The sequence below is a fragment of the Fibrisoma limi BUZ 3 genome (assembly GCF_000296815.2).
Lineage (GTDB): Bacteria > Bacteroidota > Bacteroidia > Cytophagales > Spirosomataceae > Fibrisoma > Fibrisoma limi.
Map to the genome: position 1 here is coordinate 980,418 of NZ_CAIT01000009.1, position 57,671 is coordinate 1,038,088.

Below are 57,671 nucleotides of genomic sequence, written 5' to 3' on the forward strand. Positions count from 1 at the left end.
ACCGGGCTTATAGATATTAGACACAAAAGGTTCAGGTTTATTCAGTCACTCAACCAAATTAGTAACTGACCAGAATGAACGAGCTTGATAATTTCTTCCAAAACACCACGGCTGATCAGAACGTAGGTAGCCTGTACGCAATAGCATTTGCCCTATACGTCCTCTACGATATGGCAATGGACCAACTACGGAGAAGAATAAAATAAAAACCTAACGCGTTCCCTTTGGGCCAATCAACAACAGTAATCTGAGATAGACCAGCTTAAAAAACTGGTTAATCAGCTTCTGCAACGTAAATAAGCAAACAGGTATACCCTATAGAAAGCCCGTTCGCTCAGGATGGGCTTTCACTTTACCCGAAGAATTTCCTGCTACCTAGTTGTATAATGGGGTGACATCCAGCGTTGTTTCATGTGCCATTCCTGGCTGTAGCCGGGATGAATTTGTCCGTAATGGCCGTTTTTCGCTGTCAGACAATGAATAGCTGTACATCTCCAAGAGGTGTTTGCTGATGTCAGCGTAGCTGTTTCCTACACTTTAGAGCGATAAAACCTTCTGTTCGAGTTGGGGCGTGAGGAAAATCTGTCGTTTGGGAACGATCTGGGGTTGGTAGCTACCGGTGCGGTCGCGGGGCGTCTGCAACTCTAAAGGACCAGCACTACTTTTAACCTGCTTGGTAGTTTTGCCGTTTCGGCGGTTCTGCTCGGGAAGTCGGGTTTGCGCCAATTGGCCATCCATTCCCCCTTCCAAAGCGGACTTTAAAAAGTGTTTAAGTAAAGGAGCAAATAAGCCGTTTTCGCACGTCAGAGGTTTGCCTTCGTAGAGGCTTTTGATAGCCGCTTGTTTGAAGGCGCCAAAGTCGAACTCGTTCTCGTTGGTCATGATGATGAAAGTTAGAGGTTTTACCCCTTTATTCACCTGTGACACGGTTTAGTAGGCATTCTCATAAATGTAGCAAACCTCTGTCGTAGCATGCTACCTTTCAAAAAGTTTTATAATAGAATTAGAAAATGGCAAGTCATCTTATGAAAAAAAGAAGTTATAAGTGTAAGAAATAAATCCAAGCTACAGTAAGTCTTTTACATCTTTGTTCTCTCCATACTCTTCGGCGACAGTTTTGATCAAACTGTCCATAGTTATATTACCTCCTCCACCTAACTTTAAAATTCGGATAGCTTCGACCCATTGCCCCTTACCAGACTGGCCTAGATTAACTAGAGATAAGTTTCCACCTGCCGCTATCCATATTTGATTATCCCGTAATCCTCCTGGATAAAGCTTACACATGACTTCAACTAGCTTTTGCTCTCGGGTGCGTTCTATAGTGGCATCTGGAAAATCCAGTTGCTCCAGCAGGCCGAACAGGAAGGCGGCAACGTTGGCTGATGCATATGGTTGGGAGCCTTTGCTGTCCATTTGACCTTTATTGTCTACAAGATCGGAAATGCCGCGAAGCAGCAGGGTTTTAACCAAGGGCCGCATGCGGCAGACTTCCAGAAAACCGAGGCCTTCCATTTCAATGGCTAGGGCATGGCTAGCATTTTGTTTAAGGAATTGATGAAGGTCTGAATCAATAGAAGCATCTACCTTTTCACCAGAAGCAATGGTGCCGGTGTAGGTGCCTATAACGGGAGCAAATTCTGGGTTCAGTAGCTTCTCCGTTGTTTGTTTCCAAGATTCGCTTTTTGCATACTGACCGGCCAGCCTTTCCAACTCATAAGAGGAAGCACCAAATTGTGGCCGGGATTTAAAATTGTTTCCTTCGGCCTTTCCTCGCTCGTAGCCGTAAACGTCCCGGCCTATGACAATGTCTCCGACTTTTACATCCTTCAATCCACCGGCCACACCTGCAAAAAAGACGTATTCTGGATTAAAATGGGCGATGGCGCGTTCGGTTTCAATGGCTGCATTCACGTTGGTTTGATCTGTCCTGGCAACGATTACTTCAAGGGTTTGATTGTTGAAGTTATAAGTGCCTTTGGTATAGTCGGTGCCGGTTGCAGGGTGTGCTAATGGCTCAATGTTTATTAAATACTGCTCAATGGCGAGACGCTCCACTTCTAGCGCGGTAAGGATAAGGATTGGTTTCTTCATAAAATGTCTTGTAAATTCTTTAGTTTTTCATTGCCTGCATAAGCTTCCCGCATTTTCTTGACTAGCTTATTTACTGTGGGTGACCCACTATTACGCAATATTCGAACAGCATGATTCCATTTTTCACGACCGGAGCCGGATGTATAAAGTTGCGACAAGTCACCACCTGCACTTTCCCAAAGACCATCTTGTTCCGGGCCACCGGGAAACAGTTTAGAAGCAATCTCCAAAAACTCATTCCACCATTCCTCTAAACTAATAGCATCTCGTTTCAATCCGCTGGCAGAAAGTTTGAGTCGTTGCCAAAAGCCGAGTAAGTGGCTAGATTTTAACAAAGCTGGAACCAAGTCATTTCTATGCATGCTATTGTTGTACAGCTGGTCAAGTACCGTTTTCCATTTGTTTTTAGAAACAAGCCAACCCAATTCCTCCGCTTCTGCTAATGAAAAGTGATGGTTCTGTATCAACTGCTCTGCGTGATTTTCTCCCAAACCGGGCAATACATCGAACAGCCGTAGTTTCTTTGTGAGCGGAATGGTTTTGCTGCTAATAACCTGCTGTTGCACTTTTTGCGATTGCACTCCCTTTTTCAACTCAGATTCGAGGTTGTTGTAGCTTAATTTACTAGTGGCAAGCTCATCAATTAGTTCGACAAGGGTTGCTGCAATGAACTCGGTACGTGCTTTCTCGGGAAGCTTAAGCCAGATGGACGCCCGTTGGGGGTAGTCTTTCAGGCTGCTATACTTTCCAATGCTTATGGCATTCAACAGAGTTTCGCTAAAAGCATTTCCCGTTAGCAGGTGATCAAGAATTTTGAAAAGGGTGTGCTGTGGGTTGGGAATGCCTGACCACACTTCACTGCCTTGTTCAATGGCTGCTTTCCAGCACTGTTGCCAACCTTCGCTGGTAATGTCGATGTCCTTCAGTAACTTGCTGTTTTTGGCAATTAATTTTCCAGCGATACGGTGCAAACGAACGTCGGGTTGGTTGGCTGCTACAGATACAAAAGAGCTTGCGCTGATGCTTTCGGACAAAGCCTCTAGCCCTGAGTTATGACCTTCATCTGTGTCTATACGCAACTGTGCTTCGATGGCCTTTTCAGCAGAATAACACTGCGCTGCCACTTTCGCATGTAGCACAAGCCAACCCTTTTGTTCGGCCATGTGCAGCACCGCTTCGGCTACTGATGTTTCTAGCTTTGAAATTTTTTGAGTCAGCTCATTTTCAGCATCATCCGGCAACCAGGAAGCGTGTTGGGCAATCAACGCAGGTTCGTTTTGCACCCATTGCCATAAGATTGGGGCATCGCTAGGCTGTCGTTTTTTCAGGCGGTTATTTATATAGTCCAAAACTATTTTGGTCCACCAGTTTCTATTTTCGGCTAACAGAGCTTTCACCAGAATACCTCCACCTTCCTTCGCATATTTTCCTTGAAGCAGATGATTAGTAAGCCAGTCACACACCGCATCCGAAGTTGAAGGTATTGCATCCGGGAATCCTTTCCAGCTCTGATACATAAGAGCCGTGAACATATTTAGCGGAGCATTGGGAATAGCTTGAAGAATTGACGTCAACAACCTATTTTTTCCTTCGAGGCCAACCTTTTCATTAGGACTAACTTGGGAAATAAAATGTGCCAAAACTAAGAGTTGGTTTAACTCACTCTTGTCTATTTGGTGGTAAGTCTTACCATAATCCTGAAGCTGGTTGAGCTTTTCGATAGATTCGATTTTCGGGGCAAAGTCGTCAATCAAAACTTGTAGAGATACAGCCTCCTTGATATTACCCATCAGCCAGTGTGCGGCTGTGGACTTTAAAGGTTCGGTTTCTTTAAAATCGACTATACGAAATGAATACCTTTCCCACAGGGTCTTAGCGTCTTCAGGAATGTATAGCAGGTTGAGGTATTCGTTTTTGACATAATATGGATTAAATGCCGCTCCAATTTTCAACATTAGCTTTTCTTCAAACGGTAGCTGAGGCCAGATTCTGGCTACCCATTCCCAGTATCCTTCCTCCCCCAACCAAACAAATGGCTGGTTTTGCATTAAAGCATTAGTGGCGGCTACTTCTCTTCCGTCCACTGCTCCAATTGCCGCCATAGCTTCTGGTGAGTGGTACTCCAGAAGGGGCATTTCTGCTTCTTTATTAATGGTAGGTAGGTGATATTGAAACAGGTCACTAAGGTTGTGCACCTGGTGCAGGTCCGCTTTTGGGATAAACAGGGCGTGCGAAAACACTCGCCCTGAACGCAGCTTCGGACTTTTATCAGGAAACGTTTTAATCAGCAGAAAGTGATTTTCGACAAAGAAACCTCGTACCACTGGGCCAGGCAAAACCCCTCCCTCTGGCCGGTCGGCCAAATCGGTGTAACCGCTTACCCGTCTAAACAACTCATTTTTTTCATCGGAAGCAGCCAGTAGGTTGTGTCCAGAGGTTTTCCCCGATATTTCTCCAAATATAGCCTGGTGAATAACTATCATAGTTTTAGAGCTTTCTCGATGAGCCGAGTCAGGTCTTTTTCTTTTGGATTATCGTCCAGCACCAGAAATCCAAAATTTTGAGGCATTTCGTCCAGGTATTTGTCGCGGGCCTCGTCAGTTTTCAGCGGGAACTCCTGAGCAGAAATTCCAACTATATTAAAGGCTCCTGGCAACCAGTTGGCTGCAATGAAATGGGCGAACAGCGGCATCTTCTGTTGCAAGATTTCTTCCGGTCTCAAATTAGTGTTCAGTTCGTCCCAACAGGTTAATGCAATGAGCAACCGTGGGGTATCGATGGAGTCTTTCATGCCTGTGCCGCGTGCGTGCAGCAGCACTTGCAATAGCTCGATGAACTGGGATTGATCGGATGTACCGGAGGATGGAGCCTTTGTTTCTTTTTGGTCTTTTACAGCATACCCTTTCTTGCTTAGGTCGAAGCGGTGTTCAATTTCAGACGGGCGAATAAAGAGGATCCACCTATCGTTCGTTTTCGCCCGATCAATCCACGTTTTGTCGTATTCCATTAGGGCCACGAGATCGCGTACCTGCTCCCCGCCATAATCTTTGCAATGCAACACAAATTCCTGCCCTTCGTAAATAACCGGAATTTTGACCTCCAAATTATCGGTAGAAGGAGTCGATTCCGTTTCTTCCCCGTTAGCTAATCGCCTGTAGGCGCTTTTGATGCCATCGATATTTTCAGGTGCGGAAGCCTGTTGCAACTTTCCTTTTTTATCAACCAGGCGAAAATATAATTGGGCCAGAAACGTGGTCTTCCCCGATCCAGGCGGTCCAATGATCAAAATCTCGTTATTTGTTGCCATAGCTGCCTCGGTATAAAAAGAAGAAATCGTCTGTTTGAATGGCTGCGGGTGCAATGTGCAGCGGCTGCGGGTTGGCCAGTTGGTCGAGCACTGTTTTAGTCACGCCTACATTATTTATGTGACAAAGCTGGTCGGAGTCGGACTTCGAATAATTACTGATCTCCAGTGATACGGCTCCGGGAAAGTTTTCAGACAGGCTTCGTTTGATGGTTTCTACAATGTTTTCACGCATCTGCTGGGCTAGGTCGGCTTTCGACCATACAATCACCACCGGTCTACCTCGTAGTCCACTTTTCACCTGTTCGGCTAATTGAATTATGTCACGCCCCGCCCTGCCCCGTTGCTGTATGATTGCCTCGCAGTCTACAAATAACAGGAACGCATGGGCGTTGTCATAGATCCAGCGGGCATTCTCAGCAGCCGGGTCATTCACGTTGTCAGCCCATTTGGAAAATACTTCGCCCGATGAGTCAGCGAATAAAATGTCATGTAAAAAGTTATTATAGCGTAGCGCGAAGTGATATAGGCTATAATAATCCTTGTCGGAAGGCGTAGCATCGGGATTTCGCACCGTGCCATCTTCCTGCACCTGCAACGTTTTGGCCTGCAATTCCCACCCATTCAATGTATAACTTCCGGCAAAATCCCAGTTTTCGATACGCTTGCCGTTAAACAACAGCGAGTACAGCATAGCTAAGTAGGTGGTCTTTCCCGCCCCGGACGATCCTATCAAACCGATAATCTTAGGGGTACCTCGGTGCGTCAGAAGGTCAAGCTGTTCGGGCCGCAACCATTCCCCCGTCCACGGGATGGACGTAGCCGTTGCCGACTTTTTAGTGGTTTTAGCAGGTACTTCTGCGGCTCCTGCATTTTCAAAATACTGGCATTGCTCATGCAGTGGGCCAGCTAGTTCAAGACAGAAATGGTCAGGTGCATAGCAACCTTCTTTGCTACATCTTCGCTTTGCCATGTCCTGCGTTATTTTGTGGTTGCCAGTTTATGTGCTTGCAACCCATGAAACAACCACACCGCCAGATCGGACACTGTCAGCTTGGCTGTTTTGTTGACACCCGTTTCTGTAAAAAAATCTGAGGTGTTACCCAACTTCACAACATTAGACCATGCACTAAGCAAGGGTTTTCGTGCGTCTCCTTCTAAAGCATATTGATTCAAAGCTAATCGAATGTTCTTGTCAAGGTTGCTGCTATCTGTCAACCAGTCAGTGAGCAGGCGTTCTTCCTCTGCTTGCTCCCTGTGCACGTCTTTCAATGTTTCCCGAAGCAGGTAATCCACACTTTCCGGGTAAGTAGCCTCCACCTGTTCGGCAAGATCGAGTGCCATGGAAACGGCCGCGTTCAATGGATCTAAGCTGCGGTAGCTTGAATTAAGTGAACGGGAATACAGCGATTGCTTCCACCAGAGGAGTTCGCTGCGCTTGTTGTTGGCTGTGATACTGCTAGCTAACGAGGTATTTAGGTTTTCGAAAAACGGTTGAATTTGAGCGAAATAACTACCCAGGCTCTTTTGTATGGAGGTGGTAATAGTGGAAAGGGATCTATTTTGCTGTGATAAAGCTGAATTAACAACCTCGGTAATTCCTTCGGCCGAGTGTTCGGCCATGTATTTTGGCCATTCCCAATTGTTCTGCCCATGATAGTGCGGATTATTTCCTCCCCCTGCATCATTTTTCCACCCTTTGTAAACCATCGCATTGAGCAAATGTACTTTCAGGGCTTCTTCATCGATTTGTGATGCTTTTATTCCAGAAATAGAAATTTCAGCTCCATTAAATTTAATTGTCTGAAGTTTTCGGCTAATACCCCATGCCGCCTGTCCATTTTCCTCCGTTTTGTCGGCCAACTCCTGAAGAAGACCGCTGATCACGCTCTCCTCTGAACCCAGTTTGTAATGCCTGACCACATCACGAGCTGTCAGCCAAATTAATGCTGCCGTGGCGGTATCCTCAATCGACAATTGGTTTAGCGATTCCAGGATCACTGCCCTAACGTATGTAGTGGATTTATCCTTGGTGGCAGTCACACTATTTTTAAAAGCAGACCACTTTTTAATGATGATCTCTTCCACCTGTTGAACCACTGGGTCGCTGTCTTTCACCTTCGGGTCGAGTGCGACAAGCGTAAACGGTATTATGTCTGCCTTTTCCTTCCTTTTCGTAAGGTAGGTAGTAATTTCCTTTACGGCCTTTTTCAGGCTTTCAACATTTTCCTGAACACCAGTTTTGATGTGCTGTTCGTTAAGATAAGCTTGAAGTATTGATTCAGTCATTTCGGAATGGTTTCTTGTATTAGCTCAACAAATAGGCCATTGTAGTTACTCATGCCTTTTTGACATATTGCTCAACTGTTTATGTCACATTTGACAGAGCTATTAATACGGTCTTCAATCCGACCTATTTTTTTGTTTCTTTTTTCCTGTTTTAAATGTGCCATATTACTGGTAGCACCACAATCATCTTCCACAAGGCAGCTGGTACCGTCAATTTACTCCCTACTATCGTCTGAGCGCTACCGTTGTCACCTTCTCCGCCTTTACCCCAAGTGCCAGCTATGATGTACAGTTCGTTGCCTTCGCTAACCAGCTTACGACAGTATTCCTCCAGCAGAGCCCAGGTCTGAAATTATGCTGAGGTAAGATGTTGCTGTGATAAAGAACGACTCTCTTCGGCCGTGCTAAACCAATTTGAACGATGGTGATGTGCTGGATATATGGGGGCACTAAAGAACGGACTCAGCCTTGCACAGAGGTTATTATACCCCACTAGCAGTTCAGTTTATTTCTTTCTAGCAAATATGAATATTGGAGCAGGTAATACTTCGTTATCAAAATCATTCGCTATTGATAATGTGTCTTTTCTAATACTGATGATCGGAAAGTTTGTACCATGAAATCCAAATCTCTCTTGTTGTTGTTGCGTATACAGATAGTCGCTACCACTGCCAGCCGCATGGCATTCGCACTCAACTTCTCCAGTTTTGACTTTCAATAGTTGATTAGCCCCTACGTTGAGGATATCAACCCTAAATGAATCTACACTGGAAACAGACCATTTTATCGGTCCCAAACATGAACAGTCAGAACTAGACGAAAAAAATCCATTAGAAATTTCGTATTGTAAATACATCATACCAATGGAATCTCCTTCGAACCTGTACATCTGCCTGCCTTTCACGTTTTGATGTTCAAAGTTTGTTATCCACTCACCCTTTAACATTTCAGATGTATCCTTTTCTGGATTCTTGTTACATGAAATTAAACAATAGGCTATTATCACTGAAGCCAATACGCGTTTTACAAATAAAGCTATCATGGACAAAAGAATTATATAACCTTTAATTAGTATGACAACAACCTATTTATACAATGATAGGAGGAATGATGCTGAGGCTCAATAAGATGTCTTGGAAATTGCCGTAACCTTATTAAACGTAGTGTGCAGAAGATAACAGATAAGTGGGTCGGCCAACCGCCTACCGTAAACGCTGGCAATCTCTAGGGGTGAGGGCTGGCTGCAGTAGGTAGTGACAAAGGCGCCACATACGCCGATAAGTATGCTGACCGGCAACACCGTTAAGGCATTACTACAGATTCGCTGGAGGGGCCAGTCTTAGCCCCATCGCGAATACACAGCGCTAGGTTATCGTTATAAATAGGTTGGGTGGCGGTAGGGGTGGATCACTCTCATTTTTTACACTCAAAAAGGAAGGAACCCAACTCCTCAATATCGATTCAACGATAGATAGAATGCGGATTGATACTGCATCAAAAAAGGCCGGGGGAACCACCCGCCCAATTCTGACCAAACCAAGTTAGACCAAAGGTCAACTTAATACACTGTAAAATTACCCCAAGTAACAGCCTCGACAAATCAAGGAGATGAAATATTTGTTTGCAGCTCGTCCCCTGTTGTTAAATTCGTCCCCTTATTCGTCCCCCGGCAAAAATCCCTTAAATTAACCTCTGTAAATCAAGTATTTACAGTCTTAGTTCAAGTCCCGTAGGAGGCTCAAAAGCCCACAGTCTAATGATTGTGGGCTTTTTTCTGTCTAGCCGGACGAGCAACGCATTACGTATCCGTAAGAAGTTTTCAGAACCCGCGATACGCCCCTGCAAGACTTTGAATTAATCACTCCGAGAGTTACGGTTTACTTTTTTGCTCCTGCTGCCAAGGCTTTTATCCGGGCTTCCACCTGCCGACAATAACGCCAGACCTGCTACCAACGCCAAATAGTGTACATCATTTGGGATGGCATCATCAAAAGCCAATTGAGCCTGTTTTTGTGTACATTAATCTACTGACTTGTTTGCCAGCAACGATACGTCTGACGTTTCAGCTCTTCGCCCGGGTACATGCAATCGGTGGATGGTTCTGGCTTTGTAACAGATCGGTAAACTGTCTGTGGCCCTTTGCCAGTGAAATGCCAAGTTGTCAATCAGGAGGCATATACCATTATTTTCAGGAATCGATGTACCTCGCGATGGTTTCCATCAATAACGGGTAATCTATTGGTTTGAGCAGGTGATCGTCGAAGCCAACCGCCCGGCTGCGCTGTTTGTCAGCTTCCTGTCCATAGCCCGTCAGCGCAATGATGGCCATCGATTGACCCCAGGGCTGACGGCGAATCTGCTGACAAACTGCATAGCCATCCAGGTAAGGCATACCGATGTCTAACAGAATAACAGTTGGCAATAAGGCTCCCGCAGCCTCCAGAGCCTCAGGGCCACTATAGCGGGTATGCACCTCATAACCTTTTAGCTGAATTAATTTAGCCGTCATGTCAGCCAGGTCTTTATTGTCGTCGACGATTAATACCCGGCTTACGGAAGGACGTTGCCCCGATGCTGATTTGACAGGCTGCGCTTCATCAGTAATCTCCTGGACGGGGGGCGATGCCTCGGGCAGCGGTAGCTCAATCCGGAATTCACTACCCTTATTCAAGCCCTCACTAAAGACAGTAATGGTGCCCTCATGGCTTTCAACCAGTTGTTTCGCTACGGCCAGACCTAAGCCTAAACCACCATGAGGACGATCAAGGGAGGTGTTGCCCTGCACAAAGATTTCAAAGATAGCGCGCTGCTCGTCGCGGGGAATACCCATGCCATCATCCTTCACCCGTAGTACCGCAGAAGGTCCCGTAGTTTCCAGAATCACCCAGACATGTCCGCCTTCGTGCGTATACTTAACCCCATTGGTCAACAGATTCATCAGCACCTGGGCCAGCCGGGTAGCATCGCCATACACATGCAGGGGCAAGGAAGGTACCCGAAGCGCCAGGTGCCGGTTATGTTCGTGATAAAGCGACTGAGCCGTTTCGACTGTCTGCTGAACCAATTGATTCAAGTCGACTCGGTTTCGCTGTAGCTTGATCTTGCCTTGCCGGATGCGGCTCACATCCAGCAAATCGTCCATCATCCGGTTGAGATGATTGGCTTCCCGAGTCATCAACCTGATGGCTTTGTCGTAGGATAAACTTTCATCAGCTCCTTTGGTTAGTTCCAGCAGCAACAACGTATTGGCGATGGTCGCCAGGGGGTTGCGTAATTCATGGCCTAACATAGCCAGAAACTCGTCTTTACGACGGTCTGCCACCCGCAGCGTCTCTTCAGCTTTTGCTCGTTCCACCGCTGCCCACGTGCGCTCAGCGGTTTCCTCTACCAGACTAATGTCGGTGGGTGTCCATCGGCGGGGCCTACGCTGATTGGTCACAAAGGTGGCCACCAGTCGTCCCTGTTTAATGAGGGGTACGACCACCGCAGCCCCAATGTCATTCCCCAGATAAGACGCTCGTTGGTCGTCGGGCATGGCAGGGTCAGTGTTGGTATCGTACACAACCCAGGTCTTGCCATTAATGAGCCACGGCATAGGCCAGTCTCCCAGCGGGTACCGTCGGGCGTGGCTCGAAGCACCAGACTGGTGCCAGTCCCGGACTACAACAAACTCATCGGTCTCTTCCCGAACCTCTACGTAGTAGGCCCGATCCGAGCCCAGATGTTCGCCCAGGAGTTGAGCTGCCCTGGCCTGTATTTCAACAGGATCAGTCAGTGGCCGTAGTTCATCACTCAGTTTAAGCAGATATGATTTTCGTTTTTCGATTCGCTGTAACTCATCCTGAGCCTTTTTCTGGAGGGTCAGATCGCGCAGCACTTTAACTAATCCTATGAGGTTACCACCCTCATCGTGCAAGGGAGTAACTACGCCCGAACCATAGAACTGTGAGCCATCTTTTCGGCAATGCCAGCGTTCATTTTCAACCTGCCCCTGCGCGATGGCGGTTTGGGCTTCCTTTTGGGGAGCACCGGCGGCCTGATCTTCGGGGGTAAAAAGAATATCACCTGACTGGCCGATGATTTCGGCTTCTTCATAACCCAGCAAAGCTTGAGCCCCGCTGTTCCAACTCGTTACCCGTCGCTGAAGGTCGGTAGTGAAAATGGCGTAGTCTTTGGCGCTTTCCAGAATGAGTCGCTGTTGGACCTGGGAATGCGGCCATGGCTGCTGTCCGGGCGAAGGCACGGCGTTCGTACCACCTTGGTTTTCATCTGCTTCCATTAGAGTTAGAATTAGTAGAAAAACAGGCGAGTAGCTTTTTTATCTGGAGACTGTCCCCGGCTATGAATGAAAAAACGCCTTGCTCTGGTAAGCAAATTCAGCCTGAAAAGTTTGCATGAATTGGGGAGTGATCCCCGCCAGCGTATTGGGCAAACTTTGCCTATCCCCAAGTTTCTATTTTCAGATACGGCAGATAAATGTATAGCTTACCCGTAATTGTTTGCTCTGACCAAGATGAAGCGGCTTCTTTTACGTTCTAAATCTGGTGGGATACCGACAAGCCATCTGGTGCAGCCTGACGATTGAGGTCATAGCGAACACATTGAGCAACCCCTTCGCCTGAAAGCTAATAGGGGGAATTTCATATACACAATTGAGCAGCTTTCCCCACAGCACTCAGTCAACCCGGATTTTACCGTAGGTAAATTGGTTCAGCCCCGGGCTTATCGGCCGCAGAGAAGCGTAATGAACTGTGCTTAACCGGATTCACAGCATGAAGCAAACCTAAAGGCGCTATCTACCAATACAGCAAGCTTCTGGTTCTCTAGAGTTGAATGTAGTTCAGCGAGAAATCCGTAAAAACAATTGACCTCTACTGACTGACAATTGACCGATCGAGTTCAAACATCCAATACCGCCCAATTAATTAGCGTTACTAAAAATGGCACTGCTTTTGTAGAAAATACCCTGACAATGTAATCGTTATAATAGCATATTTACTCAACAAGATTGGTAGATCGATTAGTACGTCCGTTAAAATCCACCATTTTGAATAATTTTACGTACAACAAAATACTCTTATGTTTAACAGCTGCAAATCAGCTATTTAAACAACAAAAAGTTAATGATATTATGAATACTGGGCACTTAACAGACTGATAAGTACCCTACTCAGCGAATGAAGTTATGAAAGGCTCTTCCTCTATTCCCACCGCTGACCCGGCCGTATTGAGAGCCGCCCTGAATTTTTACGGCAACGGGATCATGCTCTTTGAGTGCCTTCGCAACGCAAAAGGCGATATTCAGGATTTTCGGCTGACCCTGGCGAATCAGCAGGCCGAAGAGCTCATCGGTATGACCGAAGCGACCATGCTGAACCGGACCGCTTCCGACCTATTTTCTGCGGCCTTCCGAAACGAACTGTGGACCTACGCCCGGCACGTTGTCGATACCGGTGAAATTGCCCGTACGCAGATCAATTTTCCAATACCCGGTACGCAGGAACGCTGGTTTGAACTGACGTTCCAGAAATACGGCGACGGTGCGGCTATTTCGTTTGCCGACATCACAGCGTTGAAAAAAGCGGCTCTGGCGGCTCAGGAGCAATCCGAACTATTAGACAGTATTCTGAACGGTTCGCTGAACGGCGTTATCTGTTATCAGGCTATCCGGGACGAACACGACCAAATCTGCGACTTCCGGGCGACGCGCTGGAACCCGGCTGCGCTACGTATGACGCACCAGACTGAAGCTGATCTCAGTAACTACACCTTGCTCGAACGGTATCCGGAACGGGCCCTGCCCGGTAACTCCGGCTACGATCTGTTTCAGACATACATTCAAACGATTACTACCGGAACCCCGTGGCACCATGAGGTTTATATGGACTCGGGAGATGCCTGGTTCAATGTATCGGTTAGTAAGCTGGGGGATGGCGTATTGGTCAACTTTCTGGATATTACGCCAGCTAAACGCTACGAAAACCAACTCCAGCATACGATCGAGGAACTTCAGCAGTCGAACAAAAACCTCGAGCAGTTCGCCTACGTAGCATCACATGACTTACAGGAACCGCTGCGTAAGATTACGACCTTCGGCAATATCCTTCAGAGCCATACTGAAATTGGCACCGAAAACACGGCGTTGCTGAACCGGATGCAATCGGCGGCCCAGCGCATGAACGTACTCATTCAGGATCTGCTGGCGTATTCGCGGCTGACTTCGACGAAAGCGCCGTTTCAGCGTGTCAATCTACAGGACGTCCTGAACGATGTGCTGAATGATCTGGAAACGGTTATTCAGGAAAAACGGGCGGAGGTGGACAGCACATCGCTGCCAACCGTAGCGGGTGAGGCTATGCAGCTTCGGCAGGTGTTGCAGAATCTGCTTAGCAATGCACTTAAATTTTCGAAGCCGGGGATCTCCCCGCGCATAACTATTGATTGTAAACAGCTTACAGGCCAGACCATTCGTCCTCTCTCTGGCCAAACCATAGCGACGGCAGATCTGGATAAGCCTTTCTACGCCATCAGCATTCAGGATAATGGTATTGGGTTTGAGGAGAAGTATACGAGTCAGATTTTTACCGTCTTCCAGCGGCTACATAACAGAAGCCAGTATCAGGGTACGGGCATTGGGCTGGCCATTGTGCAGAAAGTTGTTGAAAACCACAAGGGATACCTGAGTGTCAGCAGCCAGCCAGACCAGGGAGCTACTTTCACAGTCTACTTACCCGCCGAACCAGCGCCATTTGTATTGACCCGGTAAACGTTCCGGGTTTAATGTTCCGAGGCAACGTCCTGACCGAAGCTTGCAACATCAAACCCGGAATGGTAATCAATACGGCTCTCCGCCGACTTCTTCGTCCTCGGCCAGTTCGCTGATCTCCCGATCCAATTCCTCATCCGACACATCGTCGTCGAGCAAATCCTCGGGTAAATCGTCCATATCTTCGTCGTTCGAGACGCCATCCGTCGCGTGCCGGGCCGTAGCCGAGTCGGTATACAGGATCGTATCTACGGCTTCGTCGTCAGGACGATCATAGACGTCGGGTTCGTTGTTCACGCCCAGTCCGGCATAAACGGCGGTATCCTCTTCGTAATTATCCTCTGGTACGTTGGTGTGCTGGGGCGACATACCTTCCTGCGGGCCGCCCGTCTGCTGGTCCACGCGCTGCTGGCTTGGGCCGTCGGGTGTTACGTTGTTTCGTTCCATACCCGTAGTAACCAGTAAGCCCCGGCCTAGGTTTTGACTTACTTCCAGACAACTATTTTCTGCACCCGCACCGGACGGTTCTCGGCCTGCAAACGCAGGAAATACATTCCGTCGGGTAGTGTGCCCAGATCGACAATAGTTTCCGTGCTGGACCAAACCGCCTGCGAAGGCCGTACTAACTGCCCCGACATTGATACCAGTTCAATACGTCCATCGTACGGTGTCCGCACGGTCAAGTACCGGTTGGTGGGGTTTGGGTAAGCCCAGGGCTGCGTAATTTCCTCGCCGGGCAGTGCCGTAACGACCTGCTTCTGCGAACTATTTTTCAGATACCGTATCCCACCCGCCAGGCTGCCGAGCATCAGATCGGGCAACTGGTCCCCATCCAGATCAGCCAGGGCGGCCCGCAATCCCGTGCCGGGCAAGCCGATCCCTGGCAACGAATCAAGCAAGGTTAGGGGTTGGTCAGGGCGATCGGGCATCCGGTAGATACGTACCTGACCGCTGTTGGTAGCCGCCACGAGTTCGTTGATCCGGTCGCCGTTCAGATCGGACAGAACCAGCGATCGGGCTCTTGTTTCGGTATCAATTTTGAAACCACCAAACTGCTGGTTCTGCAATTGAAGCGACGGGCTGGTGGGCGTACCGGTGTTGCGGTAATATTGTATGGTTCCTTCCGCTTTACCAATCAACAAATCCGGCCGGCCGTCGCGGTCAACATCGGTGATGGTCGGCAGATCACCGGGGCCAACGAAGTCCGGAGTCGGCCAAAGCTGTGCCTGCGCCAGATCGTAGCGGGCAGCAGCACCGGGTCCTGCCTGGTTGAAAAGCACCCGAATTTCAACACCTTTTTGACTAACCCCCGTCAGCACCAGATCGAGACTACCGTTGCCATCTACGTCAGTAAAGGCCGGTACTACGTCCGACAGTGCCAGCGACTGCCGGATGCCCAGGTAATCGGCGTTGGTACGCTCAAACGCGGGTTTGGCAGGCGTCCCCTTATTTTCGAAATACCAAAGACCCGCCCGGTAACTGGTTCCGATGCGTTCGCCACTGTAGCCGACGAGCAGATCAACATCACCGTCGCCGTCGAGATCGGCCAGGGCCGGGGCCGCACTTTCGCCCAGATCCAGCATGTCGTTCTGCAAAAAGTCTTTCTGCACCAGCCGAAAATCCGGCAACTGATTTGTTCCCTGATTTTTGTAGTACCAGCCCGATGCCCTGAAGTCCATCAGTTGGCCTTCATTGAACGATACGTTGGGCGACGCCAGCAAGTCCTTTACGCCATCGCCGTCTACGTCCTCCCAGAATGTCGACGGGAAAGCGGGTAAAATAATTGGCTGCTGAGCCGGAAACAGACTATCGAAACCGATATAAGCCGCCTTTTCGTTGTTAGGCCCGTTACTGCGCAAACGGGATATGTTCTGGCAGGAGACATGGCCAAGCAGTAAATCTTTCTTCCCGTCGCCGTCGGTGTCGATTACGGTCACGGTGTTGCCCGTATGCAGTACCCGTCCACTGCTCGGAAAGGTACTTTGTCCGTCATCGTCCCCACATTGGATACCGAATACAAAATCGTTGCAAAACTGATTACTGCTGAAACGCCCCCAGCAAAGCCCGATCCGCTTGAAGTCCAGCCCCGGTTTCTTAGTACGTTCCATACTCATGTTCTGGAAATAGGATATAAAATTCCCCAGGACGTCGTATGCCAGTATATCCACATCGCCATCGTCGTCGTAGTCAACAATAGCTGGTTTATCGGACGGAGCTATGTAGAGATTAATGATTCCGCTGAATCCTTCAGCCAGTATTGTATCTGCCTTTACGGCAAATTTCACTTGGCCATTCTGCGAGTCATTACGATAAACTAAGGGAGTTAAGCCGGTGCCGCTCACGAACAGATCCTTTTTTCCATCCATATCATAATCAACGAGTTGCAGCCAATTAAACGTCCTTGGGAAAGCGGCTTCGTATTCGGGGGCATACTGCCAGGCAATGCCGCCGGCAGGGTTTTCAACGGCAACGAACGTACTGATTTTATTGGTGGTACGGTCATAGACAACCAGATCCTCGCGGGCATCGCCATTCAGATGTACAGTCGAATACTGCGTAGCGTTCAGGCCGCCGGCCCACGGATTACGCAGCATCCGCCCATCAATACTGACGCTGGGGGTCAGATCGTAGCGAAACCCAAACGTAGTCTGCGCCCCCGACTGGGTCTGTATACAGAAAGGAAGTAAAAACAACAGGAGAGTAAACCGCTTTTTCATCTATTTTTGGGCGTTTCTCAAAAAACGGGTATGACTGGGATTGGCAACTGACAGGCATCTGCCAATGTAGGCCGACCCGCAATGAGAAAACGAATGATCGTCCTTTTTATGTTTGTCCTGTATGCTTTCCATCGACGACGTATATCATAAATTTTTAGAATGCTCGGGAGTCTCGACCGATACGCGGGCCATCACGGCCAATTGCCTGTTTGTAGCCCTGCGGGGTGATACATTCGACGGCAATCAGTTTGCCGAACAGGCGCTGGCGTCGGGAGCCCGGTATGCGCTGGTCGATGATCCCGACGTAGCGGCCCGCCACCCAACCCGCTTCCTGCTGGTCGGCAACAGCCTCGCGGCCCTGCAGGACCTGGCAAGGCGTCACCGCCAGACAATTACGATCCCAGTTATCGGCCTGACGGGTTCTAATGGAAAAACAACGACTAAAGAACTCATTGCGGCAGTCTTATCAAAAAATTATAAAACTTACGCCACACGCGGCAATCTGAACAACCACATCGGCGTACCGCTGACCGTACTGGCCATCAATGAACAGTACGAACTGGCCGTAGTAGAGATGGGTGCCAACCACCAGCAGGAGATTGAACTCCTCTGCTCCATCGCTCAGCCAACGCACGGGCTCATTACGAATGTCGGTAAAGCACACCTCGAAGGTTTCGGGGGTATCGAAGGCGTTCGGAAAGGGAAAGGCGAACTGTTCGACTTCCTGGCAGCATCCGGCGGTACCGTATTTGTCAACGCCCAGGACCCAACGCTGATGGATATGTTCTACCAGCGGTCGTTTGCCGACGTTGTGCTGTACCGGCAGGATAACCTCCCCACGCTGATTCAGGAAACGCCGGTGGTGATCTACCGCGATGCCGACAATCATGAGATTACGACGCACCTGCCCGGCCGCTACAATTTTGAGAACATGGCCGCGGCCCTGGCCATCGGCCGGGCGTTTGGCGTAACACCCGAAGAAGCCAACCGGGCCGTAGCAGACTACAACCCCACCAATAACCGGTCGCAGGTAATTACGAAAGGGTCCAATACGGTCCTGCTGGATGCGTATAATGCTAATCCAAGTTCAATGGCGGCTGCGATCCGGCAGTTTATGGCCATGCCCGCCCAGCGGAAAGTGGTTATTCTGGGCGATATGTACGAACTCGGCGCCGAAAGTCCCGCCGAACACGCAGCCCTCGGCGATCTGATTGCTCAGGGACGGTTCGATACGGTCGTTCTGGCGGGACAGGATATGAAATACGCGCTCGGGGCATTGCCGAAAGCGTACTATTTCCCCGACAAGTTTTCACTGCATAACTGGCTGATCGATCACCCCATGACCAACACCCATATTTTAGTCAAAGGGTCGCGGGGCATGAGTCTGGAAACGGTACTGCCGTTTCTTTAAAGAGTGAAAGAGCGAAAGAATGAATTGGTCCGCCGAAGCAGAGTGAATCAGGAAGGATACCGAGCCGGAGTGAACTGGGGAATTGAGAAAGTGAATGTGTAGAAAAATGTGGTATAGGTTTTCCGATGTGTGATTTCTACAAACATCTCACACCTACGGCACTGTTGAATAATGATCAAATCGCGTAGAACCGTTAAAAACGTAAATGCAGAAACTCATATCTTCGCTCCAACTCGGCGCTCCGATTCATTTTTTCACTCCGCTTCGGCAAACCGATTCGCTCATTTGCTCTTTGAAGCTTCACTCGTTCGTTTTTAACCCTATGCGCTTTATTTTCTTTTTATTGCTTTCCTTTCATGCTCTCGGGCAACCCGCTCCTTTTGAGTCGGAGATCAAAGCGTTTGAAGCTAAGGACCAGCAGACGCCCCCTCCCAGGCGACCTATTCTGTTTACAGGCAGTTCATCCATTCGACTCTGGAACGGTCTGCCGCAGTACTTCCCGGACAAGACTGTGCTGAACCGCGGCTTCGGTGGCTCGCAGTTAAGCGATGTACGACACTTTGCGGATCGGATTATTGTGAAGTACCGACCCAAGCAGATCGTTCTGTACGCGGGCGAAAACGACATTGCTACGGGTAAACAGACGGCCCAGCAAACCTACGATCGATTCGTTGATCTGTTCGAATACGTCCGTAAGCGTCTGCCGGGCGTTCCGTTTGTTTTTATTTCGATCAAACCCAGTCCGTCGCGTCGGCAATATCAGCCGATCGTTATTGAAGCGAACCGGCTCATTAAACAATACCTGTCCACCAAACGAAACACCCGGTTTGTGGATGTGTACACCCCCATGCTGGGTGCTAATCAGCAGCCGATGGGGCATCTGTTCAAAGGCGATAGCCTGCATATGCAAGCCGCCGGCTACCAGATCTGGGCTAAGGCGATAGGCCCCGTGTTGAAATAGTTTTATAAGTCGATCTCCATCCGGATGTCGGCGCGGGCGTAGGGCGACGGTACCAGGGGTACTTCCCGAAAGCCAACCCGTTCGTAGAGAGCCAACGCCGTTTTGGCCCGTCGGTTCGATTCGAGCCACACGGAACGTAATCCAATCTGACGTGCGTAATCCAAAGCCGCCAGACACAACTGCTTGCCAATGCCTCGTCCCTGTGCTTTGGGCGTCACCGACATTTTGGCCAGCTCAAAACCCGTTTCGCCGGTATTAACGAGCGCTACGGTCCCAACGATCTCGTCGTCGAGTTTGGCCAGGAAAATGGCGCCCTGATTAGGCAGGATATGTGTTTCGGGATGGTCTAACTGCTCCAGATCGTGGGGTTCGAGCGTGAAGTCGCGACTGATCCATTCAACGTTCAGCCGTTTGAAGTCCGGCTGGTAGCGGGGTTCGTACGGAATGATGGTAAAATTATTCATGGTTTGATTGATTTAAATGGTCGCGAACGCGATTGACAAATGGTTTTTCGGCCAACTGCTCTTCCATTTCCTGAAGCGACTGCAGTAAATTATGCGTCTGATTGGTGAGCATCTGCCGGTTTACGGCCACGAACGCGTCCCAGAGCGGTTGTAATTTCGGGACCATCGCTTCGCCGTCCGGACTGAGCGAGAGCAGTCGTTTGCGGCTATCTTTTCCTGACTTCTCGGACGTAACCAGGCCCCGCTGCACCAGTTCGTTGACGACCTGAATGACACCCGGATGCGTGACACCCAGCCGTTCGGCAATATCCATGACACTGATTGGCCCCTGCCGTACAATCAGGATGAACACCGTTGCCCATTTCACTTCAAAATCAAGCCCCGATTCGCGGTAGATCGCCGTGACGGCCTGCCAGTACGTATCACTTAACCGCCGAAGCCGACTTGCCATAGCCAGCTCGGCTAACTCTGCCATGAAATCCATATTAGTAAGCAATTACGTAAGTACTTACATAAATAGTAATAGTTTTGAATCATGTCAAGCAAAACGTACTATATTTTAATGCGAGTCACGGCTAGCTTTCAATACGACTACGCCCCGCATCTGAAAGGGGGAATGATAAAGTTGTAAGGTAGCAGCGACAATACAGCACGCGCCTTTGACGGCTGGTATTACGTTAGATTCGATATGAAGATTGTGCTTACCGGCAGTTCAGGCCGGGTTGGACGAGCCATTTATAATGCGCTGGCATCGCAACATGAAGTGATTGGCATTGACCGAAGTCCCTTCTCAACCACTCGGATAGTGGCCGATTTTGCTGATTTAACGCTGCTAACCAGTGTCATGGAAGGCGCGGATGCGGTCATTCATACTGCAGCGCTTCACGCGCCCCATGTAGGCATACTTCCTGATTCGGAGTTTGTCCGAATCAATGTAGAGGGGACCCGCCTGGTGGCCGAAGCCGCTCAGGCGACACAGGTCAGCCGACTCGTTTTCACCAGCACAACCGCCCTTTTTGGTAGAACCATCGAAAATGGACGTTGCGCCTGGGTGACCGATGATACAGTACCCCAACCCCGAAGCATCTACCACCATACTAAGCTGGCGGCCGAAACCCTGCTACGGGAGGTGGCCAATAATCATCTTGCTGTGCGTGTCATTCGGATGTCGCGCTGCTTTCCTGAAGCGGCCAATCTGATGGCAATTTATCGGATAACGCGAGGGGTGGATGTACGGGATGTAGCCGATGCGCATGTAGCAGCTCTGGCGAATCAGGGACCTGCCTATCAGCAGTACATTATTTCAGGCACCACCCCTTTTAAGGAGGAAGACCGCAGCTACTTAGCTACCAATCCGGTAGTTGCCTTGGAGAACCGTGTACCAAAGTTAGTAACCGCCTTTAACGAACGAGGCTGGGCTTTGCCGTCGTCAATTGACCGGGTTTATGTGAGTACTGAAGCGGAGACCGGCTTAGGATGGAAGCCCCGGTATGGATTTGATGAAGTGCTCGCCCAGTTGGATCGAAGCAGTCTGGAAGTGTTGCCAATTGGCAGCCTTGCCGCGCAACGCGATGAATGACGTCCATCGGCTACTACCCTTTTGTAGCCTCCATCATTAGCTTCCTGTTCGCCATTCGAGGCTCGATTTATTGAGCAGAGCAAGATTACCATCATGGCCTTTGTGAAATAAACGTTGTCATATCAAACGGTTAGCCTTTCTGACGGATACTCGTTAATTTTGTATTTTACTTGGAAACAAGCCAGTCTCGGCGGCATACGACTTGTCTGCTAAGAACTGTAAACTGACCACTGCTTTTATGCAAACCTCCACGTACGTTCCTTACAAGGTTAAGGACATCGCCCTGGCCGACTGGGGCCGCAAGGAAATCCGGCTCGCCGAAGCCGAAATGCCGGGTCTGATGGCCCTTCGTGCCGAGTTCGGTCCGTCAAAGCCGCTGGCGGGTGCCCGCATTGCCGGTTGCCTCCATATGACGATTCAAACGGCCGTATTGATCGAAACGCTGGTTGAACTCGGCGCCGACGTTACCTGGTCGTCGTGCAATATCTTCTCGACGCAGGACCATGCCGCAGCCGCCATCGCAGCCGCCGGTATTCCGGTGTATGCGTGGAAAGGGATGACCGAAGAAGAATTCAACTGGTGTATCGAGCAGACGCTGTTCTTCGGCGAAGATCGCCAGCCGCTCAACATGATCCTCGACGACGGTGGCGACCTGACCAACATGGTGTTTGACGTGTATCCGGAGTTGATCTCAGGCATCCGGGGCTTGTCGGAAGAAACCACGACGGGTGTTCACCGCCTGTACGAGCGGATGAAAAACGGTACGTTGCACCTGCCCGCTATCAACGTAAACGACTCGGTAACGAAGTCGAAATTTGACAACAAATACGGCTGCCGCGAGTCGCTGGTGGATGCCATCCGCCGGGCTACTGACCTGATGCTGGCTGGTAAAGTAGCGGTTGTAGCGGGCTACGGCGACGTAGGCAAAGGCTCAGCCGAATCACTCCGGGGTGCCGGCTGCCGCGTACTGGTAACCGAAATCGACCCCATCTGCGCCCTGCAAGCCGCCATGGACGGTTACGAAGTGGTGCCGATGGACGAAGCCGTGACACGCGCTCAGATTTTTGTAACGGCCACCGGTAACGTCCGCATCATTAAGGATCGGCACTTCCGGGCTATGAAGGATAAAGCCGTTGTCTGTAACATCGGCCACTTCGACAACGAGATTGATATGGCCTGGCTGAACCAGAACTATGGTCACAGCAAGAGCCAGATCAAACCACAGGTGGACATGTATGAGATTGATGGTAAGGAGATCATCGTCCTGGCCGAAGGCCGTCTGGTAAACCTGGGCTGCGCGATGGGTCATCCGTCGTTTGTGATGTCGTGCTCGTTCTCGAACCAGACCCTGGCGCAGTTGGAGCTGTGGCAGAACGCCGACAAGTACGAGAACAAAGTATACGTACTGCCGAAGAAGCTGGACGAGAAAGTAGCGGCTCTGCACCTGGCGCACGTTGGGGCGAAACTCGAACCGCTGGAGCAGGAGCAGGCTGACTACATCGGCGTTTCGGTGGAAGGACCGTTTAAGTCGGAGATGTACCGGTATTAATCACCCACGTAGAGACGCAAGATGTTGCGTTTCTACATATGGTCTGGCGCGGCCCCGATTCCGGGGCCGCGCTTTTTGTTTTTAAAAATCAACTCTTTACTGCGGCACCACCCGGGCCGAGATGGCAATTCGGTTCCAGGAGTTGATGGTTGCAATGGCCATGATTACCTGCATCACCTTCTTTTCACCCAGCAACCGTACGGCTTCATCGTATACTTCGTCGGTTACCTGCTGCTCGCTGATGAACGTTACCTGCTCCGTGAGCGCCAGAATGGCCCGCTCTTCGGGCGTAAAATAAGGCGATTCCTGCCAGGCGTTGAGCGCGTAGATACGCTCCTCGGTTTCACCGTTCTGACGGGCTTCCTTCGTGTGCATTTGGATGCAAAAGGCGCATTTATTGAGCTGCGACGCCCGAATCTTAATCAGTTTAAGGTGAATTGTATCAATGTCACTCTGCCGGACGTAGCTTTCCAGGCCATACATGGCCTGATACGCTTTAGGCTCCACTTGCTGGGGATTCTCAATTCTTGGTTTCATACCTACTGATTTGTTAGTAATCACCCCATTGACCAGCAAGGCCCCGTATCTGTGACAGACTACGGCAATTATTTTTAAGAAATTTTCAGGAGTGGCGTGGGGGTAGGCTGATGTTGGGTGGTCTTAGGTTCGTAAACACGCTGAAAGCAGCGTTCCGAATTGACACTTGAATACAACCTGAATACACGTATGAAAAAGGTATTTCTCTACCTCAGCACTCTGTTTTTAACCGCCGGCCAACTCATCGCCCAGGACACAACGCAGGTTGATGACCAGCCACTTATGAAGGGCCAGTATCCAATCAGAGCCGTTCAGATTGGTTTCGTTCCGCCCCTTAGTACCAACGGTCTCGAAAGCGGGAAAGTGAGCAACCGGTTGTCGCTGAACGCCCTCGGCAGCTATGCCGCAGCCCTCGATGGCTTCGAAGCCAGTGGTCTATTCAACCTCGAAAAAGACTATGCCGACGGGGTGCAGTTTGCGGGCATTGTCAACGCCGTCCGGCACGAAGCCAGAGGAGCGCAGTTTGCCGGAATTGCCAACCTGGTAGGCGGCCCGCTCCACGGCGTGCAGTTCGGTGGCATCACGAACGTAGTAGGTGGCAGTGTGCAGGGCGCTCAGTTCGCCGGGATTGCGAATCTGGCTGGCGGACGTGTACGAGGCTTACAGATTGCCGGTATCGCCAACGTAGCGCGGTCGGTTCATGGTCCGCAGATCGCCGGGATTGTCAACATCGCCAAGCGGGTAAACGGTGCCCAGATCGGCCTGATTAACATTGCGCAGGACATCGACGGCCCGCAGATTGGTCTGCTCAGCATCTCTCCGAACGGCTACCGCCGGTTTGAAGTCTGGGCCAGCGACGCTCTCTATGCCAACGTAGGATTCAAAATGGGCGGCAACCGGAAATTCTACAACATCTTTGCGCTGGGTGCCACCCTCCCCACCGACAACCAGACCCGCTGGGGCTACGGCTACGGTATCGGTACGAATCTGCCGATGGGCAAGCGCAACGAGGTCAGTATCGAAGCCATTGCCTATCACATTCACGAAGAAAATACAACCTGGGACCAGCTCAACATGTTGAATCAGGCACGGGTCAGCTTTATCTTCCCGCTTCACAACCGCTTTGCCCTGACCGTTACGCCCACCTTCAACGTACAGGTGTCGCAGTTGGACGTAGCGGAAGGTATCGGTACCAAATGGGTTAGCTGGTCGGTGTATGACCGGTTAACCAACAACGAAACGCGGGTACGGATGTGGCCGGGTCTGAACATCGGTGTGCAATTTTGATCCCCTGCTATATGAATCGAAAAGCCCGGAACGATTGCTCCGGGCTTTTTCTTGGGCTGGCTGTTGGTAGGGAGTTAGGCTGGGTTAGTAACTCGTCGGCAGTTTATCGGGATTTCGAATAATGTAGACATTGCTGATCTGATCGCCGTCCAGATCAATGATCAGGATGGAATCCAGCGCACCGGTTTCTTTGTCAAACAGCAGCGCCCCTACTCCACCGTTGACCTCCACGAACTGCCAGTCGCGGATGATCCAGCTCTTCCGGGCTAATCCATTCAGGAAAGCCGTTACGTGATGGATACCCACCACCGGATTGAGCGCTGCTTTTGCCTTGCCGCCACCATCTGAATAAACAACAATATCCTCTTTAAGCAGCCGCACGAAAGGATTGATGTCGCCGGTTTGGCTGGCCATCAAGAAAGCCTGTTGTAACGCTTGTTGCTGCTCCGAGTTGATTGGAAAGCGTTTTTTTGCACCGGCCAGTTTCTCTTTGGCTCGGTGATACAGTTGGCGGCTGTTGGGTTCGGTCAGTTCCAGCAGCTCGGCCAGCTCGGCGTATTCTACATCGAAACTTTCTTTGAGCAGGAAAACAGCCCGTTCGGTAGGGGTAAGCTTTTCGAGCAACAGCATGAATCCGTACGATACGTCGATTTGCGCATCGATCCGGCGATAGTCCTGACTGACGACCGGCTCCGGCAGCCAGGTACCTTTGTAGACTTCGCGCTGTCGTTTCACAGCGGCCAGGTGATTCAGGCTGCGATTAATTACCGTTTTTGCCAGGTATGCCAATGGATTCTGGACGTCTTCATGCGGCAGGATAACCCAGTTGGTTAACGACTCCTGCACGATGTCCTCGCTGACAGCCACCTCGCCCGTCATGCGGTAAGCCAGTGCAAACAGTTTAGGCTGGTAGCTAATTACGATGTCTTGAAGCTCCATGGTGTTAAGGTACAGACAGATGGTACAAAGCTTGGCTACCATCCGGTTTATTGCGGCAATAACGGGCCAAACGACCGGATTTAGTAGCAATAACTTACTTTCTGGCCGCAGATTGGTTTACTTATCGACGCCGGGTAAACCGTACTATAAATAAGATCGGGGCTGTGGCGGTACCATACAGTCTTGTAAATTGATAAATAACACATTATGAGCAAACTGTACGTACATTTACGTGGTTCTGTTACCCTCTCCTCCCGGATCGCCATGAGATTTCTGCTAACCGTGCTGCTCATATGCCCCCTGTTCGCGCAGGCTCAGGAGCGTATCGACACCCTGCACTGGAGCGCAACCCGGCGTCTGAAACTAAGCGACTTTCACGGTGAGCCGCAGCCGGGGCAGGGCATCTCGGAGTTTTACTACCAGCTTGGCTACGACGTACAGCCCACCCCCATCCGGAGCCGACCGGTCATCGACGCTTTCTGTCTGATGTTTCGGAACCTGTCGTGGGTGGTGGAATCGGCCCGCACGGAACAAACCCTGCTGTACAATCAGATTTTGTTTGATCTGGTGGAGGTACATGCCCGCCGGATGAAAATAAAGCTCATCGAGCTAAAAGCCGACCGTCATTTTAAGGATCAGGCGAAACAGATCGAGTACCAGACGAACGCAGAGCTAACCGCTCAGGTCAATCGGTTCCGGTCGGAGACCAATGGAGGCAGCAGCTTTCAGGCGCTGGAACGGTGGCAGCAAAAAGTGGCGCAGCAACTGTATGATACCCCCACCATGGTGACTACGTATCACCAGTCGGACGTCGGTCTAGGGGTCTTTCTGGGCGGCAGCGCGATACAACCAACCGGAGGAATCAGCCGGACACTCAACCCGCCGACCGGTCTGGTGTATAGTTTCGATGTGGTCTTTCGGCAATACGTACTATTGCTGCAACCTTCGCTCTACAGCGCTACCATTCGGGAGTCGTTCACCCAGAGCGATAAAACCTGGAATGAGCACATGAAGGTAAACGCCATTCTGTTCGAAGCGGGTCTGGGGTCAATCATTCACGAATCGCCCCGTCACCGGGTAATCCCATACGTCGGCTACAGCCTGCTGAACGTATTGCCCCGCGATCGGAACGACGAGCGCTACAAAGGGTACTCACTGGTTAACCATGCTCCGGTGGCCGGCCTGATCTGGGATTTTAAACTGGGCAGCAACGAGCGCAACCCAAACCGGGCCGCCGACGCTTTCTGGTTCATTCGGGCCAAGCTTTCCTACACCCCTGTCCTGACAGCCAAACCTTTCTCGGGCGGGCTGCTCAATCTGCAAGTAGGCCTCGGTGGGTTCAGCCGCCCCCGCCGGGTAGACTACGAACCCGAACGCACAACGCTGACTTTTCCGGGCCGGATGCTGTAATGGATATGACAACGCCCAGCCAGGCGGCCGGGCGTTGTGCATCACTATGCGACACCAATTTGGTAGTAATACGTAGTCAGGAGACCATCTGGCGGAGAAGCCCGTTCTAAGGTATTCTTTCTGCCGGTTCGATCAGCGGCAAAAGTAGGCCAAATACATTACGGCAGTTTTATGCACAGATAAAGAAAGATTTAACAAAGTCGTTACGTTCTTAAAACAGAAGCAATAAAGTAATACACTCCGGCGATTCCGACTACTACGGTCCGGGCATAGTTAGGCGGAGATTGTACCTTTGTTACTGATTTCTTTTCGTTCCATGAGACGGGTCAACCTGGTCGTACTGGCCATTTTCTGTTATTTATCCGCGTGTGCTCAACCAACGGCTGACTCCAATCGCTACACCCGTGCCGACTCGCTGCGCGGTGGGCTACGGCCCGAACGAACCGGCTACGATGTGCTGTTCTACGACCTGAGCCTGCGCGTCGACCCCACCAGCCGGACGATCGAAGGCAGCAACGTCATTCGGTATAAAGTAGTCAGGGCGTTTCAGCAGATGCAGGTCGATCTCTTTGCCAACATGCAGGTACGACGTATCACGCAGAACGGCAAACCCCTCACCTATCGGCGCGACGGCAATGCGATCTTCATTTCGATGAACCAGGACCAGCCGGTCGGGCAGACGCGCGAGATCACAATCAGCTACGGGGGAAGCCCGACGGTCGCCAAAAACGCACCCTGGGATGGCGGCTTTGTGTGGCAGCGGGATTCGGTCAACAACAAACCCTGGGTAACGGTAGCCTGCGAAGGCAAGGGCGCCAGCCTGTGGTGGCCCTGCAAAGACCACCTTTCCGACGAGCCGGATTCGATGCGCATCCGCGTCCGCGTACCCAGCGGCCTGACCTGCGTATCGAACGGATTGCTGCAAGGACAGCGGCCGGCCGGTCCGGGCCAGACCGAATGGAACTGGTACGTCCACTATCCCATTAACAGCTACAACGTGACGCTCAACGTCACGGACTACGCCCACTTCGCCGACGAATACCGCAGTCCCGACGGACAGCGGCTGAAACTCGATTACTACGTCCTGCCCTTCAATCTCAGCAAAGCCAAAACCCATTTTGAGCAAGTGAAAGGCATGCTGGCCTGTTACGAACGGTATTTCGGCAAGTACCCGTTCTGGCGCGACGGCTACAAACTCGTTGAGACGCCATACTGGGGCATGGAACACCAGAGCGCGATTGCCTACGGGAACAAGTACCAAAATAATCCCTTCAACTTCGACTTTATCATTATCCACGAAAGCGGGCACGAATACTTTGGCAACAGCCTGAGTTGCGCCGACCACGCCGAGATGTGGATTCACGAATCGTTTACGACCTACGCCGAAGCGCTCTACATGGAGTGCAGGCAGGGAGCAGCCACGGCGCAGACGTACCTGAACACGCAACGGCCCCTGATCAGGAACGAATACTCGATGCTGGGGCCGCTGGGCGTAAATGCCGATCAGCCCGATACCGACATCTACTACAAAGGCTCCTGGATGCTACACACGCTGCGTCATGCGGTTAACAACGATACGAAGTGGTTTGCGGCCATTAAAGCCTTGGCTACGGAGAAAAAACTGTCGATTGTGACCACAAATGAGGTGATTGATTTCCTCATCAAACGAACCGGCGCGGACCTGAAACCGTTGTTCGATCAGTATCTGCGCCATACTGAACTGCCGGTGCTGGAGTATCAAATTATGCGAACAGAAGCCAATGAACGCTCGATTCGGTATCGATGGGTGGCCAATGGGCAGGATTTTGCGCTGCCCGTACAGGTACGTACTGGCTCCGGTACCTGGCAGACAATCCGCCCCAGTCACGAGTGGGCAACCACCAGCCTGGCACCAGGAACCAGCCCCCTGACTATCAACACCAACATCGGCTTATTTGACGTTCGGCGTTTGACGACTGAATAACCTATTACAACGAATGACCCCCAGACGATTTTCCCCGGTTTTGCTTCTGCTGGCTGTGCTAACGGCCTGCCAGCCCAGCTACCACCTGGCGCAGCAAGCCGCCAACCGCATTCAGGTTGATTCTACGACGGCCACGGCCGATCCGGGTATGGCCTCCTTTCTGCAACCGTACCGCCAGAAACTCGACCAGACCATGAACGCGGTACTGGCCCGCTCGACCGGCCCAATTGAAAAAAGCCAGCCCAACGGACCGCTCAACGACATTCTGACGGACGCTCTTCTCCAGCAGGCATCCCAGAAATACGGCAAGCCGATCGACGTATCGCATCTGAATTTTGGCGGCATTCGCAACAACCTACCGGCAGGAAACATCACCATCGGGTCCATTTATGAGGTGATGCCGTTCGACAATAAGCTCGTGATACTGACCCTGACCGGCGATATGCTGATGCAACTGCTCAACCACTTTGCCGAGGGGAACAAACTGGTGGTTGGTGGGCTGCGGGCAACCATCCATGATGGCAAGGTGCAGTCGGCGACGTTGACCAATGGCCGGGCCATTCAACCCAGCGAAACCTATACGGTGGCGATGAGTGATTACGTGGCCGAAGGGGGCGATAACGCCGGTTTCCTGAAAAATCCGGTCAAGCGTGAAGACATTAACTACCTCATCCGCGATGCCCTGATCGATTATTTTCGGCAGCGGGGTCAGTCCGGTCAACCTATAACTCCAACCACGGATGGACGCATTACAATCGAATAGACGCCAGTTCCTGAAACTGCTCGGTACGGCCGCCGTGATCGGGGCCACCGCACCCGAGGCACTGGCCAAAGGGAAAACCACGCAACTCACTATTCTGCACACCAACGACGTACACAGCCGGCTGGACCCGTTTCCGATGGATGCCGGCCGGAATGCGGGGAAAGGGGGCGTCGCCCGGCGCATGTCGCTGATCGAACGCATTCGGCAGGAGCAGAAAAACGTACTCCTGTTCGACGCGGGCGATATTTTTCAGGGAACCCCGTACTTTAACCTGTATAACGGCGAACCAGAAATTCTGGCGATGAAGCGCCTGGGTTACGACGCGGGTACCATCGGCAACCACGACTTCGACGGGGGTATTGACAACATGCGCGATCAGTTTGCCAAAGCCGGTTTTCCGTTCGTGATCGCCAACTACGACTTCAGGAACACGGTCATGGACGGCCGGACGCAGCCTTCCACCATCTTTACGAAAGATGGCATTCGGATCGGTGTATTCGGGCTGGGCATTCAACCGGCGGGCCTGATTCCTAAAGCGATGTATAAGGAAACGAAGTACCTCGACCCGATCGAAATCGGCAATGACGTAGCGGCCCGGCTCCGGACGAATGAAAAATGTGATTACGTCATCTGCCTGTCGCACCTGGGTTTTAAGTACAACGACGACACCGTATCGGACAACGTACTGGCAGCTAAAACCCGCAACATCGACCTCATCATTGGCGGTCATACGCACACGTTCCTGGAAGCGCCCGTTACAGTCAATAACCTCGACGGCAAGCCTACGGTGATCAATCAAGTTGGTTTCGGAGGAATTTATCTCGGCCGGATCGACCTGACGTTTGAACGCGGCAAAGCCACCTCAACGGGGCAGGCTGTGGAGGTGAAATAAAGTTTGTATCTTTGTAAACCATGCGCAAACGACGAAAATCAGACGTTCACGCATTCACTTTTTCGCTCTTTCACCAATGAAATTTGGCGTTGTTGTATTCCCCGGTTCAAACTGCGATCAGGATGCCGTGGACACGTTGGAACTGATGGGTCAGACTGTTGTCAAACTCTGGCACAAAGATCACGATCTGCAGGGCAGTGATTTTATCATTTTGCCGGGCGGTTTCTCCTACGGCGACTACCTGCGCACCGGCGCGGTGGCCCGCTTCTCGCCCATCATGAACGAAGTGATCGCGCACGCAAACCGGGGCGGCTATCTGCTGGGTATCTGCAACGGATTCCAGATTCTGGCCGAAGCGCGGCTGGTGCCGGGTGTGCTGCTCCGGAATACCAATCAGCAGTACATCTGCAAAAACATTCACCTGGCTCCGCAGTCGAAGGATGCATTGCTGACGGCCGGACTCGATAAACCCGCCTATAAGATACCCGTTGCCCACGGTGAAGGTCGCTACTTTGCCGATGCTGATACGTTGAAGCGCCTGAACGACAACGACCAGGTATTGTTCCGGTACTGTAACGAAGCCGGTGAGATTACCGATGCCGCCAACTGCAACGGCAGCGTGGAGAATATCGCCGGTGTAACGAACGAAACCAAGAACGTCTTTGGTATGATGCCCCACCCCGAGCGGGCCGCTGATCCCGTACTGGGCAACACCGACGGCCGGCTCATCCTGGAGCAGGTATTGAAGGCGGTGTTGGTATAAAAGGAGAAAAGGGAAGAAGGGGACGAAAGGGAGAAAAGGGTCTGTCGCTGATTCCCTTTATTCCCTCTCGTCCCCTTCTTCCCTTTTCTCCTCTACTTATCCATTCACCTCTTCCAGCACGGGGTAATCAATGTATCCTTTTTCGCCGGGCGTGTAGAACGTAGTGAAATCGGGCTGATTCAGTTCGGCACCAATTTTCAGGCGCTCGACAAAATCGGGATTAGCCAGTACCGGCCGTCCAAACGCGACCAGATCCGCTTTACCGCTCTGCAATACGGCTTCAGCGCGGTCGGCATCGTAGCCACCGCTCAGAATCAGCGCTCCCTTAAACCGCTCCCGGATACCATCAACAACCTGATCCGGAACAATCGGCGCACCCATCGATGAGTGATCGACAAGGTGGACGTACACAACGCCCAGCTCATTCAGTTTTTCGGTGATGTAGAAATACGTCTGATCAACGTCGGCGTAGGGCTTGATGTCGTTGAACACACCATATGGCGAAAGACGAACCCCCACTTTGTCGAAGCCGATAGCCTTACCAGTTGCTTCGGCGATGTCGAGCAGGAACCGGCTGCGGTTTTCAATCGAACCGCCGTATTCGTCGGTACGTTGGTTTGAATCAGGACTGATGAACTGTTCGATCAGGTAGCCGTTGGCCCCGTGCAGCTCCACCCCGTCAAAACCAGCCTCAATGGCGTTCTGCGACGCAGTAACAAACTCCTGAATAGTTGCCTTCACCTCCCCGGCGGTCAGCTCGCGGGGAGTCGGGTGTGGCTGCATACCCTGCTCATCAGTGTAGATATCGCCAGCGGCAGCAATGGCTGATGGTGCCACCACCTCGGCGTTGCCGGCCAGGTGCGTGTGGTGACCGATACGTCCCGTGTGCATCAACTGCACGAAAATCTTCCCTCCTTTTTCATGAACCGCGTCGGTTACTTTTTTCCAGGCCGCTACCTGTGCCGCGTTGTGGATACCCGGAATCCGCGCGTACCCTTCGCCGTTGGGCGAGGGCGCTGTGCCTTCGGTAATGATCAGGCCAATCGACGCCCGCTGCGCGTAGTAGGTCGCCATGATGTCAGTCGGAATGTGATCGGCCGTGGCCCGGTTACGGGTCATCGGGGCCATAGCTATGTGATTCTGTAGCGTCAGATTACCTAACTGAGCCTTTGAAAACAGTACTGAAGCCATAGTGATGATTCGTTAGAATGGTTCTGGGCAGAGAACGCAATCAAACATTTAAAAGTTTGAATGTTTTTGTAAAAAATTTTTTACGTCAGGTTATTCAGAAAACCGGATAACTGTTGCAATGATTCTTTATTGAGCGTCAGATGCAGATTTCTACCTTCCTTCTGGGCATTTACCAGACCGCTATCCGTCAATAGCTTGACGTGGTGTGAAACGCACGGCTGCGACAACCCGGTCATTTCCTGAATGTCGGTGCTGGTCAGACTACCTTTCCGCGACAGTTCCATCAGGATAGACAGACGGTACTTGTCGGCAATAGCATTTGTTGCTTTTTCAACAAAACGAGTTTCCATTTAAAAAAACGGGACTCAGGCCCCGTATCATTTTTACAAAAATAACAAATAAGGTTAAGAGAACGTGCCACAAGGGTTTGTGCAACGAATTAGTGGTATTGTTATACTCGTCACAAGTATACTTACTTTTTATAAATAATCTATAAACTGCAAAAAAATCTTTGAAAAGGTCAGATTTCAGGCATACATTCCGTATTTCAAGCCATATCGGCTAACTTTGGCCGACTTCCTGCTCTTGTCTTATGAACATCAACATCGACGCCACAGCGCAGCGCACATACGATGCTATTGTGATCGGTTCGGGGATCAGCGGTGGCTGGGCCGCCAAGGAACTCACCCAAAAAGGCCTGCGAACGCTGGTGCTGGAACGTGGCCGCCCCGTCGAACACGTGAAGGACTATCCTACTACGATGTCGAGCCCCTGGGAAATGACACACCGGGGCCGCTATCCGGTCGACAAGCTGGCGCAAAGCCCTGTTCAGAGCCAGGTAGGGTACGCCTTCAACGAGTATTCCGGCCATTTTTTTATCAACGATGCCGACCATCCGTACCAGCAGGTCAAGCCATTCGACTGGATACGGGGGTATCAGGTCGGCGGAAAATCACTGCTGTGGGCACGCTGGACGCAGCGGTGGGCGCCGTTCAATTTTGAGGATAACGCTAACGATGGTCACGGCATCGACTGGCCTATCCGTTACGAGGAACTTGCGCCGTGGTACAGTTACGTGGAGCGGTTTGCGGGCATCAGCGGCAATAAAGACGGCCTGTCGACCCTACCTGACGGTGAGTTTCTGCCGCCTTTTGAGATGTTCTGCCTCGAAAAGCACGTTCGGGATGTCTGGAAAAAGCAGTTTCCGGACCGACACCTGATCATCAGCCGAACGGCCAACCTGTCAAAAGCACAGAAAATCCATACCGACCTTGGCCGGGCCGACTGCCAGGCCCGTAACTGGTGCGCCCGGGGTTGTCTGTTTGGGGCGTATTTCAGCAGCAACTCTGCTACGTTGCCGGCTGCCGCCAAAACCGGCAAGCTTACCATACGCCCGTTCTCGGTCGTACACTCCATTATCTATGACGATGCAAAAGGCAAGGCAACGGGCGTGCGGGTGATTGATACAAACACCAAAGAAATGAGCGAGTACTACGCCCGCGTCATCTTCGTGAATGCCGCTACGTTGAACTCCACCCTGATTCTGCTCAATTCTACGTCGAATCGGTTTCCCAATGGTCTGGGCAACGACAGTGGCGTACTGGGGCATTACCTCATGGACCATAACTACCGGGGGCGCATCGCCGGGGTCTACGAAGGCAGGGAGTTCGACAACATGTATTACTACGGCCGTCGTCCGACCGGAACGTACGTCCCCCGGTTTCGCAACGTACTGAACGACAAGCAAAACGATTTTGTACGGGGCTACGCGTATGCAGCCGGGGCCAGTCGGGAAGGCTGGGGCCGAGGTAACAGCGTGGACGGTTTCGGGGCGGAGTTCAAGGAATCGCTGACGCAACCAGGCGCGTGGACCTTCAGTCTGACGGCGATGGGCGAGATGCTGCCTCGGTTTGACAATCACGTCCGGCTCAACCCCGACAAAAAAGACCAGTGGGGTATGCCAACCCTCGACATTGACTGTAGCTGGGGCGAGAACGAGGACAAAATGACCGCGGATGCCCTTGAGCAGGGCAAAGCCATGCTGGAAGCTGCGGGCATACGGGTGACCGCTGCGTTCGACAACCACCAGCCACCGGGGCTGGCTATTCATGAGATGGGAACAGCCCGGATGGGGAAGGACCCGAAAACCTCCATCCTGAACAAATGGAACCAGGTACATTCGGTTAAAAACGTGTTCGTCACGGATGGGGCCAGCATGACCTCATCGGCCTGCCAGAACCCGTCGCTGACGTACATGGCCCTGACCGCCCGGGCCGCCGACCATGCCGTGATGGAAATGAAGAAGGGGCATATCTGAGTCCAACATGATGCTATTCACGGGCGTTTACCCGATATACCTCATCTAAACCAATAGCCATTGAAAGCGATTCTCTGCGAACGATACGGCCCGCCCGAAACCCTCGCGTTGACCGATGTTCCGTCGCCCAAGCCCGGGAAAGGCCAACTCGTCATCAGCGTTAAGGCCTGCGGGGTCAACTTCCCCGATACACTCATCATTCAGAACAAGTACCAGATCAAGCCCCCTCTACCTTTTTCACCCGGGGGCGAGGTGTCGGGGATTGTGAAGGAAGTCGGCGAGGGCGTTACGCATCTGACCGTCGGTGACCGCGTGTTCTCCCTGACCGGCTACGGTGGTTTTGCGGACGACGTGCTGGCCAATGCCGCCACTACGTTACCTATGCCCGATGGCATGGATTTCGTGACGGCCGCTTCGACGATGTATACCTACGGTACGTCGTATCATGCTCTGAAAGACCGGGCCAACCTCCAGCCCGGCGAAACGCTGCTGGTTCTGGGAGCGGCCGGGGGTGTAGGGCTGGCTGCCGTTCAATTGGGTGTACTGATGGGAGCCCGCGTCATAGCAGCCGCGTCGAGCGACGAAAAGCTGGCCGTTTGCCGGACCATGGGCGCTGCCGAAACCATTAATTACACGACCGAAGACCTGCGCGAGCGAATCAAGGAACTGACCAGCGGAAACGGTGTGGATGTTGTATACGACCCGGTTGGTGACCAGTACGCCGAGCCTGCCGTCCGGTCGCTGGCCTGGAAAGGACGCTACCTGGTCGTAGGGTTTGCGGGTGGCGCCATCCCCAGCATACCGCTTAACCTGCCGTTGCTGAAAGGCGCTTCCCTGGTGGGCGTGTTCTGGGGAGCCTTCGCGCAGCGGGAGGCCAAGCAGAGTATGCAGAACTTCCGGGACATTCTGCAATGGATAACCGATAGGCAGCTAAAACAGCACATTCATGGTCAATATACCCTCGCCGAAGCTCCCGACGCCCTCCGTGCGTTGATGGAACGACGCGTTACGGGTAAAGCTGTTGTCGTTCTCTAACGAACATACACATTAGTAATCGAATCAAGTCAATTAACCAAATGCCAGGATTACAAGATCGAGTTGCGATCATCACCGGAGCGGCCCGCGGAATTGGCCGCGCAGCCGCCGAATTATTCTGCCAGGAAGGCGCCACCGTTATTATCTGGGACGTACTGGACATCGGCGAAGAAACCGCCCAATCCCTGCGCGATCAGGGATTCCGGTGCGAGTTTATGCCCATCAGCACCACCGACGTACCCGCCATCGAAGCAGCCGCGAAGGAGACCTACGATCGCTACGGCCGCATTGATATACTCATCAACAACGCCGGTATCACCCGCGACCGGACACTGCTGAAAATGTCGCACCTGGAGTGGCAGCAAGTCATTGATGTAAACCTGACGGGGGTATTCAACTGCACAAAGGTTGTAGCGCCTTACATGGTCGAGCAGAAATACGGGCGGATCATCTGCACCTCGTCGATCAACGGCGTTCACGGCGCGTTTGGGCAAACCAACTACGCGGCTGCCAAAGCAGGGATTATCGGCATGGTTCGTAGCTGGGCGAAAGAACTCGGCCCCAAAGGCATTACGGCCAACGCCGTAGCGCCCGGCTTTATCAAAACCGACATGACTGATGCCATGCCCGAAGAGGTCCGCAATCAGGCCGTTGCTGCTATTCCTGTCCGACGTATTGGTGAACCCATGGACATTGCCAATGCGTACCGGTTTCTGGCGTCCGACGAAGCCGGCTTCGTCAATGGGCACGTATTATCCGTCAACGGCGGGCAGGCTATTTAACGTCAACCGGCAGAGAGTGGTGAACTGATCTGTATTTCAGAACAACCGGTACCCGTTCAGAGGCCCTGGTGAAGCCTACTAGTTCGCCAGCGCGCTCGTTAGAAACAAAAAACGCTGCCAGGATGCATTCCCCGGCAGCGTTTTCGGTTCTGCTCAACTATGAAAAAAGCACGCTTATTGTTCTTCAGTATCCGTAGCTTCTGCCGTTGCGATCTTGGCCAGATCCTGATTTCCGGGCAGTAGTTCGCGACCTCGTCTGAGCCATTCATTGCGGGCATTCTCATCCTTGGTCACCAGTTCGTTGTATGAAATCAGGTACTTGAAGGCCAGCGCCAGGTCTTTCTTGTACCGGTTGCGTTCCTCTTCTTTTTCGGCCACCATGTTGATGAATTGCTCAAAGTATGGCCGTGCTTTACCATTCTGAACAGCCTCTTCGGGAGGATACGCGTAGTAGTTGGCTTTTGCCCGATACAGCACCGTCGGAGCATAATCGGGCGATCCTTGCTGAGCTAAGGCCAGGGCGGAATCGGCCATGGCAAAACGTACCGTGTCACGAACGAGCCGACCGGCCGTATCGCGCTGGAAGCCGAGCGTGTAGTTACTCATACCGTAGCGGAACAAATCCTGAACATCGGCCTTAAATCCATGCTTAGCCGCCGAATCCAGCGCTGCTACAGCTTCTACGTGCTGTTTGGTCCGGTAATAGTACCTGGCGATTTCACTATACAGGTTTTCGGTTGTATCGCTGGGCGCAGCCTTCACCAGGTAGGCCACCCCTACGGAGTCGTTTTGCGCCTTCAGCGAATCATTGGCAAAACCCTCCTTCGCCAGATACGCCCGGCCCAGGTATTTATAGTCATCGTACATCACTTTGTTCGGAGCCTTCTCGATGAACGTATTGAGGTTCTCGATCGCTTTCTGCGGCTCCTTCAGCGATGAGTAGGCCCAGCCCTGAATCCGGTAAAGAATTGGATTCTGGCCCAGGGATACCCGGTTGCTGTCGATCAGGTTAACGGCCCGCTGGAAGTCATTGGCCAGGAAGTGGAACTGCGCCTGCCGCAATAAGGCCTCCGGCCGAACATCCCCGGCTACTTTCACGTACTGGTCGATGTAATTAGACGCGTCTTTGTAACGCTTCACCAGAAAATACAGCTCGGCCAACTGGTTATACGCCGGGGCGTAATTTGGATTGGCTTCAATAGCTTTCTTGTAGTTTTCGACGGCCAGATTCAAGTTCCGACCCTGCCAGTAGATATCGCCGATCCGCTGATACACGCGCGACCGGTCCATGCCCTGTTCAATGGCGTTTTCGTACCGCGTAACGGCCGTACCGGCTTCACGATTCAGGTAGTAGGCGTCGCCCAGCGCTAATTGAACATCTGCCTTGATACCCTCATTTTTCTTGGCTCGTTCCATGGCCCTATTCAGGTAATCAATAGCCTTGGCTGCGTTAACAGCTTTTGGATACCGGGGCTTGATCGAACCACTGTCGGGAGTCAGGTAGCCGGTGTACGCTTCGCCAATGCGGAACAGTATATCGGGATTTTTGCCTTTACTTTTCTTGACCACTTCCTCGATCCGGGCTTCGGCCGACGTGGGGTTCTGCACCAGATACGTGATCGCAACGCCTGCCTCATTGAGCGGTACTCGCTTTTCATCCGTTGCAATCCCTTTTTCAAACCAGACTCGTGCCGAATCTGGCTGACCAGCCCGGAGATATCCGTAGCCGGCATTAAAGTAGGTCTGCATGGATGGATTTTGCTGCGCATTCTGCAGCAGAAGTTGTTTGGCCTCATCAAATCGGCCTGAGTTCATTAGTGTGTTGGCGTCGGGTGCCGGCGCTTGAGCCAGCACTGAACCGGAGAAGGCCGTGGCCGCCAAAATAATCAGTTGCTTTTTCATGTTGTCAAAGGTCTGTTGATGTACTCTTCTCTTTAGTATAGATTCTCTTGTTGAGTACTATAGCAAGTAGCATTACAAACCTAAATATGGACTTAAGCTCTGATTAGAATTAGATTAGAAAGTCAAAAATCCGCGGAAAAGGGTACTTACCGGCTCCCATTCTGATACCTAACCGCTTGTTACGTATGCGACCGCTGCCTGTATTAGCTGGAGAAAGATGCCGAAGCTGATGTTTTGCCCGGCTACCTGATCTTGAAGTCACTCTGATACAAACCTTCTTTCTGACTGCTGGCAAGTCTTTAAAATAGATGTACGGCGGCAACAGCACCGGCCATCAACTAACGTGCGTTATGGCTGGCAACAAAACACTTTCCAGTTTACAGTAGTAGCTTTTCTGTCATCCCTCCTGGTGACTACGCGTCCCGGTCGGGATCAAAGAAAAGCTACGGACTTACCCGTGAGTCACGTTAATTACTATTCTCTTTGCTCGTTCGCCTGGATTCCAGCCAGTCCTTGATGTATAGTTCCTGCACGATAACCAGCAGCACAGCAATCAGCGGAGACGCAAACAATACCCCAGCCAATCCCACCAGAATACCGAGCAACACCTGACCGAACAGCAACAGGGCGGGCGGTACGGACACAAATCGTTTGTCGAGCAACGGCGTCAGGATATAACCTTCCAGCGACTGAATACCCATATACAATATGAATACGTACAATGCCTGATTGGCCCCCTGCGAAAAGGCAATCAGCAAGGCAGGAGCTAACGCCAGGTACGGTCCTAAGTTTGGAATAAAATTGAGAATACCGGCAATGATTCCCAGCACGACAGCGAACGGAATACCCAGCAGCGCCAGACCCGCGCTGGTTGTCACGCCCACGACCACCATCGTGATACTCCGGCTGATAAACCAGTTCTTGAGGGTATCGTAACACTTATCCATTACCCCAAGCAGTCGGTCGCGATACGACGGCGGAAACAACCGGACAAACCCCTTTCGATAGTTGTCGGGGCTCGACGCGAGGTACAAACCAGTAATCACGACAATCAACACATTAACCAAACCGTTGAGCGTGCTCGACACAACCCCCGTTGCCCGCGACAAGATACCCTGGCTCCCCCCCGATCCGGACAGTATCTTACCCGGATTTTTTGGTATACCATCCAGCAGGCGCTGGCCAAGCTGCGATTGCTGTAAAGATGTTTTAAGCTGGTTGATGGATTGCGGCAGCGACTGCGCCAACTGGTCGGCCTGCCGGCTTACGGCCGGGGCCATCAGGGCGATACCAACGGCGATTAACAGCACGATTCCCAGCACAACGACCACCACTGATATACCGTAGGAAAGCGGTGTTTTCCGGTTTACCCAGTGACTGAGCGCGCTGATTACTACGGCGAACAGAATACCGCCAAACACCACAAAGAAAAAATTGGCCGCATAACCAATCAGCAGAAACAGAGCTACCAGCAACAGGCTTATGAAAGCGGCAATAACAACCCGGCGAGCAAACGAGCGATTGGTTTCCATTCAAAAGGTAGTTTTAGTCCAATGGTAGGGTTCGTAATAAACTCAGCGCTGCACGTTGGTCAGGCTGGAGGGCTCGGCATTGGCCTTACTCTGAATGACGTTGAACGACCCATCGGTTTCCAGTACCACGGCCGCTACGTCGTCGGGATTAGAAACTCCGGACGAACGGAGCGCCGACAGAATTTCGTCCTCCGTGACACGCTCCCGACGCATTGCTCCTCGCAGGTACTGTCCCTGATGAAACAGCAGCGCCGGCTCACTTTTGATTAATTTTTTGAACCCTGAGGAGCGTACTGACAGCCACGCCACAATGTATTGCAGGGCAATCAGCAGGGCCAGGGCCGTCAGGCCATCCGCTACGCCCGTTTGCCGGGACACGATGATGGTCGACAGGGTGGAACCGAGTGCTACGGTCACAACCAGGTCAAACGCATTCATCTTTGAGAGGGTGCGTTTACCCGATATTCTCAGCGACAACAACAGGCCCGCGTAGGCCAGTACGCCTACTACCAGAATTCGAATAATGCTGTTCCAGCCTTTAAACAGCCAGTCGCTGAGGGTTGCGAGTTCGTCTGCCATGGTTAGTGCTGACCGTTAGAATTTGTACCTGGTTTTCGATTAGCGATTGGCGGGCGCGACAGTATGGCGGGGCCGTCGGGTTGTTGCTCCAGCAGGACCACTGTGTGTGGATACGGCATATCGATACCGGCCTCATCGAGAGCCAGTTTGATGCCGGTCACCACCTGGTCGCTTACTTTCAGTACGTTGGCCTGTACTGACTCCGCCCAGAAGTACACCGTCAGGTTCACCGACGATCCGGCCAGTTCCGATACGTACACCCACGGCGCAGGCTCTTTCAGCACCCCCGAGATCCGGTCCAGTACGCCGTGAATAACACGCCGGGCTTCCTCAATGGAATCAGGGTAGCCAATACCGACGACAAATTTCATTCGGCGCTGTTTGTAGGCTGTCCGAACCAGTATGGAACTGGTGTATACATCGCCATTGGGCAAAATGGCCCGTTCGCCATCGTAGGTTTTCAGCCGCGTTGACCGCATATTGATTTCCTCGACGGTACCTTCATACTCTTTCACCCGGATCTGATCGCCCACCAGAAACGGACGACGCCAGAGGATCAGCAGTCCGGCGAAAAAATTCTGCAGGATGTCTTTGAAAGCAAAACCAATGGCCACCGACGTAATTCCCAGCCCGGCAATAATATCGCCGGGTTTAAACGAGGGGAATATGACGACGCAGGCGGCCAGAAACCCAAAGATGGTTACGAGCGTACTGACAATGCGGCTGATGAGATTAGCCAGCATATTGTCGATGGCATGGCTACGGACGGCTACGTTGTTGATTATTTTTTTGACCAGCTTACCCAGCAGCCAGAACAGGAAAAATACCAGCACACCCACGATGAGGTAAGGGAGCCGTTCGGCAAATCCTTTGGCAAAACTGCGTAAGGTCCGCCAGAAAAGCGTAATACCGTCGTTCAGCGTGAACGGCGGCTCGTTCACCCCACCGGGCTGTAGCATGACCCACATGTATTTCATAGATAGAACGTTGAGTAGTGCGAAAACACACCTTACGGAGCAGTTGCCGGATCGGTCAGTACGGGAGTGGGCGTGTAAAACATAACCAGCGTACCGAGCCGTTGGTTTGGGCCGGTAACGGGAGCCGACAGTTCGTAAGGTATTTTGTTATTAAAGTATATGTCCTGCTTGCCGAGCAGGTAAGCCGGAAAACGATCGGCGAACGCAATACCCTGGTTTTTTTTGTTCGTCGACAGAGTCACCTTACCGGCCGGATCGACCAGCAACACCTCCCGGACTCCTTTGTTCTGAACAATCGTATTGAAATATTCATTGATTTCGCCAGGCTTGTTCTGCAACATCGCGTTCCGAACGGCCCAGACAAACGTTTTCATGGCGAATGTCAGTTGATTGCGGTCATTGACTACCTGATTCTGCCAGGCCGTAGCCCGCAGGGAAGTCCGTTCATTTTCGAGTTGGTTATTTAGCTGCCAGTTTCGGTAAAAGAGGTAGCCGAGCCCTGCTACCAGCAGGATAATGACGCCATACAGTACAATGATCGGATTTAGACCGAACCTGTTTTTAGGCGTCGTTTTTTTTGTTTCAGTGTGATGATCAGTAGTCATTGTTGCGAGTGTTTATGTTAAAAATTAAGTCGGGCACCGGCCCCTCCCTGAACGTGTGTATGCAACACGGCAGGTACCAGCTCGGTATAGGCGCCAATCTCAGCAAAGATCGACAGCGGCTTGTAGCCCCGGTCGACAAAGTATTCCAGCCCGAACGTACCGGTCGCCCCCAGGGCAACGTTCCGAACATACACCTCAGCCGGCCCCCGCTGCCCCGTCGGGAGTGTTACCTCCTGCACCCGGTAGTAGCGCCGGTTGTTAACCTGCCCACCCAATCCGTAATAAAGCTGCCAGTTCCGGCTGCTACCAATGTCAGTACGCCATAAATACAGCAGATTGGCCGCCCAGCCGATGTTCTTAAAATAGCCGTTCCGGTAAGCTCGATCGTTGTCCCAGAAGGCCCCGTAGGTGCCAAAATTCAGTTCGAGCGCATTCCGGTCGTTTCGGAAATAGTGGCGGAGCATAACCCCGCCCGGTTCGCCCAGCCGGACACCCACCGCCAGTCGGGTCGGCGCGTAATCCTGCGCCCACACGCCGGACGCCAATACGCTCAGGAACAGGATGAGTAATCGGGTTTTCATGACCGTTGAGTTTCGATTCAGTGTATATATTCAATGCGTCAATACCCTAATGAACCTCAGGTTGCTTAGTTGGAGCTTAACAATAGATTAGAATTCGCTTAGAGGCAGCCTGACTATGCAGGCCTTTTGGCCGAATGGGAGGCAGAAAGAGGAAATCGCTTTTCTAAGAACTTTTTAAGATTACCTTAAGGTGGCTATAAGTTAGGCAGTGGTACTTCGTGCTGAGTTCGAACCGAGTTTACGTTATAGTCATGATACAATCCTTCCTCAGAACACTGCTCGCTGGTACTCTCCTCACTGGTACGGTAGTTACCGTTCAGGGGTGCAACAGCCGTTCAGACATTGTACAACTCAATACGCCATCCGAACGTACCGACGATCTGGCTGATAATAAGACATCCTCCGCTCGCTTTCGGGCAGAACGCGATCAGACAATCGCCAGCCTCCGGCAGCAATGCGCAGAACTCGACCTTGAAATCGATGAATTATCCGGTGAAATTGAGCGTCGACGGGGGTTCCAGATTGCCGTTCTTGAAGAGGGCCTTGCCGAACTTAAACGGGAACGACAGGAGCTGCTCGAAAACATAGCCATCGTAGAAGAGGCAACGGCCGAAACCTGGCAGGATATTAAAATCGGCTTCGGCCACGAAGATTATTCGCTTGGTCGGGCATCTGACAATACAGATGTAGCAATCCCGGAACCTAATTCACCCGTTGCCAACAACTAAATGTATGGTTTTACGATTTATTACAAGTACCTTGCCGTTCTCCATTAGCAAACCACTCGATTGCTCAACGCTCATTCTAACTTTTTTCAAATGATTGAAATCGAATCTTTATTTGGTGCCCCTCCTATTCCAGCCGATCAGATCTGGACTATTGAAAAGGGAGCGCCTAACCTGATTTTGTGGGGAGCGCCGATTATGCTGGCGCTGACCGCTATTGAAATGATCATCACCTATATTCAGGAGAAGCCGTACTATGATAAATGGGAAACGCTGGGATCAACGCTGGTTGGTCTGGGATCGCTCGTGGTAGGCGCAGCCGTTAAGCTGGGGTTACTCTACGGGGCCGTCTGGATTTACAACCAGATGCCCTGGCGTATGGAACTGCAATGGTGGACACTGATCCCCTGCTACCTGATCTTTGACTTTTTCAGCTATTGGGCGCACCGCATCTCGCACGAACATCGATTCTGGTGGGCTACCCACGTTGTTCATCACTCCGGCGAGCACTATAACCTGAGCGTTTCGTTCCGGTTGAGCTGGATTCAGAACCTCAAGATCATCTTTTTTCTGCCGGTAGCCTTATTTGGCTTCCACCCGATTGTCTTCTTCACCGTCAGTCAGGTAGCAGTGCTGTTTCAGTTCTGGGTGCATACGGAGTATATCCGCAGACTGCCTCGCTGGATCGAGTATATCTTCGCTACGCCCTCCAATCACCGCGTTCATCACGGTTCGCAGGAGAAGTACATTGACAAAAATTACGGCGCCACGTTCATTTTCTGGGACCGTCTGTTTGGTACGTACCAGCTGGAAGAAGAGCCGCCTGTCTACGGCATTACGACCAACATCGACAACAAAGCGAACCCCTTCCACATCAACTTCCACGAACTGCAGGACATCATTCGGGATGTCAGACAGGCTAAGGGGTTCCGGCGCAAATGGTTCTTTCTGTTTGGCAGCCCTATTGAAGTAGCCCGGCAGAAACAGCAGGCTGCTCACCCAAAGGCGGTTGTCGAGGATCAATCAGTCTAGGTTTACGGCTGCTCAACGATCCGCTGCAACACCTTATTGATGGTGTACACTACGCCGTTGGTGGCCCGGATGTTGCCCTGAATGACATCCGCCACTTCGCCACGACCGTCCTCAACGGTTATGGAATCACCTTGTTTGTGAACAGTCAGAATCTGCCCCGTCAGGTTAGTCAGTGTCTGGCCGTCTTTCAGTTGATCCGACGTAAGACGGCCTTTCACGACGTGGTAAGCCAGAAACTGAATCAGCCGATTCTTGCTCGACGGTAGCAGCAGTTCTTCCAGATCGCGCTCGGGCAGCACCGAGAACGCAGCATCGGTTGGGGCGAATACGGTATATTGCCCTTTTCCGGTCGCCTGTTTATCCAACCCCGACGCCTTCAGCAACCGGATCATCGTCGCATGATCGGTCGACAGACCAGCGCTCAGCGCCAGGTTTTTATTTGTTTCTACCCCACTCGCCGATAAACGATCAGCTTCGGTACGTTGTGTCTGCCCCAGCGCGGTGCCCTCACTCATCAGCAGAATGCAAGCCACCCAGAACAGGCGGATAAGATTCGTAGCCATAGGTTCAATTTAATTAACAATAGACCTGCTCTTCAGCTTCTTATGAGAAGAACCCTCCCACCGGTTTATTGTTTTTTGTGTCGCTGATGACACTCCGTTTGCAATAACCGGCCGGCCGACGAGTACTTAATCAACCAAACGATGCACTCACAAGCCACTTTATCTGACAACCAGGCCATTACCGCCCGCGTACGGGTACCGTTGCGTATCGACTTCGCCGGGGGATGGTCCGACGCGCCCGACTTTCTACAGCATGAGCAGGGGGCGGTCGTCAATGCCGCTATTGATCGCTACGTCGAAGGCCACGCCCGCTGGGGGCATGACGGGCTCCGACTGGAGTATACCCTCGACGTTCCGCCCGACGTTCACCTGGGCAGTTCGGCCTCCATCGACGTAGCCTGGCTCCGGCTCACGTATGGCCTGATTGGTCGCCAGGTAGCTCCTGTCGAACTGGCCGAACAGGCCTATGAAGTTGAAAAGCTGCTGGGTGTAGCCGGGGGTAAGCAGGACCAGTACGCAGCCGCGCTGGGCGGTTTCCATCTGCTGCGGTTTCTGGGCCACGATGGTCCCGTAGAGGTCGAGCCACTAACGGTTTCGGACGAAACCAGCCGTCGGCTCGAGGAGCAGTGCGTTCTTTGCCTGACCGGCGATCGTTCGTCGTCGGGTGGTTTACACGAACAGGTCTGGTCACGCTACCGCGCGGGCGACGAAACCATCCGGAAAGCGCTGGAACGCATTCGCGACAGTGCGCTGGACACGCGGGATGCGTTGCTGCGGGGCGATCTGGGTACACTGGCCACCATGCTGACCCTAAACCGCGAAGCCGCCCGGCAACTGCATCCGCAACTTATTACGCCCCACATGGATCAGTTGTTTACGGTCGCCGAAGAAGCCGGTGCGCTGGGCAGTAAGCCCTGCGGAGCCGGTGGGGGTGGATGCGTACTGATTCTTTGCGATGAAGGCAGGCGGGCGGCTGTGGTCGATGCGCTTCAGCAACGTAGCGGGCAGATACTATCATTCGCGTTCGCGCCCCCGGTCAACAATCCGGCCGACCAGTCTACCCCGCCATGAAACCCGCGCCATCCGTATTACAATCGACCCTCTTTCGGTACGTCCTGCTGATCACTGCCGTCTACCTGACCCTTTCGGGGCTGTACTATGCCGGTGGCCTGCTGGCTCCGTTAAGCACGGCCGGATTGCTGGCTATGCTGATGCTACCCATTTGTCGGCAGCTTGAACGCTGGAAACTACCCCGTGTAGCCGCCATTATCATCTGCCTGCTCATTATCCTGATTGTTGTGCTGGGCATTGGCGCGCTGCTTTCTACCCAGATTATGGGCTTTTTGCGGGATCTGCCCACACTACAGGCTCAGATGACCACCAAACTGGCGACGATACAGCAATCCATCCGGGAACTAACCGACGTTTCAGCCGATGAACAGATTCAATTTTTACGCGATCGGCTGAACTCCCTGCTCGGCTCGGCGGGACGTTACCTGATGGCGGTACTGACCACGACCGGTAATGCACTCACAACAATCGGTCTCGTGTTGATCTATACGTTTTTCTTCCTGTTCTACCGGCAACGGTTCGTTCGGTTTATCCTGATGATCACCCCGCCGGAACATCATAGGACAACACGCGACATTATCACCCAGGTCGGGCAGGTAACGCAGCAATACATGTCGGGCGTACTGCTGGTTATGATCATTCTGGCTACGCTGAATACCATCGGGCTAAGTATCATCGGCATTCAGCAGGCCGTTTTCTTTGGCGTACTGGGCGGGCTGCTGAATATCATTCCCTACATCGGTACGTTTCTGGGCGGTCTGATTCCAACGCTGTTCGCTTTGCTGACGAAAGAGTCCATTACGCCCGCTATTGCCGTAGCCGCCGTTTTTTCACTGAATCAATTTCTGGAAAATAACTTCCTGACGCCTTTCATCGTCGGTGGGCGGGTCAAAGTAAATCCGCTGGCTACGATCATTGCCCTGCTGATTGGCAGCTATGTGTGGGGTATTGCGGGAATGATTCTCTTCATTCCCCTGCTGGGTATTACGAAAATTATCCTCGACAACGTCAAACCGCTTCGGCCGTTCGGCTACCTCGTCGGCGAAGAAGACGACGATGACGAAACTGGCGATAAGCAAGCTACTGACCAAAACTGACCGTTACATCCAGACGGGCCGCAACGTCGAATACAACGACCGTATGCTTGCCTTTTCGTAGTCGGTTGGCAACGTTTGTTCGGCGTACGTCAGTAGATAGTTGGCCTGCTCCTGCAAAACGGCTTTGCGGTCAGGATCGTTGACATCGGCCGCCACAAGGGCCAGTGCCCGTAGCAATCGCCGGAACACGGCATGATTGCCATCGGCATTCAACCGGGGCAGATCAAAAGCCAGCCGTATGTAGTCGTCGAAGTCAGCCGCCCGCACCATCACCCGCACGTGCTTTCCGTCGGAGCGAAGCCGGGCCGGGAAGTCGCGCCGGGCCAGTTGGCCGCCGATAGCCCCGAGGTAGTCAATCGCCATGATGGCCGTTGTGGTGTCGTTGATGCCGGGCGATAGGGCTTTAAGAGCAATGTCCACCAGTTGCTGAATCCCAAACGCTACGTCCTGCTCAACATTACGGTGCCGCCCGATGCTGACAAATTGCATCAGGTCGTCGGGCCAGTCGGCCTGATCGGGGTCGGGCCGCTCCATCCCGCTGCGAACACTAAAGAGCACCGTACCCTCGCCGACGAACGAACCGATTTCTTTTTCGATGCGCAACACGACCCGATTATGCGTAGCCCAGTGCAGTAACTCGTCGGTGCTGATCCGTTGCAGATAGCCGGTTTGTGTCGACAGGATAGGCCACCAGCCGGTTTGCTCGTCGCTGTACTGAAGGGCTGCTTCGGCCTGATCGGGATCATCGACGGGTTCGCCAAATTCATCTGGAAACAGGGTCTCGATTGCTTTGCCGGTTTCGTGAAAAATATGCTGTACGATGGTGCCCGTCTGGAGCGATTCGGCGATATGATGAATGAAATAAATCAGGGCCGCCACCCCACCCAGCGCCAGAATCAGACTGACCAGTACGGCCGTAGCCGGCACAAACTTCCCTTCGTCGGAGCCACGGATCGTACCGAGCACGACCAGGCTGTAGGCAAATACGCCCACGAAGTAGCCCATGACTATCTGGTTGACGCGGTCGCGCATGAAGTTACGCAGCACCCGGGGCGAATACTGGCTGCTCACCTGCGAGATGGCCGACAGTGTCAGTGAAAAAATCAGCGCGGCCACCGTCAGCATGGAACCAGCAATGGCCGTGAGCATCCCCCGCGACCCGTCGGCCCCCACGCCGAACAGCAGCGGGAAGCGTTTGGTCCCCTGCCACGAGGTTTCGGCATCGAACCGAATCAGCCCGTAGGCCAGTCCAAACGAACCCAGCACCATCAGGCTGGGTACAAACCAAAGTGACTCACGAAGTTGCTGCCAGTACTGGCCAAGGCGGTTATTCATACGAAATCTGTCTGTACATTTAACCGACCAGGCACGAAACGGTTTTTCAGAGCAGGGTGGCGACTTGGAGAAAGAGCTTACATGCTGGGGATTCTGCTAATCGTTACGTACTAAAACCATGTATTTATCCATGAAGCGAATTTTGATCATTGAAGACGACCGGCGAATAGCCCTGAACGTGAGCCGAAGTCTCCAGGATGAGGGCTACCAGACAGAAATCGCTTACGATGGCTACAACGGCCGGGCGCTGGCGCTGGGGGGCGCGTTCGATTTGCTGATTCTGGATATTAACCTGCCCGGCATAAACGGCTACGAAATCTGTCGGAACGTACGGACCGAAAAGCCCCGATTGCCAATCATCATGCTGACGGCTCTGGGCGAAGTAGAAGATAAAATCGAAGGACTGGAACGCGGGGCCGACGACTACCTCGTTAAACCATTCGACCTCCGCGAACTGAGCGCCCGCGTGGCTACCTGTTTCCGGCGAACCGATCTGATGGCAAACCCTCATCAGGAAGAAGTGATCCAGCTTGCCGACCTGACTGTCAATTTTTCATCCAAGATTGTCAGCCGCCAGAACCGAACCATCGATCTCACAGCCAAAGAGTTTTCACTGCTGGAGTACATGCTCCGGCACCAGGGCCGGGTAATTTCAAAAATGGATCTGACGGAAAACGTGTGGGGTATTAACTACGATCCGGGTACCAACGTGGTTGAAGTCTACATCAATTACCTGCGCAAGAAGATAGACAAGGATTTTGAAACCAAGCTGATTCACACGCGCCCCGGATTGGGCTATATCCTAAAGGAAGAATGATTGCAATGACGATTCGAAACCGCATTTCGCTGCAATTCACGCTTATTGTTGCTTCGATTCTGGTCGTTTTTTCCGGGATGGTGTACATTACGTCGGCCAACTACCGGCAGGAAGAATTCTATAACCGGTTGATCCAGAAAGCCAGAACAACGGTCCGGTTTCTGGTTGAAGTAAAGGAAATTGACCGCGATCTGCTCAAAATTATTGACCGCAATACGATTTCGGCCCTTATCAACGAGAAAGTTCTGATTTTCAACGAACGGAACCAACTTATCTACGCCAGCGTCGACGACCAGGTGATCAACTACCGCCCCCAGTTGCTTACCTGGGTTCGGCGGGAAGGCGTTGTTGAAACCACCGATGGCGAAAACGAAGTCATCGGCCTTTTGTATAAGGAACAAGGTCGGCCACTGGTTGTGCTGGCGTCGGCCTACGACCGCTTTGGAAGGTCGAAACTCAGCAACCTGCGTCGTACGCTTACCTGGGGATTAGTGGGTGGTATTGGCCTGACCATAGCCCTCGGGTTCTTTTTTGCCGGCAAATCCTTACAGCCCATTGCTCACATTAACGAACAGGTACAGACCATCACAGCCCGCAACCTTCAGCAACGGCTTGATGAAGGCCGACGCCAGGACGAGATCGACCAGCTCGCGGTAAATTTCAACCACGTACTCGACCGGCTGGAGCAGGCATTTGATCAGCAGCGCAGCTTTGTTTCCCATGCTTCGCACGAACTCCGAACGCCGTTGACCGCCCTTAAATCAGAGATTCAACTGGGATTACGCCGACGGCTCAGTACCGACGAATACGAGAACGTGCTCCAGAACCTGATGGCTGATACAGACCGGCTGATTGGGTTGTCCAATAGTCTCCTGTTCCTGGCGCGGACGCTGGAGAACCTGCACCACATGAACCAGGATGCCGTTCGGCTGGACGAAGTCGTGTTTTCGGCCCAGGATGAACTGCTAAGTGCTCGCCCTGACTACCAGATTCAGATTGATTACGACAGCATACCGGAATCGGATACGGGTCTACAGGTCCGCGGCAACGAAAACCTGCTCCGGCGGGTCGTGCTTAACCTGCTCGACAATGCCTGTAAGTATTCGCCCAAGTCTCAGGCCTGGGTACGTATCGGCAGTACGCCGGATACCTGCCGACTGATCATCCGCGACGAAGGGATTGGCATGACGCCCGACGAACTGACCCGCATTTTCGAGCCATTCTACCGCGCCGGTAATGCCGTTGGCTACGATGGATTTGGCGTTGGGTTGTCTATCTGCCAACGCATCATGGATCTGCACCAGGGGGAAATTTCAGTAGTCAGTGAGCTAGGAAAAGGCAGTACGTTCACGGTGTCTTTACCGCGGCTCCAAGACTGACATCAATCAGCACAAACGACACTGACGACGTTTCTTTAAACTGGTCTATTGATTAAATAGTTAACCTATAGACCAAACGACTTAATCATGATACAGCCAATCGATTTGCAGGACGATCGTGTATTCGCTTTTCGCGTCAACGGCAAGATTACGACCGATGAACTAAAGCCGATGGCCGACAAACTGACAGCGCGCATCAGGCAGTACGGCAAGATGCGCGTGTACGCTGAATACGTCGGCGTGGAAGGCATCTCACCCAGAGCGGTTTGGGAGGACCTGAAATTTGATTTCGCCCACCTGACCGATTTTGACAAAGCTGCGCTTGTGACCGATAAGCAGTGGATGAACCTGTCGGCAGGTCTGGTCAACCTGGTTCCCGGGCTGGAGGTAAAGCTGTTTTCGTTTGATGAACAGGAGCAGGCCCGGCAATGGATTTTGCACTAAGATCGGACTGTACTAACAGCAAAGCCCACGGTCAGCCGTGGGCTTTGCTGTATCCTGGAGCCAGCTCGGGAAACATCAGAAAAACCAGAAGCTGTCGCGCAACTGGAACTCAACTGAACCCAGATACCGATCGTTGGTATACACTGAGGCCCGGTAAGTACCTGGTTGAATATCAGCATCTGGCTCGAGCCGAAATGACACCCGCATCGGTGTCTTTGCAAAGTTGACATTCTGTACGGCGTGAACCGGAATCACTTCATTCTTATCTGACAGCGCGATGGTTTCCGTACGAAGCGGAGGAATAGCCGCCTGCTGGCGATCGTTGGTCAGGCTCAGATACACTTCCTCCAAACCTTCCAGACGCATCTCGGCCGGGATGTTGAGCGAGATGGTCAGCGCATCTGTTTTCTTTGCCTTAGCCGTTACCTTATCATTGGGTTTGACAGCTTCCACCCGAAAACCATCGCCGGTGAGCGACGACCGAGGTACCATCGTTACGATTCGGGCATCCAGGGCGGTCACCTTATCCTGCAATTCTTTCTGCTGATTAATCAACAGTTCGTTCGACTGATTCTGCCAGTTGATTTTGTCCTGCAGGGCACCTGTCTGAGTCGTCAGGCTATCGCGGGTCACCGTAAGTTGTTCGACCTCTCGATTCAGGTTCTCAATGGTCCGGGTCCGTCCTATGTTGCTCCGGCGCAGTTCTCGCAGGGAAGCGTTCGTCCGGTTTAACTGGCTATCGGCCATTTCCATTCGCCGATTCAGTTCCGTATTATCTTCTTTCGCCGTTGCAAGTTGCTCATTCAGTACCCGCATATCATTATCAAGCCGTAGCTTTACAGCTAAGAGCGAGTCGGCCTGCTGTTCAGTACGGTCGCTGCGGGCAGCCAGATTGCGGCTTTTATTCCAGAAATAGATGCCACCGCCCAATAGCAGGACCAGGCCAATAATCAAAGCGGTCATCGTACCGCTTGATGTTTGTTCCGATGTTTCCATACCTTGCTTTAGTTTAGTTGATTACTGTTTCTGCGGCAAAGATGACTGGCATTCGTTACAGCAGGCTTAAAGAGGAATTAGAATTTACTTAGATAGGATAGTATAGTTCTCATGGAAGCGCTCCCCATTCACTACATTCTGGTTCCCGTTGATTTCAGCGATCCTTCCCACAACGCGCTGGCCACGGCCATTGCTATGGGCCGGCGTCAGCAAGCAAGCCTGCACCTGCTCAACGTACTGGACCCCACCGAAACCAACAGCCAAAGCCCTCTGGAAACGCTGGATGAACAGGTTCGGACACAAACCGAAGCAATACGTGAACTGGCCCGTCAAACGACGCTTGACCATCAGATTCAGTGTGCGGGTGAGTGCCGGGTTGGTAGCGTTAGCACCGAAATCGTAGCTGCTGCCGGACTGGCGAAAGCCGACCTGATTGTGATGGGCACCCACGGCTCGTCGGGCATCCGGGCTTTTTACATCGGCAGCGAAGCCTACCGGGTTATCAAAACCGCCCCCTGCCCCGTTCTGACGGTTCCGGCCCATCAATCCTGGACTACGTTCGAACAGATCCTGTTTCCGGTTCGGCCCGTGCCGGGGGCATTGGAGAAATACAACTTTGCCCGGCGGATCATTCAGCAGAACAACGCCGAGTTAACGGTACTGGCTTTACACCCCCCTGACGAGATCATCAGCATCGATCAGTTACAGCAACAGATAGCGGCATTGGATGAACAGTTCGCCCGCGACAACGTTCGAAGCCGGACGCTGTTCTGCCCAACGGATCTGGTTGCCGAAACCGTATTGCAGAAGGCGGATGAGTTACAGGCTGATCTGCTGATCATTACGGCGACGCTGGACACGACGCAGCAGGATTTTTTCATAGGCCCTTTCACGCAGCAGATTGTGCACAATGCCCACGTACCGGTCCTGTCGATTCGACCTCAGTCGTACATGCAGCATCCGGAACGAGTGAAATGGCAGTACGACTGGCGGTCGCAGCATCTCCGGGATCGGTAGTTTCGCCCTTATCTCCTGCCAGACGGCAACTTCCCTGCAAAGCGCTGTTGGCTTAGGCGCCGTGACCACCGTCTTGCTTTACATACCGATTATAACAGTGTACCGGCTCTGCCGACCGTTTTCCTACTCGATGCCGACGCCTGGCCAGCACGGCAAGCAGCTACAGTCGCTATAAGTAAATTCTAATGTCGGCTTAAGCAGTGTTTAAGCCGCAAAGCCGATTTTTCGGGCTCGCCTAATACCGATACGATTAGGCCTGAACGGCTACGAGGATGGTTTACAGTGAATAAAACAGCCTGGTTTTCACCTAACCTCATCAACACAGAGCCTCAATATAAGGAGTTGTTCAACTTATCGATCTCACCCTTATACCCAATGAATACCCTGCGAGAATTTCTGAATTTTGAATTAATTAAACTCAAAGCGTACACCCTGACGGTGGCCGACGTTTGTTCGGCCGTACTGATCATACTAATTGCGTGGACGTTTCTGTACGTACTGAAACGGTTCGTCCTGCGTGTCTTTTTTTCGCGACGCCACGTAACGGTTGGTCACCAGTACGCCGTCACCCAACTGATAAAGTACATCATATACCCCATTACCATCCTGCTCTCCTTACAGGCCCTGGGTATCCAGTTGTCTGTGGTGCTGGCGGGGGCAGCCGCCTTGCTGGTCGGCATTGGGCTGGGATTACAGCAAACGTTCAAAGACCTGCTATCCGGCATTGTGCTGCTGGTCGAAGGCACCGTTCGGGTGGGCGATATGGTCGTGATCGACGACACGATCGTGATGGTAAAAGACATTGGTCTGCGCACATCGACCGTCGAAACCCGCGACGATATTGTGAAGATCGTACCCAACTCAAAATTGGTTGAAGAGACGGTCATTAACTGGTCGCACAACAACCGCCCGACCCGGTTTCATGTCGATGTGGGCGTTGCCTACGGCAGTGACTTAACACTGGTCAGAAACCTCCTGTTGAAAGCCGCCGGAGAACATCCCAAAGTCCTTCAGACGCCCGAAACCACCATACAGTTTCGGGAATTTGGCGCTTCATCGCTGGACTTCAAGTTGTTTTTTTACAGCTACGAATTCCTGCGCATCGAAGTTGTGAAAAGCGACCTTCGCTTCCGGATCGACGAGCTATTCCGCCAGCATGACGTCACGATTCCGTTCCCACAGCAGGAAGTCTGGTTCCGCAATGAACTGACTAGTGCCTTACCCAAAGGTCATGAGAATGTATAACATTATTGCTTAGTGCGGAGTATAACATTCTCAGTATGCAGTTTGTCAAAACCAAGTTAAGCGAACTACCCGCGTCGGCCATCTGCGGCAACGACATCAGTTCCTCGTGCTTGTACGTGTCGGCCCTCAGTATTCTCTACGCCGGCCAGTTTGCCTGGATTTCGCTGCTGCTGGTCAGCGGTACCCTGTTTCTGTTTCGGAAAATCTACGGCGAGGTAGTAGGTGCTTTACCCCTCAACGGCGGGGCTTACAACGTGTTGCTCAATTCAGCCAACAAATCAATGGCCTCCCTGGCGGCCTGTCTGACTATTCTCTCCTACGTAGCTACGAGCGTGATTTCGGCTAACGAAGCGATTCACTACGCGGCTTCGTTGGCACCGACCATGCCCATCATAGTGGGTACCATGGGTCTGTTACTTTTCTTTTTTCTGCTGAACCTGCTCGGGCTGAAAGAGTCGTCGAAAGCGGCCGTTATCATTTTTATCATTCACCTGGCGACCCTGACTATACTGTGTCTGGTCTGCGGCTGGTACGTATTGACCAACGGCATCGGGCAATTAACAGCTAATATTAGTGCCCGCTCCAGCCACAGTTTGTCTTATCAGTTGTTAGCAGGCTTCTCGGCGGCTATGCTGGGCATTTCGGGCTTCGAAAGTTCGGCGAACTACGTAGAGGAACAGGCCCGGGGCGTGTTTCCGAAAACGCTCCGCAACATGTGGGTCATCGTTACGGTGTTTAATCCCCTGATTGCAATCCTGGCACTCGGGGTTTTACCCATCGTCGATGTTCGTCAGCACCAGGAATCGCTGCTGGCCATTATGGGCCAGCGGTCGGGTGGTCGCTGGCTTGCCTGGCTGGTTTCAGTCGATGCCATGTTGGTCCTGAGCGGTGCCGTCCTGACGTCGTTTGTCGGCGTCAGCGGCTTGGTGAAGCGCATGACCTTAGACCGAATTTTCCCTCAGTTTCTCCTGATTGAAAATAAGCGGCAGGCACCGTACTACATCCTGCTGATGTTCCTGCTGCTTTGTGTCGCCATTCTGTTGAGCACCGGGGGCGATCTCCGGGCACTGGCGGGCGTTTACACCATTTCGTTTCTGTCCGTGATGGGCTTGTTCGGTATCGGCAACCTGCTTCTCAAACTTCGCCGGAAACGACTGCCACGTCCTCAGGTAGCGTCCGTTGGCTCCGTTTTTCTCGCTTTGTTTGCTGTTGGCGTCGCCTTGTTGGGTAATGTATGGCTTAATCCGCGGTACTTGTGGGTGTTTTTTCAATACTTCATACCCACCTTTCTGATTGCCCTGGTTATGATGGACCGGTCGTTGCTGCTGAAAGGGCTGCTGTCCATTGTACTCTATTTCTTCAGACCGCTGAAACGGTTCATCGAACGGTTTACGAGCTGGACCAATCACACCATCAAGGAAATCAATAATCAGGAGTTCGTTTTTTTCTCGAAGGGCGATGATGTTGCCTCACTCAACCAGGTGATGATCTACATTCAGGAAAATGAGGAAACGAACCGGCTCCGCATCGTAACCGTTGAAAATGAAGATTTTAAAGCCCCCGAACACCTGGCCCGTGACATCGAAACCCTGGACCGGGCCTATCCCGAAATTGATATTACCTATGAAAGGATAAACGGGCACTTTGGCCCCGAATTAATTAAAGAACTATCGGCTAAATGGCGTATTCCGACCAATTTTATGTTTATTGGTTCGCCCGGCCGCCGGTTCCAGTATCGAATCGAAGACCTCTGCGGAGTGCGCCTGATTATTTAATTTACAGCTCGGTTCCTGCGGTCAGGTATACCGAACGCGGCTCAACACAATACGGTCTAGACACCTTACTTTTAACAATGAACGCCACCAACTCAACAGACGAATCAGAAGAACCGATTAGAACCCGACCGGGTAAACATTATCCACGCGGCCCTCATTTCGACGGCGAAGGCACAAACTTTGCCATATTCAGCGAAAATGCCACCGCCGTCTATCTATGCTTATACGATAGCGAGAATCCCGGGCAGGAAACGGCCCGCATTCGCCTGGTCGAGCGTACTGAAATGATCTGGCATATTTACGTTGAAGGTATCAGACCCGGGCAGCTTTATGGCTATCGGGTTGAGGGGCCGCACGACCCGGCCAATGGGCACTACTTCAACGCCAGCAAGTTGCTGCTCGATCCCTACGCCCGGGCCATCCACGAACCGGTCGTACACAACGACGCCTTTCTGGGGTATGACTTCACCAGCCAGGCACCCAACCGGTATCTGACCCCAAACTTTATCGACAGCGGCCCGGTAGCCCCCAAAAGCGTAGTGATTGACGCGGCATTCGACTGGGAAGGCGATACGCAACTAGCTATTCCGTCGCATAAATCAATCATCTACGAGCTGCACGTCAAAGGCTTTACGCAGCGACACCCGACAATTCCGACCCACCTCCGGGGTTCGTATGCGGCTCTGGCCCACCCTGAAAGCATCGGGTATTTTCAAAAGCTGGGCATCACGGCCATCGAACTCATGCCGGTTCATCAGTTTACGAGCGAAAGCTACTGGGGGTATAACTCCATTGGTTTCTTCGCCCCCCACAATGCCTATGCCTCGTCGGGGATGCGCGGTGAGCAGGTCACCGAGTTCAAGGAGATGGTTAAAGCGCTGCACAAAGCCGGTATTGAAGTGATTCTCGACGTAGTGTATAACCATACTGCCGAGGGAAACCGCTTCGGCCCCACGCTCCTGTTCCGGGGTATCGACAGCCGGACG

The 57,671-nt window shown here is 52.1% G+C and carries 50 protein-coding genes and 1 pseudogene (1 of these 51 only partly in view); 25 read left to right on the top strand and 26 right to left on the bottom strand.

Going from position 1 to position 57,671, the window contains the following annotated elements; all coding sequences use genetic code 11:
- Positions 1 to 430 precede the first annotated feature (430 nt).
- The 9 genes and pseudogenes from BN8_RS32595 to BN8_RS23670 form a co-directional block, all read right to left on the bottom strand.
- Positions 431 to 882: pseudogene (locus BN8_RS32595) on the bottom strand (transposase); the annotation flags it as partial.
- A 183-nt stretch (positions 883 to 1,065) separates the two neighbouring features.
- Entirely contained in the window at positions 1,066 to 2,094 is a 1,029-nt protein-coding gene (locus BN8_RS23640) for a 5'-methylthioadenosine/S-adenosylhomocysteine nucleosidase family protein (RefSeq protein ID WP_009284467.1), read from the bottom strand.
- A complete protein-coding gene (locus BN8_RS23645) occupies positions 2,091 to 4,577 on the bottom strand; it encodes a GAP1-N1 domain-containing protein (protein WP_009284468.1) in 2,487 nt (828 codons plus the stop codon). Before BN8_RS23645 ends, BN8_RS23640 begins: the two co-directional genes overlap by 4 nt.
- Complete coding sequence (locus BN8_RS23650; RefSeq protein WP_009284469.1) at positions 4,574 to 5,401, bottom strand: TRAFAC clade GTPase domain-containing protein; 828 nt, start codon at positions 5,399 to 5,401, stop codon at positions 4,574 to 4,576. Before BN8_RS23650 ends, BN8_RS23645 begins: the two co-directional genes overlap by 4 nt.
- On the bottom strand, positions 5,388 to 6,371 hold the full coding sequence (locus tag BN8_RS23655; protein ID WP_009284470.1) for a TRAFAC clade GTPase domain-containing protein: 984 nt from the start codon (positions 6,369 to 6,371) through the stop codon (positions 5,388 to 5,390). The genes BN8_RS23650 and BN8_RS23655 overlap by 14 nt, the downstream gene beginning before the upstream one ends.
- A gap of 8 nt (positions 6,372 to 6,379) precedes the next feature.
- Positions 6,380 to 7,687, bottom strand: coding sequence for a GTPase-associated system all-helical protein GASH (locus BN8_RS23660; RefSeq protein ID WP_009284471.1), 1,308 nt, complete (start codon positions 7,685 to 7,687; stop codon positions 6,380 to 6,382).
- A gap of 151 nt (positions 7,688 to 7,838) precedes the next feature.
- Positions 7,839 to 8,024, bottom strand: coding sequence for a DNA/RNA non-specific endonuclease (locus BN8_RS32600; protein ID WP_083882540.1), 186 nt, complete (start codon positions 8,022 to 8,024; stop codon positions 7,839 to 7,841).
- A gap of 168 nt (positions 8,025 to 8,192) precedes the next feature.
- Positions 8,193 to 8,729 carry a hypothetical protein gene (locus BN8_RS23665; RefSeq protein WP_144051800.1) on the bottom strand — a complete coding sequence of 179 codons (537 nt, stop codon included), beginning with the start codon at positions 8,727 to 8,729 and terminating at the stop codon, positions 8,193 to 8,195.
- 1,146 nt (positions 8,730 to 9,875) lie between these two features.
- On the bottom strand, positions 9,876 to 11,966 hold the full coding sequence (locus BN8_RS23670) for a PAS domain-containing hybrid sensor histidine kinase/response regulator (protein ID WP_009284472.1): 2,091 nt from the start codon (positions 11,964 to 11,966) through the stop codon (positions 9,876 to 9,878).
- A gap of 906 nt (positions 11,967 to 12,872) precedes the next feature.
- Here BN8_RS23670 and BN8_RS23675 point away from each other — a divergent pair.
- A complete protein-coding gene (locus tag BN8_RS23675; protein WP_009284474.1) occupies positions 12,873 to 14,453 on the top strand; it encodes a sensor histidine kinase in 1,581 nt (526 codons plus the stop codon).
- 69 nt (positions 14,454 to 14,522) lie between these two features.
- Here the strand turns inward: BN8_RS23675 and BN8_RS23680 are convergent, their stop codons facing one another.
- Both BN8_RS23680 and BN8_RS23685 read right to left on the bottom strand, forming a co-directional pair.
- Positions 14,523 to 14,900 carry a hypothetical protein gene (locus BN8_RS23680; RefSeq protein ID WP_009284475.1) on the bottom strand — a complete coding sequence of 126 codons (378 nt, stop codon included), beginning with the start codon at positions 14,898 to 14,900 and terminating at the stop codon, positions 14,523 to 14,525.
- Positions 14,901 to 14,938: 38 nt separating this feature from the next.
- Positions 14,939 to 17,170, bottom strand: a complete 2,232-nt coding sequence (locus BN8_RS23685; RefSeq protein ID WP_009284476.1) for a T9SS type A sorting domain-containing protein — start codon at positions 17,168 to 17,170, stop codon at positions 14,939 to 14,941.
- A gap of 121 nt (positions 17,171 to 17,291) precedes the next feature.
- Between BN8_RS23685 and BN8_RS23690 the strand changes: the two genes are divergently transcribed.
- Positions 17,292 to 18,581, top strand: coding sequence for a UDP-N-acetylmuramoyl-tripeptide--D-alanyl-D-alanine ligase (locus BN8_RS23690; RefSeq protein WP_009284477.1), 1,290 nt, complete (start codon positions 17,292 to 17,294; stop codon positions 18,579 to 18,581).
- 205 nt (positions 18,582 to 18,786) lie between these two features.
- Positions 18,787 to 19,542, top strand: a complete 756-nt coding sequence (locus BN8_RS23695; protein ID WP_009284478.1) for an SGNH/GDSL hydrolase family protein — start codon at positions 18,787 to 18,789, stop codon at positions 19,540 to 19,542.
- A 2-nt stretch (positions 19,543 to 19,544) separates the two neighbouring features.
- Here BN8_RS23695 and BN8_RS23700 read toward each other — a convergent pair whose 3' ends face one another.
- Positions 19,545 to 20,006: a GNAT family N-acetyltransferase gene (locus tag BN8_RS23700; protein ID WP_009284479.1), complete on the bottom strand. Its 462-nt coding sequence runs from the start codon at positions 20,004 to 20,006 to the stop codon at positions 19,545 to 19,547.
- Entirely contained in the window at positions 19,999 to 20,490 is a 492-nt protein-coding gene (locus BN8_RS23705; protein WP_009284480.1) for a MarR family winged helix-turn-helix transcriptional regulator, read from the bottom strand. The genes BN8_RS23700 and BN8_RS23705 overlap by 8 nt, the downstream gene beginning before the upstream one ends.
- Positions 20,491 to 20,694: 204 nt before the next feature.
- Between BN8_RS23705 and BN8_RS23710 the strand changes: the two genes are divergently transcribed.
- Together BN8_RS23710 and ahcY are read left to right on the top strand one after the other, a co-directional pair.
- On the top strand, positions 20,695 to 21,585 hold the full coding sequence (locus BN8_RS23710) for an NAD-dependent epimerase/dehydratase family protein (protein ID WP_009284481.1): 891 nt from the start codon (positions 20,695 to 20,697) through the stop codon (positions 21,583 to 21,585).
- 238 nt (positions 21,586 to 21,823) lie between these two features.
- The gene (ahcY, locus tag BN8_RS23715; protein WP_009284482.1) at positions 21,824 to 23,134 is read left to right on the top strand and encodes an adenosylhomocysteinase; all 1,311 of its coding nucleotides are present in this window, start codon (positions 21,824 to 21,826) and stop codon (positions 23,132 to 23,134) included.
- 96 nt (positions 23,135 to 23,230) lie between these two features.
- Here ahcY and BN8_RS23720 read toward each other — a convergent pair whose 3' ends face one another.
- On the bottom strand, positions 23,231 to 23,671 hold the full coding sequence (locus BN8_RS23720; RefSeq protein WP_009284483.1) for a carboxymuconolactone decarboxylase family protein: 441 nt from the start codon (positions 23,669 to 23,671) through the stop codon (positions 23,231 to 23,233).
- 189 nt (positions 23,672 to 23,860) lie between these two features.
- On the opposite strand from BN8_RS23720, the gene BN8_RS23725 reads away from it, so the two are divergent.
- On the top strand, positions 23,861 to 24,958 hold the full coding sequence (locus BN8_RS23725; protein ID WP_009284484.1) for a hypothetical protein: 1,098 nt from the start codon (positions 23,861 to 23,863) through the stop codon (positions 24,956 to 24,958).
- Positions 24,959 to 25,042: 84 nt separating this feature from the next.
- Here BN8_RS23725 and BN8_RS23730 read toward each other — a convergent pair whose 3' ends face one another.
- On the bottom strand, positions 25,043 to 25,897 hold the full coding sequence (locus BN8_RS23730; protein WP_040006799.1) for a sigma factor-like helix-turn-helix DNA-binding protein: 855 nt from the start codon (positions 25,895 to 25,897) through the stop codon (positions 25,043 to 25,045).
- Between the two features lie 264 nt (positions 25,898 to 26,161).
- On the opposite strand from BN8_RS23730, the gene BN8_RS23735 reads away from it, so the two are divergent.
- From BN8_RS23735 to purQ, 5 genes are all read left to right on the top strand, one after another.
- Complete coding sequence (locus tag BN8_RS23735; RefSeq protein WP_040006480.1) at positions 26,162 to 27,307, top strand: hypothetical protein; 1,146 nt, start codon at positions 26,162 to 26,164, stop codon at positions 27,305 to 27,307.
- 316 nt (positions 27,308 to 27,623) lie between these two features.
- The gene (locus BN8_RS23740; RefSeq protein ID WP_009284487.1) at positions 27,624 to 29,270 is read left to right on the top strand and encodes a M1 family metallopeptidase; all 1,647 of its coding nucleotides are present in this window, start codon (positions 27,624 to 27,626) and stop codon (positions 29,268 to 29,270) included.
- 13 nt (positions 29,271 to 29,283) lie between these two features.
- Positions 29,284 to 30,033, top strand: a complete 750-nt coding sequence (locus BN8_RS23745) for a 5'-nucleotidase C-terminal domain-containing protein (RefSeq protein WP_009284488.1) — start codon at positions 29,284 to 29,286, stop codon at positions 30,031 to 30,033.
- Positions 30,011 to 30,925, top strand: coding sequence for a metallophosphatase (locus BN8_RS23750; RefSeq protein WP_009284489.1), 915 nt, complete (start codon positions 30,011 to 30,013; stop codon positions 30,923 to 30,925). The genes BN8_RS23745 and BN8_RS23750 overlap by 23 nt, the downstream gene beginning before the upstream one ends.
- Positions 30,926 to 31,001: 76 nt before the next feature.
- The gene (gene purQ, locus BN8_RS23755; RefSeq protein ID WP_009284490.1) at positions 31,002 to 31,688 is read left to right on the top strand and encodes a phosphoribosylformylglycinamidine synthase subunit PurQ; all 687 of its coding nucleotides are present in this window, start codon (positions 31,002 to 31,004) and stop codon (positions 31,686 to 31,688) included.
- A gap of 96 nt (positions 31,689 to 31,784) precedes the next feature.
- On the opposite strand, the gene BN8_RS23760 is transcribed toward purQ, so the two are convergent.
- Both BN8_RS23760 and BN8_RS23765 read right to left on the bottom strand, forming a co-directional pair.
- Positions 31,785 to 32,879, bottom strand: a complete 1,095-nt coding sequence (locus BN8_RS23760) for an alkene reductase (RefSeq protein WP_009284491.1) — start codon at positions 32,877 to 32,879, stop codon at positions 31,785 to 31,787.
- An 80-nt stretch (positions 32,880 to 32,959) separates the two neighbouring features.
- Positions 32,960 to 33,229: an ArsR/SmtB family transcription factor gene (locus BN8_RS23765; RefSeq protein WP_009284493.1), complete on the bottom strand. Its 270-nt coding sequence runs from the start codon at positions 33,227 to 33,229 to the stop codon at positions 32,960 to 32,962.
- 242 nt (positions 33,230 to 33,471) lie between these two features.
- On the opposite strand from BN8_RS23765, the gene BN8_RS23770 reads away from it, so the two are divergent.
- Genes BN8_RS23770 through fabG form a run of 3 tightly spaced genes read left to right on the top strand, consistent with a single transcriptional unit; the run spans position 33,472 to position 37,013 of the window.
- Complete coding sequence (locus BN8_RS23770) at positions 33,472 to 35,196, top strand: GMC oxidoreductase (protein ID WP_009284494.1); 1,725 nt, start codon at positions 33,472 to 33,474, stop codon at positions 35,194 to 35,196.
- Positions 35,197 to 35,256: 60 nt separating this feature from the next.
- A complete protein-coding gene (locus BN8_RS23775; RefSeq protein WP_009284495.1) occupies positions 35,257 to 36,231 on the top strand; it encodes an NADPH:quinone oxidoreductase family protein in 975 nt (324 codons plus the stop codon).
- A gap of 41 nt (positions 36,232 to 36,272) precedes the next feature.
- Positions 36,273 to 37,013 (top strand): 3-oxoacyl-ACP reductase FabG, encoded by a 741-nt coding sequence (gene fabG, locus BN8_RS23780; protein WP_009284496.1) that lies wholly within the window; start codon positions 36,273 to 36,275, stop codon positions 37,011 to 37,013.
- A 174-nt stretch (positions 37,014 to 37,187) separates the two neighbouring features.
- Here the strand turns inward: fabG and BN8_RS23785 are convergent, their stop codons facing one another.
- The 6 genes from BN8_RS23785 to BN8_RS23810 form a co-directional block, all read right to left on the bottom strand.
- Complete coding sequence (locus BN8_RS23785) at positions 37,188 to 38,915, bottom strand: tetratricopeptide repeat protein (RefSeq protein WP_009284497.1); 1,728 nt, start codon at positions 38,913 to 38,915, stop codon at positions 37,188 to 37,190.
- A gap of 467 nt (positions 38,916 to 39,382) precedes the next feature.
- The gene (locus BN8_RS23790; RefSeq protein ID WP_009284498.1) at positions 39,383 to 40,447 is read right to left on the bottom strand and encodes an AI-2E family transporter; all 1,065 of its coding nucleotides are present in this window, start codon (positions 40,445 to 40,447) and stop codon (positions 39,383 to 39,385) included.
- Positions 40,448 to 40,489: 42 nt separating this feature from the next.
- Positions 40,490 to 41,026: a DUF421 domain-containing protein gene (locus BN8_RS23795; RefSeq protein ID WP_009284499.1), complete on the bottom strand. Its 537-nt coding sequence runs from the start codon at positions 41,024 to 41,026 to the stop codon at positions 40,490 to 40,492.
- Positions 41,027 to 41,028: 2 nt separating this feature from the next.
- Positions 41,029 to 42,003, bottom strand: coding sequence for a mechanosensitive ion channel family protein (locus tag BN8_RS23800; RefSeq protein ID WP_009284500.1), 975 nt, complete (start codon positions 42,001 to 42,003; stop codon positions 41,029 to 41,031).
- Positions 42,004 to 42,035: 32 nt separating this feature from the next.
- Positions 42,036 to 42,608 carry a hypothetical protein gene (locus BN8_RS23805; RefSeq protein WP_009284501.1) on the bottom strand — a complete coding sequence of 191 codons (573 nt, stop codon included), beginning with the start codon at positions 42,606 to 42,608 and terminating at the stop codon, positions 42,036 to 42,038.
- Between the two features lie 17 nt (positions 42,609 to 42,625).
- Positions 42,626 to 43,189: a hypothetical protein gene (locus BN8_RS23810; RefSeq protein WP_009284502.1), complete on the bottom strand. Its 564-nt coding sequence runs from the start codon at positions 43,187 to 43,189 to the stop codon at positions 42,626 to 42,628.
- Positions 43,190 to 43,440: 251 nt separating this feature from the next.
- Between BN8_RS23810 and BN8_RS32050 the strand changes: the two genes are divergently transcribed.
- Together BN8_RS32050 and BN8_RS23820 are read left to right on the top strand one after the other, a co-directional pair.
- Positions 43,441 to 43,917 (top strand): tol-pal system YbgF family protein, encoded by a 477-nt coding sequence (locus BN8_RS32050; RefSeq protein WP_009284503.1) that lies wholly within the window; start codon positions 43,441 to 43,443, stop codon positions 43,915 to 43,917.
- A gap of 90 nt (positions 43,918 to 44,007) precedes the next feature.
- The gene (locus BN8_RS23820; protein WP_009284504.1) at positions 44,008 to 44,946 is read left to right on the top strand and encodes a sterol desaturase family protein; all 939 of its coding nucleotides are present in this window, start codon (positions 44,008 to 44,010) and stop codon (positions 44,944 to 44,946) included.
- Between the two features lie 2 nt (positions 44,947 to 44,948).
- Here the strand turns inward: BN8_RS23820 and BN8_RS23825 are convergent, their stop codons facing one another.
- Positions 44,949 to 45,509 (bottom strand): fasciclin domain-containing protein, encoded by a 561-nt coding sequence (locus tag BN8_RS23825; RefSeq protein ID WP_009284505.1) that lies wholly within the window; start codon positions 45,507 to 45,509, stop codon positions 44,949 to 44,951.
- A 141-nt stretch (positions 45,510 to 45,650) separates the two neighbouring features.
- Here BN8_RS23825 and BN8_RS23830 point away from each other — a divergent pair, with 141 nt between their 5' ends.
- Both BN8_RS23830 and BN8_RS23835 read left to right on the top strand, forming a co-directional pair.
- Complete coding sequence (locus tag BN8_RS23830) at positions 45,651 to 46,580, top strand: GHMP family kinase ATP-binding protein (RefSeq protein ID WP_009284506.1); 930 nt, start codon at positions 45,651 to 45,653, stop codon at positions 46,578 to 46,580.
- Positions 46,577 to 47,677, top strand: a complete 1,101-nt coding sequence (locus BN8_RS23835; RefSeq protein ID WP_009284507.1) for an AI-2E family transporter — start codon at positions 46,577 to 46,579, stop codon at positions 47,675 to 47,677. Before BN8_RS23830 ends, BN8_RS23835 begins: the two co-directional genes overlap by 4 nt.
- A 3-nt stretch (positions 47,678 to 47,680) precedes the next feature.
- Here the strand turns inward: BN8_RS23835 and BN8_RS23840 are convergent, their stop codons facing one another.
- Positions 47,681 to 49,012 (bottom strand): DUF2254 domain-containing protein, encoded by a 1,332-nt coding sequence (locus tag BN8_RS23840; RefSeq protein WP_009284508.1) that lies wholly within the window; start codon positions 49,010 to 49,012, stop codon positions 47,681 to 47,683.
- Positions 49,013 to 49,142: 130 nt separating this feature from the next.
- Between BN8_RS23840 and BN8_RS23845 the strand changes: the two genes are divergently transcribed.
- The 3 genes from BN8_RS23845 (at position 49,143) to BN8_RS23855 (ending at position 51,652) form a co-directional block, all read left to right on the top strand.
- Positions 49,143 to 49,829: a response regulator transcription factor gene (locus BN8_RS23845; RefSeq protein ID WP_040006481.1), complete on the top strand. Its 687-nt coding sequence runs from the start codon at positions 49,143 to 49,145 to the stop codon at positions 49,827 to 49,829.
- A gap of 5 nt (positions 49,830 to 49,834) precedes the next feature.
- On the top strand, positions 49,835 to 51,208 hold the full coding sequence (locus tag BN8_RS23850) for a sensor histidine kinase (RefSeq protein ID WP_009284510.1): 1,374 nt from the start codon (positions 49,835 to 49,837) through the stop codon (positions 51,206 to 51,208).
- A gap of 87 nt (positions 51,209 to 51,295) precedes the next feature.
- The gene (locus tag BN8_RS23855; RefSeq protein ID WP_009284511.1) at positions 51,296 to 51,652 is read left to right on the top strand and encodes a SpoIIAA family protein; all 357 of its coding nucleotides are present in this window, start codon (positions 51,296 to 51,298) and stop codon (positions 51,650 to 51,652) included.
- Between the two features lie 75 nt (positions 51,653 to 51,727).
- Here BN8_RS23855 and BN8_RS23860 read toward each other — a convergent pair whose 3' ends face one another.
- Positions 51,728 to 52,648 (bottom strand): DUF8428 domain-containing protein, encoded by a 921-nt coding sequence (locus BN8_RS23860; protein ID WP_009284512.1) that lies wholly within the window; start codon positions 52,646 to 52,648, stop codon positions 51,728 to 51,730.
- 111 nt (positions 52,649 to 52,759) lie between these two features.
- On the opposite strand from BN8_RS23860, the gene BN8_RS23865 reads away from it, so the two are divergent.
- From BN8_RS23865 to glgX, 4 genes are all read left to right on the top strand, one after another.
- Positions 52,760 to 53,665 (top strand): universal stress protein, encoded by a 906-nt coding sequence (locus tag BN8_RS23865; protein ID WP_009284513.1) that lies wholly within the window; start codon positions 52,760 to 52,762, stop codon positions 53,663 to 53,665.
- 375 nt (positions 53,666 to 54,040) lie between these two features.
- Positions 54,041 to 54,910 carry a mechanosensitive ion channel family protein gene (locus BN8_RS23870; RefSeq protein ID WP_009284514.1) on the top strand — a complete coding sequence of 290 codons (870 nt, stop codon included), beginning with the start codon at positions 54,041 to 54,043 and terminating at the stop codon, positions 54,908 to 54,910.
- A 35-nt stretch (positions 54,911 to 54,945) separates the two neighbouring features.
- Complete coding sequence (locus tag BN8_RS23875) at positions 54,946 to 56,685, top strand: APC family permease (protein WP_009284515.1); 1,740 nt, start codon at positions 54,946 to 54,948, stop codon at positions 56,683 to 56,685.
- 77 nt (positions 56,686 to 56,762) lie between these two features.
- Positions 56,763 to 57,671 carry the 5' end (the start) of a glycogen debranching protein GlgX gene (gene glgX, locus BN8_RS23880; protein WP_040006482.1) on the top strand. The gene runs 1,218 nt beyond the window's last position, so the window shows 909 of its 2,127 coding nt (coding positions 1–909); the start codon lies at positions 56,763 to 56,765; the stop codon falls past the right edge of the window.

What these genes read in the sequence shown, in the direction of transcription:
- BN8_RS23640 (WP_009284467.1), bottom strand. Translation starts at nt 2,094, where the DNA reads ATGAAGAAACCAATCCTTATCCTTACCGCGCTAGAAGTGGAGCGTCTC.
- BN8_RS23645 (WP_009284468.1), bottom strand. Translation starts at nt 4,577, where the DNA reads ATGATAGTTATTCACCAGGCTATATTTGGAGAAATATCGGGGAAAACC.
- BN8_RS23650 (WP_009284469.1), bottom strand. Translation starts at nt 5,401, where the DNA reads ATGGCAACAAATAACGAGATTTTGATCATTGGACCGCCTGGATCGGGG.
- BN8_RS23655 (WP_009284470.1), bottom strand. Translation starts at nt 6,371, where the DNA reads ATGGCAAAGCGAAGATGTAGCAAAGAAGGTTGCTATGCACCTGACCAT.
- BN8_RS23660 (WP_009284471.1), bottom strand. Translation starts at nt 7,687, where the DNA reads ATGACTGAATCAATACTTCAAGCTTATCTTAACGAACAGCACATCAAA.
- BN8_RS23665 (WP_144051800.1), bottom strand. Translation starts at nt 8,729, where the DNA reads ATGATAGCTTTATTTGTAAAACGCGTATTGGCTTCAGTGATAATAGCC.
- BN8_RS23670 (WP_009284472.1), bottom strand. Translation starts at nt 11,966, where the DNA reads ATGGAAGCAGATGAAAACCAAGGTGGTACGAACGCCGTGCCTTCGCCC.
- BN8_RS23675 (WP_009284474.1), top strand. Translation starts at nt 12,873, where the DNA reads ATGAAAGGCTCTTCCTCTATTCCCACCGCTGACCCGGCCGTATTGAGA.
- BN8_RS23680 (WP_009284475.1), bottom strand. Translation starts at nt 14,900, where the DNA reads ATGGAACGAAACAACGTAACACCCGACGGCCCAAGCCAGCAGCGCGTG.
- BN8_RS23685 (WP_009284476.1), bottom strand. Translation starts at nt 17,170, where the DNA reads ATGAAAAAGCGGTTTACTCTCCTGTTGTTTTTACTTCCTTTCTGTATA.
- BN8_RS23690 (WP_009284477.1), top strand. Translation starts at nt 17,292, where the DNA reads ATGCTTTCCATCGACGACGTATATCATAAATTTTTAGAATGCTCGGGA.
- BN8_RS23695 (WP_009284478.1), top strand. Translation starts at nt 18,787, where the DNA reads ATGCAGAAACTCATATCTTCGCTCCAACTCGGCGCTCCGATTCATTTT.
- BN8_RS23700 (WP_009284479.1), bottom strand. Translation starts at nt 20,006, where the DNA reads ATGAATAATTTTACCATCATTCCGTACGAACCCCGCTACCAGCCGGAC.
- BN8_RS23705 (WP_009284480.1), bottom strand. Translation starts at nt 20,490, where the DNA reads ATGGATTTCATGGCAGAGTTAGCCGAGCTGGCTATGGCAAGTCGGCTT.
- BN8_RS23710 (WP_009284481.1), top strand. Translation starts at nt 20,695, where the DNA reads ATGAAGATTGTGCTTACCGGCAGTTCAGGCCGGGTTGGACGAGCCATT.
- ahcY (WP_009284482.1), top strand. Translation starts at nt 21,824, where the DNA reads ATGCAAACCTCCACGTACGTTCCTTACAAGGTTAAGGACATCGCCCTG.
- BN8_RS23720 (WP_009284483.1), bottom strand. Translation starts at nt 23,671, where the DNA reads ATGAAACCAAGAATTGAGAATCCCCAGCAAGTGGAGCCTAAAGCGTAT.
- BN8_RS23725 (WP_009284484.1), top strand. Translation starts at nt 23,861, where the DNA reads ATGAAAAAGGTATTTCTCTACCTCAGCACTCTGTTTTTAACCGCCGGC.
- BN8_RS23730 (WP_040006799.1), bottom strand. Translation starts at nt 25,897, where the DNA reads ATGGAGCTTCAAGACATCGTAATTAGCTACCAGCCTAAACTGTTTGCA.
- BN8_RS23735 (WP_040006480.1), top strand. Translation starts at nt 26,162, where the DNA reads ATGAGATTTCTGCTAACCGTGCTGCTCATATGCCCCCTGTTCGCGCAG.
- BN8_RS23740 (WP_009284487.1), top strand. Translation starts at nt 27,624, where the DNA reads ATGAGACGGGTCAACCTGGTCGTACTGGCCATTTTCTGTTATTTATCC.
- BN8_RS23745 (WP_009284488.1), top strand. Translation starts at nt 29,284, where the DNA reads ATGACCCCCAGACGATTTTCCCCGGTTTTGCTTCTGCTGGCTGTGCTA.
- BN8_RS23750 (WP_009284489.1), top strand. Translation starts at nt 30,011, where the DNA reads ATGGACGCATTACAATCGAATAGACGCCAGTTCCTGAAACTGCTCGGT.
- purQ (WP_009284490.1), top strand. Translation starts at nt 31,002, where the DNA reads ATGAAATTTGGCGTTGTTGTATTCCCCGGTTCAAACTGCGATCAGGAT.
- BN8_RS23760 (WP_009284491.1), bottom strand. Translation starts at nt 32,879, where the DNA reads ATGGCTTCAGTACTGTTTTCAAAGGCTCAGTTAGGTAATCTGACGCTA.
- BN8_RS23765 (WP_009284493.1), bottom strand. Translation starts at nt 33,229, where the DNA reads ATGGAAACTCGTTTTGTTGAAAAAGCAACAAATGCTATTGCCGACAAG.
- BN8_RS23770 (WP_009284494.1), top strand. Translation starts at nt 33,472, where the DNA reads ATGAACATCAACATCGACGCCACAGCGCAGCGCACATACGATGCTATT.
- fabG (WP_009284496.1), top strand. Translation starts at nt 36,273, where the DNA reads ATGCCAGGATTACAAGATCGAGTTGCGATCATCACCGGAGCGGCCCGC.
- BN8_RS23785 (WP_009284497.1), bottom strand. Translation starts at nt 38,915, where the DNA reads ATGAAAAAGCAACTGATTATTTTGGCGGCCACGGCCTTCTCCGGTTCA.
- BN8_RS23790 (WP_009284498.1), bottom strand. Translation starts at nt 40,447, where the DNA reads ATGGAAACCAATCGCTCGTTTGCTCGCCGGGTTGTTATTGCCGCTTTC.
- BN8_RS23795 (WP_009284499.1), bottom strand. Translation starts at nt 41,026, where the DNA reads ATGGCAGACGAACTCGCAACCCTCAGCGACTGGCTGTTTAAAGGCTGG.
- BN8_RS23800 (WP_009284500.1), bottom strand. Translation starts at nt 42,003, where the DNA reads ATGAAATACATGTGGGTCATGCTACAGCCCGGTGGGGTGAACGAGCCG.
- BN8_RS23805 (WP_009284501.1), bottom strand. Translation starts at nt 42,608, where the DNA reads ATGACTACTGATCATCACACTGAAACAAAAAAAACGACGCCTAAAAAC.
- BN8_RS23810 (WP_009284502.1), bottom strand. Translation starts at nt 43,189, where the DNA reads ATGAAAACCCGATTACTCATCCTGTTCCTGAGCGTATTGGCGTCCGGC.
- BN8_RS32050 (WP_009284503.1), top strand. Translation starts at nt 43,441, where the DNA reads ATGATACAATCCTTCCTCAGAACACTGCTCGCTGGTACTCTCCTCACT.
- BN8_RS23820 (WP_009284504.1), top strand. Translation starts at nt 44,008, where the DNA reads ATGATTGAAATCGAATCTTTATTTGGTGCCCCTCCTATTCCAGCCGAT.
- BN8_RS23825 (WP_009284505.1), bottom strand. Translation starts at nt 45,509, where the DNA reads ATGGCTACGAATCTTATCCGCCTGTTCTGGGTGGCTTGCATTCTGCTG.
- BN8_RS23830 (WP_009284506.1), top strand. Translation starts at nt 45,651, where the DNA reads ATGCACTCACAAGCCACTTTATCTGACAACCAGGCCATTACCGCCCGC.
- BN8_RS23835 (WP_009284507.1), top strand. Translation starts at nt 46,577, where the DNA reads ATGAAACCCGCGCCATCCGTATTACAATCGACCCTCTTTCGGTACGTC.
- BN8_RS23840 (WP_009284508.1), bottom strand. Translation starts at nt 49,012, where the DNA reads ATGAATAACCGCCTTGGCCAGTACTGGCAGCAACTTCGTGAGTCACTT.
- BN8_RS23845 (WP_040006481.1), top strand. Translation starts at nt 49,143, where the DNA reads ATGAAGCGAATTTTGATCATTGAAGACGACCGGCGAATAGCCCTGAAC.
- BN8_RS23850 (WP_009284510.1), top strand. Translation starts at nt 49,835, where the DNA reads ATGACGATTCGAAACCGCATTTCGCTGCAATTCACGCTTATTGTTGCT.
- BN8_RS23855 (WP_009284511.1), top strand. Translation starts at nt 51,296, where the DNA reads ATGATACAGCCAATCGATTTGCAGGACGATCGTGTATTCGCTTTTCGC.
- BN8_RS23860 (WP_009284512.1), bottom strand. Translation starts at nt 52,648, where the DNA reads ATGGAAACATCGGAACAAACATCAAGCGGTACGATGACCGCTTTGATT.
- BN8_RS23865 (WP_009284513.1), top strand. Translation starts at nt 52,760, where the DNA reads ATGGAAGCGCTCCCCATTCACTACATTCTGGTTCCCGTTGATTTCAGC.
- BN8_RS23870 (WP_009284514.1), top strand. Translation starts at nt 54,041, where the DNA reads ATGAATACCCTGCGAGAATTTCTGAATTTTGAATTAATTAAACTCAAA.
- BN8_RS23875 (WP_009284515.1), top strand. Translation starts at nt 54,946, where the DNA reads ATGCAGTTTGTCAAAACCAAGTTAAGCGAACTACCCGCGTCGGCCATC.